Here is a 54707-nt window from a genome sequence, read left to right as displayed (position 1 = left end):
GTGAAGGTGTCGGTGGTCGTGTCGCCGACATTGAGCGCCTGGACCGTGGCGTTGCCGTTGTCGAGCGTATAGGTCCAGACGCCACCCGTGGTCATCTGATACGTGCCGTAGCCATGGTCACTTGCATGTCCGGCCGCGACGGCCTGGAATGTATTGGGTGTGTTGTCGACGTCGGTGTCGGTGAGCGTGCCGCTCGCCGTCGGCGTCCCAGGAACTCCATTGCCGACGCCACCCGCCTCGATCACTGCGCCCGTAGAGACTCCGGAAATCACGGCCGCGTCGTTGGTTCCGGCGAACTGTACCGTGGCGGTTGCCCAACTGAGCGTTCCATTGCCGAGCCGAATTGAATAGATAAACGTGTCAGTCAGGTATTGCCCTGCATTCAAGTTTTGTAATTGCGTCTTGAAAGCCGCTGTTAAGGTAGCCGCGTCGTATCCAACGAGTCCGTCGGATGTGATCCAGATTTTCGCGCCGTTAGAACTTGTGTCGGAGCTGCCGATTTCGCTCCGCGCCGAGTCTTGTGTCAACAAATCAGCAGCGGAGTATCCACTCATCGCGCCTGTATTGTTGATCCCGTTGTCGACCGACCAAAGCGTCTTGGCGTTCCCGCCGAGATCGTTGGCCATCACATTCAGGAAGATGGGCTGAGAACTATCCTCATTAAGCCCGGTGGTGCTGCTGGTGAACAGGTCGTCCTTTGCCTGCGGTGTATTAGAGAATGACGCCGTGGTGCCGCCGGCACCGGTGACCTGAGTAGCCATTTTCAACCCCTGTTTCTGTAGCAGACGCCCCAACGCCTGTTTGTTAATAGTCCTGTACGACCACGCTCTGTCCGAGCATCGATCCCAAAGTCGCCACGCAGCTGGGTTGAAAGCGAGTGCGGCGCATCATCAGCGAGCCTGCCGGACAAGCAGTGCCGGCTGGAGCTAGTGGATGATGATCGCATGATGGCGGCTGCGACGGCGTTGTCGCAGCGCTGCGTCTCCCAACCCAATTGCATCGCCTAAATCGCCGGTTTCCGATCAAGAGATTTTAGACAATGCTTATATTAGGAGATTATTAACTCTACTGGCAAGCAAGCGTCAACGTCCAACTTGGGCGAACAGTTAATATTCGAGCATGAAGGAGCTACAGCCACCCGGATCGGCTTGTGAGATCAAACGAGTGCACGCCGGAAATGGCCCAGCGCGGCAGAAGATGCGGGGCAGCGTAACGAGAGCCCGCCAGTGCACTAACGCTGGACCTTGATCGCTGCCACGGTCGAGCCGGACATCCGGAAGTTTCGCGCTCCAACGCAGATCACTCCGAGGATCACAAGGCGCGAAGCAGACCTTGCCTTTGTGCACGCCGTTTTACGCCGTATCCCCCTTCTTAAAGGTCTTTACCTCGTAAGGGACTTGGGCAGATCGGACTTGCCAGATTGGAGATGAAGAATACCAGTTCAGCGAAAGTGAGACACGGACACGAGAACAATTCTCGATGGCGAAAATCGCCGCCGAAACTACGCGATTGCCGCTCCTTCACTCCCACTCGATGATCAACCGGACCTTCAACACACTGGTTTTGCAGTCCAATTGCTGCCATAAATTTCCTAATACCGTTCCAAATACCGTCGGATTCTTACGCTGTTGAAAAGGCTACAACAATGTAGTCGCTGTCGCGGCATGCATCCTTTTGACTGCATCATTTCCGTAGCGATTTCGCAGCGCCAAACAGAATGGCGCGTGGGCGCCATTTCCGCCAGCGGATGCGGTAAGCAAACCGACACAGGACAGCGGCTGCTTGGTTTCGCATCCGTTTGGCCCACCGAGCACCGGCGAATTTGCACAATTCGACTGTAGACGACTTTGGACTATTCGCAGCCAGTTGGCGAATGGCCGCAGTCGGGCGCCGAAAGCGGATTGTTAATCAGATTGCCTAAGCGAGATAGCGAACGGATACATCCATGAGCGCCACCGCTGTGCCTCCGCCTGGCGCCCAACGGCTGTTCACTTGTTATTCAAGGCGAGGCCGAAGATGTAAGCTGATCGAAACCTATCCCGGCGAGAGCCATCAAGTCGCTTGGCAGAGCGACGTCGCCCGCCGTTTTCCCATTTTCGCTTGAGATGAATGCGATCAGTGCGCTCACTTCTGCGTTGCTCAAAGTTCCAGGCGCGTTCCTTGGCATATTAGTTTTGATGAAACTGAACAGGGCACTGACGCTGCCAGGGAACCACTTTTGTGTAAAGACAGAGCCTCTAAGGGGGGGGCCGAATCCCCCCGAGAGGTCGGCCTTATGACAAAGCACGCAGGTCGAAAGGAATTTGGTCCGACCGGCCCCAGCCTGATCGGCAGAAAAGGTAAGTGGACCTAATGTCGCCGCGTGGCCATCACCCTCGGGGCGATCGGTTGCTCCATTACTTGGCAATGCAATCACTAAAGCCGCGATTGCCAGGAGCATCGCGCCCAAACAGCGCCTGACACTCATCTCGTCAGCCCCCTTTCATTTTTGAAATGGACAGGAGGCGGGCGGCGGACCTGCAGTTTCTGGCTTTGCACGGAACGGTATTGACATCACGAAGTCGGTCTGGACGAAGTCGTCAAATACATTATTACGCGTAACCTGCAGATTGGCCGATGGGAAGCCTGGCCACGGAACGAGCGTACCGTCAACAGATTTGGCAAGTACAGCACCATCTGGCACGGGTTCTTGGTTAGGCAACCCGATCTGAAACAATCCGGTGTTCAGAGGGTTGAAAAATCGCGGTGATGCGGCTTTCTTGTCCCATCCACCGTATGAATGGCAGCTAATGCACGAGGAGTTTACAAAGCCATTCTCGATATGGGCATCTGAAAGCACAATTGGAGAGCCGGTCGTGTCCACGAAATTGACCTGCGTCCCTCCCAATTTATAGTTCTCCCAAACGGTTCCCGCGAGACTGGCTGGCATTTGCGCTGTGTCGGGATACTCCCTTCCAGGTTGGCTGGGGAGCGGCTTTCCAGCGAATATCTTGTGATGAAAGGTCGCCCAGAACCAGTTTGGAACGTCTTTCGTGAGGATGTGAAGCGTCTGTAGCCCAAAGACGACTTTCGTTGCTCCTGTTGATTGTCCAGAGCTGAGCTGCCCATTCTTCACATAGAGTACTATTGAATAGAAATTGTTTGGAACGCCCGACCCAATCTCGGCATCGGTGAATTGCACCCAAGCAGCTTTGACTTCAATGCTCTCTGGAGGGAAAGTGATCGGTCCGACCGCCTTATCAAGTACCGCCTTAGCGTACCTCGCCAATCCATCTCGACTATACAGACAATTCGTACGAATGAAGTCGAACGTCGCTTTGTTCATATATGTCTCGCCGAGACCGCCTACGCTTCCGATATAGACACCCTCTCCTGATGTATTGAACCTTGCGCTTAATGCGGCTTGTTCATGAAAACCTGGCTGCTGCCCAGGCGCCTGACCAAAAAGATGTCTTTCGTCGTTCGCATCGGTCCAATCGGCCGGGTAACTTCCGTCGTCCTTGAATACCTCGCTATCTGCTAACTTCCACGTCTCCCAAACAGAAGTGGTACCTGGCGCTCCAGGACGGCGCGAACAGTCTGGTACTCCGCGAGATTTAGGGTCTGTCGCGACCGCAGGTTGGACCAACGTAGCGAACAAATCCCAAGCGTGCTTGCTGGGATTATCCATCGCATCGGTGCGTACGGGCGACGGAGGACAAAAATCGGCGGGTGTCGCAGGCGGCTGCCCTGCGGCCACCGCGGGAGCAAGCGCGCAGTCCCAACCAACAAACAATGACAAGCAAGTCGCAGCCTGCATCAATCGACGTCCAAGGACGCTGACCATAGCACTCTCCCGAAGTATTAAGTCTTGTCAGTAAAGCGCGCTGCCAAGAGCTTCCATGACCTGGAACATTAAATGGGCAACAATATATAATGCCGGACTAGACGCCAAAGCCAAAAGCGCCCCCCCTGCGGTATGACCATATCCCTCAGAGTCGATTGACGCAATACCGCTTGCACGCGACGACAAAAAGATTAATTGTCAGGGCAGAGACTATAATACAGGCACGTGCGTTCGCGACGGGCATACGTACACTTATTAACTGAGGAGAAGGGCAAGCACGTCACACCTGCGAGAGAGGCACATAACCTTGGGAGGGATTGGAATGCAGGTATTTGCTGGATTGGCTGCGATTGGCTTTTTTGTGATAGAGGTACTGTCAGTCACGCCTGCAGCGGCGGGAGGACTGGGGAATATCGAGCGCCTCCAGAACGAGGTGCAAGACATCGTGAAGCGGGCGAAACTGCCCGACGCCGATCAGAAGTTGATACTCAATTCGATTCGTGTGGACCCTCGCATCGTTGGCGGCGAGGCGGTGGATTTCAAGCAAAATGAGTGGCAGGTTGGGCTTGTAAGGGCGGTCGCCCCCGATCCACAACGGTTCCTGTTTTGCGGCGGGTCGCTTGTGGCGCCAGGCTGGGTCCTAACGGCGGCGCACTGCGTCGACAACTTCATCGTGAACAAGAACCCAGCCGCGCTAGACGTCGTCGATGGCACGAGTTTCCTGCCTGCTGGCGGCGAGCGTCTCAAGGTAACCAACATCATCATCCATCCGAAATGGGACTCGCAGCTTAACGAGTACGATTTCGCACTACTTCAGTTGGCGCGGGACGCGAGGATGGGCCGACCGATTGCGCTGATCCCAGAGGGTTCAAGTTACCACGGGACGGCCTACGTTACGGGTTGGGGAGCGATCTTCCAAGGCGGAAATACGACGACCGACCTGCTCGGTGCAACCGTGCCCATAGTGCCGAATGATGCGTGCAATGCGAAGGACAGTTACAACGGACGAATTACCTCGGCGATGATATGCGCTGGCAAGGAGGACGGCGGCGTCGATTCTTGTCAAGGCGATAGCGGAGGGCCACTAAGTGCCGTTGTAGACGGGAAGCGCCAGCTCGTCGGCGTTGTGAGCTGGGGCGAGGGTTGCGCCAAACGCCTGAAATATGGCGTCTACGCCAACGTCGCGGTTGCAACCGTGTGGATAGCCAACACGCTGGCGCGCTGAGCTATTAGTCCGGGCTTGAAGCGAGTGACTCCGTTGACGGGACTATTCGGTTGTCACCTTGCCCGTTGATTTTAGGGGCAAGGTCAGGTGTTGCGAACGTTGGTCCGCCTAGCGCAGGACCGAGTCCGGTCTACGGCTTTGCAGCTGGATCGAGAACAAGAACAAACGCGGTTAGGAGGATCATGCAAGCCGACCGCTATTGGAGCGGACGGCCTTTGTTGAACATTTGGTTAAGCTCCTGAAGCGGAGGCGCATTGAGGTTTGATCGGGTTAGCGCGTCGGTTTCCTGTGCTGCCTTCAACTTGTTTTGTAGCGCTCTTTTGAGCGCCGCCCATTGCGCGGCATCGAGCTTCCCAGCCGATTCCGCGCTTTGGGCATAGTTTCGCACCGCCGCTGCATAGACGAGCGACGGTGTGTTCGGATCGGTGGCGACGGTGAGTGCGTAGGACGTGAATGTCGGATCATATTGACCAAGCACTTGAGCCGCCGCGGCTCGAAGAGCGGGCTCCGCCTGGTCGTTGAGAAAAATCTTGTTGCGAATCAAAGGTCGGTCTCCTGGAATTGAGCCAAGAACCGCCACGGCAGCCAGTCGCGCTTCCGCGGGCCCCTTATCCAGAAAATCCAAAAGGCAGGCACGCGAACGCGCCTCAGGTGCTTGCGTGCAAAGTTCGGCCGCTTGCTTTGGTGTGACCGCTCCATTGGCTAGGGCCTCCGCCAGCAAGGGCGAGGCTTCCTCCGCGGAGGACCTCACCAGCGTCTTTAAGGCGAGCATACCTGCCTCGGATCGACTTTGGCGAGTTGCCAGCCTCAATGCGTCGAGCGCCACCTTGTGCTGGTTTTGAACGTAGCTTCCCCATATTGTGCCCGGGTGCATCGCGGGGTCGTGATTGCCGGCGTCGTGACCGGCCATGACGACCGAGTTAGCCAAGATTCCGACTGCGGATTTTCGCACGTCTTCGACGGGATCCGTTACCAACTCCGCAGCGACGGGCAGAGCCGCGTCTTCGGAAATCAACGCAAGACCTTCGAGCGCCTTGCTGCGTGTTCCTGGATCAAAATTCGTGTTTGCGGCGGTGACGCGCAGTCTTTCGATCTCGCCTGCGTTCTCCAGGAGATACGCCCTGACACGCGGATCGGGATTGGGGGGCTGGCCCAACTGGGCCAGGCACGGCGCAGCCAAAAGCCAAGCGCTAACCAAGGCGGAAACGAAGATGCGGCTGTTATTGTTGCCACCCATGTAGGTCATTTGAGAGGCCGTCCGAGATAGTCGATGTCGTCGTAGCAATATCCCAGCGCCGAGGAGGCCTGTTCGGATCCTAGGTAATCTAGCATTCTTGCTGGCGTGAGCGAAGCGGCCTCGGACTTTGAACTTATTCCGGGCATCTGATGCGACGTGGAAGGCCATCCCGATGCTTCTGCGGGATCTGGGTATCCCCAAGGCCACATCGGATCGTCGGCGTAGGTGCCCTTCCTGTATATGCCCGCATCTGGCCCGGTTCCTGGATATTTCCCCAGGGCTGAGTACGCGTCCTCATCATTCCCGCTGAACCGGGAATAGGTGGCCTGCCAGTGTGCCCAAACCCTATCCACGTTGGCATGCAGCAGGAAGAAGAGTGGGTCGGCGGGCGAGTCGGCCGTGGCAAGCCAGCCGCCCAGGTTTCGATGCACACCGCTATGGAAACTACTCTCGATTTGGCTATGGAATATCACGAACGCGCGGTGGAAGTTCGCCGGTACGGCTGGATCAAGGACGCCTTGGCTTGGCGCCACAGCTGGGTCTCGAATCAGCCGACCCATTTGTGGATCGATCCAGTCGCCTAGACCTGGCCCGCTGACGAACGGCACACCTGGCACAGTCGCTCCCATGAAATCATCGGAAAAAACATGGTCCGCAGGCTCATCGAAGCGCCAATATGGAATGGTCACACGCGGGTCGACCTGCTGGAGGCGACGTTCAAGATCAAGGAGTAGCGCTCGGTGCCATGGCAAAAAAAGTGGCGACCTGTGAATTTCAAGCTGATTGGCCGCTTCATGGATGCGAACGAACGGTTCGTAATCCGACGACGCGGCGCTGTTTTGGATATCGTGAAGCTTCTTCAAAGCGTCCAGAAAAATTTGGACTTCAAATCTCGTCAACGACTCCGCGTTTTTTCGCACCCGCACCATCACGTCCACCGATCCAAGCTCCAGGCCTAGGTCATCAAGCGCGATCACGCGCACGTCTTTGGCGCCAGTGGAGGCCTTCGTCCCCATGATCCAGAACGACGCCCATGCCCCATTCGAGGGAAGGGGCAGACTGAGAGTGGAGGAAGGAGAGTAAGACTTCTTGTCGAGGACTTCGGCTCCGTTTAGCTGGAAGGCCACATTGCCGCTGCTGTCGGTAGAGACAGCAGAGAGGGTTAGATGTTGTTGCGCTGTCGACGACTTGCTTAAGAGTCGAGCTCGCGAGAGAACAGGAGTCCAGCAAATATAAGGACTGCTATCGTGGGCGCCGTCGCCGATTTGTATTTCGACCGACTGAGCCGTTGATCGACCGACGGCGGCAATCGAGATGAGGACGCACCAGAATATTAGGCCGAGAAGAATTCGCATTGCACCCTTGCGATTGGATTGCCACCGTCGAAATCATTGCCCTGGCGCCGTCACTCGCACAACAGTCTCGGCCCCACCGTCGGCGGGCGCATTGAAAAATGTAAGGGTGGCGTCCGCAGTCGTGGGAGGCTTATCGGAAACGAACGAAAAGTTATAGGCCGAACCCCAGCGAACCGCGTTTGCGTTGGTGTCTTCGGAAGATTTGCGCGTTGACCAGATTATCTGGTTGCCTTGAATGCGGCTGTCCCAGGCGTCGTTCGACCATATCTCCCCATTCGAATGTGGAGCTTTGAATGAAGCGCTGCTCTGGTCAATCTGCTGCTCAGGCACTGCAAATGCCTGGACAGCGAGATCGCTGTTCATATTGTACACGGAATAATCGTACCGGAACTTCCCACCGGCGAGGGGCTGGGCCTTGGAGCCTACTAGGATATACGTCTTCACCCCGTTCTCATCAAGATCGACCTCGGAGAGCTGCGCCCCGTACTCTTTCCAGGCGAACAGAGCCGGCTGCATCCGCACCTCCGGGCTTTCGTTTCGCAACACCCACGCTCCAGATCTTAAGATCGGTTTGACTTCCCTATAGGTCACATTGTTACGTGCGTTACCGGCTGTCGCATCGTCGGCGGTGATGTACTGGGCCTCCACGAAATACCGCGCGCCTGGCGTGAGCAGGTCAGCTTCGTCGACGAGCAAGATCCGTTCCGCTGGATCGCTTGGGGGATAGCCGGTCAGATCTTGTGCTTTGGATCCGTCAAATTCAACTTTTGCAGAATTGGTTATTCTGCTCCGAGGCCCAAGATTACGGGGATCTGAATTGAGATCCTCAGTATACAGGTCGGAGCAACCGGGACGCAACTGGCTTCCCCCGGCCCCAGCCTGGCAGGTGCGATGCATTTCCGGTATGCCACCGCAATCGTTCTGATTCGTCGCGTAGAATCCGTGCTTGACCCAAGATTTCGCCAATTGCTCCATCCTTCCATCTGCCAAGCGATAAAAGTTGAGGGTGATGGCTGGATGATGTGTGTCCGGAAGGCGCTGCCAATTGAGTGGCGAATCCCCAATATTGCAGGAATTGGTTGAAGCCGTGAGACCGATCTTCGATCCGAGCCGGCTGTCTTCCCGAGCGTCGTCGATGAATCCCACGATCACATCCGGCCCTGTCGCGGCCGCTTTGAGGTTGCTCGACAGCAGCGAAACGACGACAACCGCGATCCCATATGCTATACGCATGACTTACTCCCGTGGGCTATTTAATATCGACTTTTAGCAGATGGTCAGCGGCGCTGACGCGCTCCCCGCCCTGATCGAAACCAAATCGCTTGGCAGCGACACGAATGAGGTACCGCTTGTTCAGCGATGCCGGAAAATACAATCTGTATTGCCTTGGTGTCAGCGTAGGGGCGGGGTTGATCCAGCGCATATGCCCCTGGAAAGACATGTCGCGGAGTACGAATATTGTCCCATCCGTGAAGACACCCCCTCCCAGGTCGCTAAACCCTAACGCCTTGGTCTGCTCGATGCTTGGAAAGTCACCACTAGCCGGCTCCGCACCATCAGAGGGTATACCGACCTCGTGTATCGCTACGTTAAAGCGTACATCATCGCGCTCAGGGACTCCGCCGAATGAATTGATATACGTCCAGTCAAGCCGGATGCGCTTTGGCGACAATTCCGAGGAACCGTCGGGATTGTCTTCAATGCCCACTGCGAAATTTTGAGGACCTGATGGATCTCCGATCCTCGTCGCCTCATCCATCGTGGACTCGGGAGTTGGAGCATCGGTGTAGGTTTTGAGGGAGCGCGAATCTCCATCAGCGTTCTCGATAACCGCGCGAAGCTTATCCCAATCAGCATCCGAGATGGGAGCAGGTTGAGGGTCGGAAACGTCATTGCCTTGCGGTTCCGCGTACATCCACGGATGAATTTTACCTGCGCCGGTCCGAAGTGCCCAGTCGGTGCGGAAACTGTTTTCCAACCCGCTGTCTCCGGCAATAGAACCGAGGCGTCCTACTGCATCCGATGCAAAGCGTCCGGTGCCGTTGTTGGTGAGTCCATGGCATGAGGTACAATTTCGTGCTGGATCTACAATCGTGAGGTCGCCATCGAGCGTGCCCCTGTGAGCTGCGGTATAGTCCGTCCCAACCACTCGGTAGGGGGTCTTCGAGTTCCGGGTACGCTCGGGGAGCAGATCGCCAAGGCTGAACGCCGCGGCCTCATCTTTGTCGCGATAACCCACGCGCGCTTGCTTGATATAGGGGGTAATGATCCTGGGTTCTTTGTTATCGTGGCACGCGGCGCAGTCGACCCTGAAAGTCGCGTCGTATGTCTTGGATGCCAGAGTCCGACCAGCAGTGTCGTTGTATCCGCCTCCTCCTGGTGCCACAGTAGGCGTACTCCAATCGAACTTTATTCCTTCATAGCTTCCGTCGAAGAACGCCAATTCCCCGCTCACCTGGTTGAAGCCGATGTAACCAAGCAGCGCATAGGAGTTGTCGTTCTCACTCCAATATTTCTCTGGTCTTAGAATCTCCGGGCCGTGGGTTTTCCTCGCAAGTGCGATCCATTCGACGTTTCCTTTTTCGATCCTAGAGAGTCTCGAAGCGGTACCGCATGGTGTTACACCGCCTGCCAGAGACGGCTTGTCGCATTTGTCGATGGTCGCCGTCCAATTTACAAACACACCGTTCTTGTCGCGATGCTCGTATTCGAGCGGAGAGCCAGATTTGGAACTGTTCGGCTTTAGTTCCGCTCGATTGCCGTCCACCTCCACATACGTGGCCCGCGTTTCGATAACTGACCCGTCAGAGCGGACAAATCGGCCAAGCGTGGTAACGTCGAACGGCGGGATCGGTCCGAAGACAGCTCTGACTTCATCGGCGTAGCGGAGGTTAATGTCTGTTTCTTTCGAAGCAGGTGCCCAAAAGATATTGCCGTTCCACCGATTAACCTTGGATGAGAAGTAGTCTCCTCTGCCCAAAAAATCCGGCGCCGCGTTGAGAGGTCGACTTGACGACCCTACCGCTAAGCGAAATTGATCAGTTATTTGTCCAAGTTTTTGATGTTGTTCCAGGAAAATTGAAAGCTGGTTGACGTACTCTAAGGTGCGAGAATCTCCCTCTGGCAACTGCGACATCGGTCTAGCAAACGGATATCGGGGCGCCTTTAAAAGTTCCCCCTCATTGATGAGAGCTTGGCTATTGGTCCGTTCGAGCGCGGCGGCGTCGAGATGTCGGATCAGATCGGGCGCGGTTTGCCGGACAAAATCGGCGAACGACTTCGGCCGCATCAGTTTCGCGTCTTGGGCCAGGGCACAGGAACCCGCCGCTGCAAAGGCAATCAGACTGCAAAGCAAGAGGCGCATGAACTCGACCCCCCCGATCGCGTCATGTATAATTGCACGAGTATACCTGGTTTAGCAATCAGAGATATGCATCCTCCCGGTCAATGTCCTGTAGCAGTGCTGGACGAGATACTTACGCGCTGTTTTTAGTGCACAAGAGCGGCTGCGCCGGGAAGGTAAGTCCAAATGCTATCTGGGCCCGCGGGATCGGCTGCAGGCACGTGAAAAAAAGCCGGCAGGCAGGAAATGGCCTGAGCACTGCGCTGCGGTTCACCGTTCGGCAGGATTGGTTTTGCGCTGGTGGTCACCCGGAATCTCGGAGCTGCCCGACGTGCTGAGCGCGGAGGAAGCGGCGCGGGTGCTCGAGCCGGCGCCAGGCATCAAGTACATGGCTGCGCTCGGTGTCGCGTATGGCCCAGATCTACACGGTCGGAGGTCACGCGTCTGAATAGGTCAGCGGCATCAATTCGAAACGCATGTTGGTCCGTGTCGAACAGGAGCATGATCGGTTCGATAAGAGTGCGGTCTAAGAGGCTGGACTTTCAGTGGGAGTTCACCTCGGAAGAACATCGAGGCTTTGATCGCGGCAGCACGAATGCGGCCCGCACCTTGCTCGTTGAGCAGAAAGCCGATTGCAGGCGATCTCTCAGGTGGTCGACTGAACCTTGTCGACCTGATGAGGTTGGTCTGCCTCCTCGATGCTGGGGGAGGCGAATTCTCGACGCATGGCTCGCATGAGGCTGTGTAATTGAGGCCTCAGTTCCGCGTTTTCCCCGAGCCGGCCGAAGGGATTGAGGGCGTCTGCATGGTTTCGGAAGTCCCTTCCGCAGTCCGCACAGTCGGGACAATCGTGTCGTTGCCTCTTGCTGATGCATGAAAATGACCACGTACCGGTGGAGGAAACCATAAAGAGCTTGCTGCACCTAGGCGCGCGTCACCAGCGGATCACGACGACTTTTTCAGTTCCATTGGCGAGTTCGACAGCCTCGGTGCCATCTTGCTTGCGGCTCTGGATTTCGCGCTCTCAACGGCTTCAACCCCGGCGGCAACGGCCGCAATGCTTCATCGACCTCGGCGACACAGACCAATGTTTCTTCCGGGAGGTCCTTGATTTGGTTTCAGCAACTGGCGAACGTTCATGGCAAATCTCCTTGGCGCTGCGGGGAGCAGATACCTGCTTTCGCCGGCGCGAACCATGGTTCGTGAGAAAAGTTCCGTTCGCCAGCGCACTGATCAAAATGCGGCGCGAGAGTATCGGCCTAGGTTAAGTTTGCTCCTCCAACCCATGCCAGTTCGCCGGCGCTTCGTGCTCGAACTCAAGGAGATCGGTAGCAGCCTTCCCCCGCCCAGAACATTCTGCTGGACGGCATCGAAGGAGATGTGCGCCGCCCACCTCCAAGTGCTCGGGTACTGCTTCGGATCTTTTCCAGTCGCAGTGGCCTGGAATCACGCGCAGTAATTTTCCAGTAAACTCAGCCTTTCGGAATACCATCCGAACCCACACCGTTAGGTCATTCAGCTCGCAGTACGGCCGATGATCCGCGCCGAAATGTCACCGTCACCGACCGAACAGGCGTTCGCCGAAGCGGTGGCAGTGATGATTTGGAGCGATGCCACTCTTGCCGAGCGGTCGTCGCAACAAGTCCACGAATTCCAGAGCTGCTGGTGCTTCACCGTTTGAGCATGGCCGAGATGCCATGCCGGATAAGAGGAACGTGTTGGGCGAACCGAAGCCCCGCATGGCGTGCAAGCCGTGCCGCCGGTCGCTCGCTTGAGTAGAGTCGGACGAGTATATTCGTAGCATGGTAGAGCGGCGCCGCCGACAGGCGCAGCCGCCTTTCGTATCTGTGCAGCATGTCGGGATCGGCAATGTCACGGCGGTCGCGACTTGCAGTCAGGATTGCATCGGCGAGTTGCTTTTGGCTGCTGAGACCGATGTTGAAGCCATGCGCTGTCACCGGGTGCATTCCAATAGCAGCGTCACCGATGAGTGCGGCACTCGGAGCCCTGAGTTCGTGCGCCCACGTGGTGACCAGCGGAAAGGCGTGGCGGCTGCTTGCCAATGTCATTTCCCCGAGACGGCCTTGACACCGCTTCGTCAATTCCCTGAGGAACAAATCGTCGTTGGAGGCAAGCAGTCTGCCGACCTCGCTTGAGGGCAGAGTGAGCAGCAACGAGGAGACCCCCTCCCCCAGAGGCAACATCGCTATCGTTTGATGGTGATCGAACCATTCGGTTGCCACATGGTGATGGGCGCGTTCATGCCGCACCCGACAGATCAGCATCGAGTGGCCAAGCCGATTGATGTCGGCGCCGATGCCGAGCAGATCACGCGTGGGAGACAGGCGCGAATCTGCGGCAACAACAAGCCTGGCGCTCAACTGCATGCCGTCAGAAAGCGTAACCACTGCTCCTTTGTGGCTGGTCCTTGCATGGACGACCGAGTGGCCGCACCGCAGCTCTGGCTGATCACGCAGCCGAACGATTTTGAACAGCGCATCGCGAATGCGGCAGTTCGGGACCAAAATTCCGAGGGGCTCTCCACACGCTCTTGGAGCATTAAAACGCAGAGCGAAAGCGCTCGATCCGTTGAGGACGCGTGCGCCTTGAAGTGGTGATTTGTCCGAAGCGGGAATGATATCCCAGGCGCCGAGCTCCCGAAGGATTCTGATCGAGGCATGAGTCAGCGCGATCTCGCGACCGTCGAACGCCGGATTCGCGAGCCTTTCCCGGGCCTGCGCTTCAACAAGTGCCACTTTGAGTTTGCTCTGGGCAAGCGAGGCGGCGAAGGAAAGTCCGACCGGCCCCGCGCCAACGACAATGATGTCGAAGCTGTTATCGGAGACGGCCATCAGCGTGGCGCCATCGGGTCGGCTCTCCAGTGTTCAGGCACGAATTGCGAAATCAAAAACGCCTTTGATGCTAGTTTAAGCACGACGCGCGCAAGCTATGGCCGCCTAAATAAGTGGCAAGCCGCCTTATCAGCGGCAGATGCTCACAAAGCCGTTGCTTGACCGCTGATGCTGGCAAGTAAGCGGTCGATCGGGCCGTTGCTGCGGCGCGATCTCGCGATCCTGGCCACGGAAGTGCTGCTGCTGCTGCTGATATTGCTGCCGCCGCAGCCTGTTCTCCAGCATCAGTAATTGGTTCTGCTCGACCAGCGCATTGCGATTGGCGGAGTTGAGGACTGGTGCCGAGGCGACTTGATCCGGCAACGTCGCCGTTCCCAGCATTCCCGACATGAAGATCGTCAATAGGCGAAATCGCGACATCTATACACTCCTGCAAACAAAACTTTGGCATACGCAGTTGCCCGGTGATGCCACCATGCCCGCAGGACCAGCGAACATGGCCAGCGTCTGACGCCGCTCTGCTGCCGTCCCGCGATGTCTTGAGCACGCGGTCAGCAGCCTCGCGTCCGAGCGCCTTGGGTTCACATCGACGGTTGTCAGTTGCGGACGCGCCGCAAGCTCCACAACGTTCTCAAAACTAGCGAGGGCTACATCGGCATGTATTAGCGAGCCATCTCGCAGAGCGGGTCGCACGCACCCTGGGCGATCTGATCGTTGCCGCCGGAGGTCGCGTTCAGCCTTTGCTCACAAGAATCCGGCCGCCGCCTTGCGCAGCCACGCTTCGGCCCACTTTTGGCTTTGGCCGTTCTTCGTGTGGGTCTTGATTCAAACCGATCGCCGAGGCGTTCGGCGGCGCGATTCGTCGACGTAGGCATGGATTCTCTCCCTGAAGGACTGGCCGATGAAACCACGCCGATGAGTAGATAACCCTGATCTAGGTCAAGCGGTGTGAGTAATCCGGCGACCGCGGTTCGACGATCACCCGCCTGCATATTGGGCGGAATGGGCGACGTAATCTTTCGAGCGACACAGGCTTTTCACAGATCAGCGTCAACCGGCGGCAGGTGAAGCTGCCTATGCAACCTCAGCAGTAGTTCCACTCGGCTTATCACCGGCATCCCAACAGTCGTCTGCAGAGCGGCTTGAATCAGCGTTCTGGCTTGTCTTCCTGGTCGACAAGGATACGCTCTGCTGCCCCGTCGAGATCTTCGTACTGACCGCTTTTCAATGCCCATAGGAAGCCAGACAGCCCAAGCCCGCCGAGGAGCAGGGTCCCAGGTATCAAATAGGCAAGCGTCCTCATTACAACTGTACCCGTCCGCCATTGTTGGAGTGTCTATCATTGGCAACAGTTTCCGCTGGTGCGTGCCGAACAAAGCCTTCCAGGCGCAATGCATTCCCGATCACCAGCAGTGATGACGCAGACATAGCAATCGCCGCGATAAGCGGAGTGGCGTGCCCTAGAATAGCGATTGGTACAGCGATGGTATTGTAGAGAGTCGCGACGGCGATGTTTTGGCGGATCAGGCTTCCTGCCTTGCGCGAGACGTCCAGCGCGAGCGGCACCGCCAGGAGGCTTTCGCGCAGGAAGACGAAATCCGCGGCGTTGCGGCCAACATCGGCGGCGGTGGCCGGTGCGATCGAGACATGCGCTGCGCTCAGCGCCGGCGTATCATTGAGGCCGTCGCCAACCATCAGAACCCTGTGCCCCACTTTCGCGAGGGTCTCGATGCGTTCGAGCTTGCCGGATGGCAGCAGGCAGGGAACGAAGTTGTCGATTCCGAGTGACTTCGCAACCTCGGCACAGGCCGCCGCGGTATCGCCTGACAGCATTTCCACGGGAACCCTGGCGTCGCTCAATTGATCGATGGCCGCTCTGGCGTCGACCCGCAACGCATCCTCGAAAGCGAAGGAAGCGACAATCATCCCGTTCTTCGTGAGAACGGTTCCGCCGTAGCCATGTTTGGCTTCGCCGCCGGTTCGAGCCTTCCATCCAGCCCATCCGCGTCGGCCCAGTCGCCAGGTGCTTCCCGCATCAGTGGCCTCGATTCCGAATCCCGGATGCTCGGTGACGGCATCGAATTTGAGCTGCCCGCCAGGAATGGCAAAGCCGGCTATGGCCTTTGAAAACGGATGACGCGAGTGCGCCGCCAGGTCGGCTGCGACTGCCAGCATGGCCGGATCGATCGACGGCGCGTTAACGAGCCGGGGCTGGCCAAGCGTCAGCGTTCCGGTCTTGTCGAACACGGCAATGTCGACAATTGCCAGGCGTTCCATGGCGGAGCCGTCCTTGACCATAATGCCGTTCTCAAACAGGCGCCGCGCGGCGACCACCTGCACGATCGGCACGGCGAGGCCAAGCGCGCAGGGGCACGTGATGATGAGAACGGCGATGGCGATCGTCATCGCCCGGTGCCAGTCGCCGGTCGCCACTATCCAGCCCAGGAATGTCACGAAGGCGGTGAGATGAACCATGGGCGCGTAGAGCGCCGAAACGCGGTCGGCGATACGGCGATATTGCGCGCGGCCGCCCTCGGCGGCCTCCATCAACCGGACCATTTCCGCCAGGAATGAATCTTTTGCGGCGGCTGTCGCCTCAATCGTCAGCGGGCCGGTAAGATTGAGCACGCCGGCCTGTACCGCTTCGCCCGGCGCTACGTTTTTCGGCGTGCTTTCGCCTGAGGCCAGCGAGCAGTCGAGATCCGACGTTCCCTGGATGATCTTGCCGTCGACGGGGATCCTCTCACCGGCCGCGATCAACATCCGCATGCCTGGTTCGATCTCGCCGACCGGCAGATAGTCGCGCGCGCCATCGCCGCGCAGCACCATGGCGCCACGCGCGGCCAGCTGAGACAGGCCTTTCACGGCAGTTCGGGCACGCTCCCGCATCACATGATCCAGCGTGCGTCCGATCAAAAGGAAGAACAGCAGCGATACCGACGCGTCGAAATAGGCGTGGTCGCCATGATTGATCGTCTCATAGAGGCTCATGGCGTAGGCGAGCGAAACACCGACCGCGATGGGCACGTCCATATTCATGCGGCCATGACGCAAGGCGTTCCAGGCCGACCGGAAGAAGATGCCGCCGGCGAAGGCGAGGGCAGGAATGGCGATCAGCGCCGAGACCCAGTGAAACAGGTCGCGGGTAGCACCTTCGGCGCCGGACCAGACAGAGACCGAAAGCAGCATGATGTTGCCCGCCGCAAAACCGGCAACAGCGACGGCGCGGATCAGTTCGGCAAGCGTCTTGTCCTTGTCGTCGATCTCGGGTGCGAACAGATGCGCCTCGTAGCCAAGCCTGCCAAGCGCGGCGACGAACGGTGGCACCTCGTCTCCACGCCACCGGACCGCGACCCGTTTCGTCGACAGGTTGACGCGCGCGCTTTCGACGTGATCGAGCTTTCCAAGTGCCGCCTCGATCGTCTGGATGCAGGCGGCGCAATGAACCGTCGGCACTGAAAGGTCGGTCTGCCGAAGATCGTCGCCAAGCGATCGGCTCGCCAACCTGATTTCCTGGCTGGATGGCAGGACCCATGTGGCGCCGTTCAGATCCAGCGCCGTTTCAGCGCCCGGTGCACAACAGCTCATTGCAGAGCCCCATGAGAGATCATGATCCTGCTGACGTCGCGATAGGGTCGTGCCAGGCCGGCATCGGCGTCGACTTCGACGATCCAGACGCCGTCCTTCGGCATCTGCTGCGCTGCGAATTCCTTGCCTGAGGCGAGGGCGAGCGTGACGGACTTGTCGTCTTTCTCGTAGGCGGGATGACGAAACAGCACCTTGACGCCGTGCAGAGGAACCGGCTTGCCGGCCGCGTCGGAGAGGCTGTAGCGGACTTCGCCCCATGCGATGGTCAGCTTGCCGGTCCAACCGAGCGCGGCTTGGGCGCGGCCGGCCTCGGCCTCCTTGTTGAATTGCTGGCTCGCCACATATGTGTTCTCGACGACAAGGCCGGTCCAACTGGTGTTGGCGAGCGTGGCCATCGTCAGATTGACCGCGATGACCACGCCGAAGAAGGTGAGAATGATGGCCAGCATGTGCCTGCCGGTGAATTCGCGAGGCTTTTGGGCATTGGCGGTCATTTGGCGGCCTCTGGCGCGTTGAATGTTGCGGTGTACTCGTTCGACTCGGAGCTCGCTCTGTCCTCGACACGGAACTTGAAGGTCTGTGCCGGAGCGTGGATCTGGTCCGCCGGCTGGCGAACGAAGACCTTCAACGTTTTCAGGCGATCGGGCTCGACCGGGATGGCAAACGAGCGGCCCGCCTTGATGTCGTCCCCGACCACGCTCATTTCGCCTCCTTGCAAGCCCTGCATGGTGACAACAATGATCCGCGGCTCGGGGATCATGTTGAGCAGTTTGACGGTGTAGCCGTTGCGGATCGAGCCGTCGGACAACGTTACGAATTGCGGATTGCGATCGTGCAGCACATTGACTTCGAGCCTGTCGCGCGTCAGCAGCGAATAGAGCAGACCCAGGCCGATCAGCGACCACAGACCCATGTAGACGTAGGTGCGTGGCCGGAAGATCTTGCTGACATGGAAATGCGCCACCTTGTCGGAGAACAGGCCATCAGCGGTCCTGACCAGCGACGGGTTGACTGAACTGGAGCCGCCCGCGGTCGCCAACATCATGTTGGCGTTGTAATCGGAGAGCGTTGCGTAGGAAATCAGTCCGCGCTCTTTGCCGAGCTTGTCCATGACGCCGTCGCAGGCGTCGATACACAGCGCGCAGGTGATGCATTCGAGCTGCTGGCCGTCGCGAATGTCGATCCCCATCGGGCAGACCGCGACACAGGCATTGCAGTCGACGCAGTCGCCGACGGACTGCCCTGTCGCTTGCACCTTCTTGGCGTGACGCGAGCGCGGTTCGCCGCGCCAGTCATTGTAGGTGACGGTAAGCGAATTCTCGTCGAGCATGGCTGCCTGGATGCGCGGCCATGGGCACATATAGGTGCAGATCTGTTCGCGCATCAGGCCACCGAACGTGTAGGTGGTCGCCGTCAACACGGCGATGGTGATGTAGGCGACAGGCGCGGCGGTACCGGTGAAAAGTTCGCGAGCCAAACTAGGCGCATCGGCGAAATAGAAGATCCAAGCACCGCCGGTGGCCGCGCCGATGACCAGCCAGATCGTGTGCTTCGATAGGCGCAGCACCAGCTTGCGGGCGGTCCAGGGACCAGCGTCAAGCTTCATGCGGGCGTTACGGTCCCCCTCGACCGCACGTTCGACGACAAGAAACAGGTCGACCCATACGGTCTGCGGACATGCATAGCCGCACCAGGCACGGCCGACAGTCGAGGTAATCAGGAAAAGCCCAACGCCGGCCATGACCAGGAGGCCGGCCACATAGAAGAATTCCTGGGGCCATATCTCGATGAAAAAGAAGTAGAAGCGCCGGTTGGCGAGGTCGAGCAGCACGGCCTGATCCGGAGCAAATGGACCGCGATCCCAACGCAGCCAAGGCGTCAGGTAGTAGATGCCGAGCGTGATCGCCATCACCAGCCATTTGAAGCGGCGAAAGTTGCCCGAGACGCGCTTTGGGAAGACTTTCTTGCGTCTGGCATAATGCGGCTGGCGGGTATTCGAGGAATTTGGGGCCGAGCCTTCGAGCCGTTCAGTTCGCGTATCATTGCGCACGTGCGTACCACTCCCATCCGAAGTCAGAAGGGGATTTCGTGCCGCATCGACGAGCGGCGCAGCCGAAATGGTGTCGAGGCCCGGCTTGCGCCGGGCCCCGTCGCTTGGCAGGGGGAGGCCGAGAATAGGCCTTGCCTTCCTATTCTCCGCCGCCAAGCGAATGGACATAAACCGCAAGCTCCTTGACTTTGATCTCGCCGAGACGGCCGAGCCAGGCCGGCATGACACCTTCCTTTGGCGCGCGGACCTGGGCTGCGACCGCTGCCTCGCCGGCCCCGTGCAGCCAAATGGCGTCGGTGAGGTTGGGGCCCCCAAATTCCCTGTTCCCTTCCGCGTTCTCACCATGACAGGCGACGCAATTGTCGGAAAAGACTTTGGCACCGGATTGGATCAGACTTGCATCGGCGACCTTGCCAGAGAGGCTGACGACATATGCGCTAACCTGCTTGATCTCGTCGGCGGTGATGATGTCCCCGAACGCCGGCATTTCCGACAGGCGCGTGTCCGGATCCGAAGCGAAGCGGATGCCATGGGTGATCGTCTGCTGGATCTGCTCGGCCTTGCCGCCCCACAGCCAGTCGTCGTCGTTTAGGTTGGGAAAGCCCTTGGAACCTTGGGCGCCGGAGCCGTGGCACTGCGTGCAGTTGACCTTGAATGCGGCGCCGCCGGCGGCGATGGCGAATTCGCGCAAGGCATCGTCCGCAGCGATCTCCGAGACACTTTTCGACTTCACCGCCGCGAGGTATTTGCTCTTCGCTGCTTCCGCATCCGCCAGTTCGTTCTTGACGTCATTGCGGCTCGAATAGCCGAGAACACCCGTCGTCGCCGAATGCAGCAGTGGCCATGCGGGATAGGCGATTGTGTAGCCGATCGCCCACACGATGGTGACGTAGAAGATGGTGATCCACCAACGCGGAAGCGGGTTGTTCAGCTCGCGGATGCCATCCCATTCGTGGCCGGTGGTCGAGACCCCAGAGACTTCATCGATGTGCTCCTCGCTCATGATCACTCGTCCTGAAGCGGAATTCGGGCAGCTTCGTCCGCCAACTTACGGCTGCCGGGACGCAGGACGAAGACACTTGCCCCCGCAAAGAAAAGCGCCATGGCAACCAGACCCCAGCTGTCGGCAAACTCCCGCATAAGATTGTAATTCATGGAAAACTCCTCAGCGGTAACCGGCGCCTTCGTCGTAGTTCTTAAAATCGACCAGCGTGCCGAGCATCTGCAGATACGCAACGAGCGCATCCATTTCGGTGACCTGTTGCGGGTTGCCGTCGAAGTCGCCGATCTTGGCCTTGGGATAACGGGCCTCAAGACCTGATGTGTCGGCGTTGGGATCAGCCTGCGCCATCAGATCGGCGTTGGCGTTGGCGACCATGTCATCGTTGTAGGGAACGCCGACCCGCCGGTTGGCGACCAGATGCGTCGAGAAGTCCTTCACCTCGATCGGCGCGTCCTTCAGGAAGGCGTAGCTGGGCATGATGGATTCCGGCACAACGGAACGCGGATCCGAAAGATGGGCGACATGCCAGGCGTTCGAGTAGCGGTCACCGACCCGGGCCAGATCCGGCCCCGTCCGCTTCGATCCCCATTGGAAGGGGTGATCGTACATTGACTCGGCGGCCAGGCTGTAGTGGCCGTAGCGCTCGACCTCGTCGCGGAACGGCCTGATCATCTGGCTGTGGCAGAGGTAGCAGCCCTCGCGCACATAGATGTTGCGCCCGACGAGCTCGAGCGGCGAGTACGGACGCATGCCTTCCACCTTCTCGATCGTGTTGTCGAGATAGAAGAGCGGCGCGATTTCGACGATACCGCCGACAGTCACGACAAGAAGGGAGCCTACGAGAAGAAGCGTGGCGTTCTTCTCGATAATGGCATGTTTGTCGATCAAGCCCATTGGTTTGGCTCCCTGGCAGGCTGAATGACAGGCGCGGCACCCGACATCGGCCTCTCCTCGCGTTGACGGCCGAGGATTGTCATCGCGATGTTCCAGGCCATGATCAGGGCGCCCGAGAGATACATGGCGCCGCCTATGGCGCGCATGACGTAGTAGGGGCGCATGGCAGCGACGGTCTCGGCGAAGGAGTAGACCAGGAAGCCCTGCCCGTCGTATTCGCGCCACATCAGGCCCTGCGTGATGCCGGACACCCACATGGCGGCGGCGTAGACGACGATGCCGAGCGTCGCCAGCCAGAAGTGCCAGGTAACCAGCCGCAGCGAATAGAGCCGGTTACGGTTCCAGAGCTTCGGTACCATGTAGTAGATCGCGCCGAACGAGATCATGCCGACCCAGCCGAGTGCACCGGAGTGCACGTGACCAATTGTCCAGTCGGTATAATGGGACAGCGAGTTGACCGCCTTGATAGCCATCACCGGGCCTTCGAAGGTCGACATGCCGTAGAAGGCGACGGCCATCACCATCATGCGGATGATCGGGTCGGTGCGCAACTTGTCCCAGGCTCCGGACAGCGTCATCAAGCCGTTGATCATGCCGCCCCAGGACGGCATCCACAGCATGATCGAGAACACCATGCCGAGCGTCTGTGCCCAGTCGGGCAGAGCGGTGAAATGCAGGTGGTGCGGCCCGGCCCAGATGTACAGGAAGATCAGTGCCCAGAAATGGATGATCGAGAGCCGGTAGGAATAGACTGGCCGGTTCGCCTGCTTGGGCACGAAATAATACATCATGCCGAGGAAGCCGGCGGTGAGGAAGAAGCCGACGGCGTTGTGGCCGTACCACCACTGCGTCAGCGCGTCCTGGACGCCGGAAAAGGCGGAGTAACTCTTGGAACCGAGGAAAGAGACCGGCATCGACAGGTTGTTGACCACATGCAGCATCGCGATGGTCACGATGAAGGAGAGGTAGAACCAGTTGGCGACGTAGATGTGCGGTTCCTTGCGCTTCAGGATCGTGCCGAGGAACAGGATGAGGTAGGCGACCCAGACGATGGTCAGCCAGACGTCGACATACCATTCCGGTTCGGCGTATTCGCGGCTCTCGGTGATGCCGAGCAGGTAGCCTGTCGCGGCCATGACAATGAAAAGCTGGTAGCCCCAAAAGACGAACCAGGCGAGATCGCCGCCGAACAGGCGAGCGCGGCAAGTGCGTTGCACGACGTACAATGACGTGCACAGCAGCGCGTTGCCGCCGAAGGCGAAGACGACCCCGGACGTGTGCAGCGGCCGCAAGCGGCCGAAATTGAACCAAGGCTGAACGTTGAGATCGGGGTAGGCCAGCTGCAGCGCGATAACGACGCCGACCAGCATGCCGACGACGCCCCAGAACATCGTGGCGATGGCGCCGTAGCGGATCGGACCGTCCATATAGGCGGACGGGTCGATCGGAGCGGCCGGCTTGAACTCCGAGTTGCGCAACAAGATCCCGATAAAGGCAATAAGGGCAAAAGACAGCACCCCCATATGCTGGCGGAAAGGTCCATCAATGCCGAAGCCAGCAGCCACCAGGGCTGCAAAGGCAAAAAAGCCCACCACGACGATCGCTGTGCCGAATTTCATCGCAAATCCTGATCCCGAATCGGGCGCACGCCAAATCCGCTCGGCATCAATTGCGCAGCTGCCCTCTGCCCGCCCTGATCCATGTCAGGTGCCAGGTTTGTTTGGTAGAATCGAGTTTGCGCAAATCAGAGCGGACGTTGGGGCGGGCGGGTATGTCGAAGCGCGGCCGGCGAGCTTTGCGGAACTCTTGCCGGCTGCCTTGCTATCCGACAAGGGTCGCTGATGCTCTTGGGTCTATGCTACCGGGGTTCTCGAGGCTACAGCAATACATTGTGCTCGAACGCAGCATGTCCTGCCGCGGATTCGAGTTGGCGGCGCAGAGCCCGCCGCTTGGGCTTATCCAAACTGCCGCGGCCTTCGGCCGCCGCAACGCTGCTCCAGCCGGCCGACGCTCTCCACCCTCACATGGCGCTTGTTGTCGATCCGGATCACGCCTTCAGCTCGCAATCGAGTCAGCTGGCGGCTCACGGTCTCATTCGTCAGGCCAAGGAAATCAGAGATGTCGGCACGAGTCAGTGGCAGATCGAAGGACGCCGAGATAGCGGCCGGATCAACACTGGAATCCATGTTCAGGGCGAGCATGACAAGAAAACTCGCCACCTTTTCCGATGCCGTCTTGCGCCCGAGCGTCACCATCCATTCGCGTGCTGCGTCAAGTTCGTCCAGCGCCTGCTTGAGCAGGCGATGCTCGAGTTCCGGTGATTCCTTCACCATCCGTTCGAGGGCTGCCTTGGGGAACGAACACAGCGTGACAACGGTTGCCGCTTCCGCACTGATCTCGCTTTCGACCTTGAAGGGTCGCCCCAGAAAATCCGGTGCAAACTGGAGCCCTACGATCTGCTGGCGCCCATCCGAAAGGCTCTTCGTCAGCTTGACCACGCCTGAAAGCACATTCGAATAGCTGTTGACGGCCTCGCAGTCGCCGACCAGTTCGACTCCTGGCTCGATCTTGTGCCGCGATGAACTCCTGGCAAGCGCAGCCAAACGGTCTGGATCGAGCGCGCCGCAAATACCGCGACGCCTTCCCTCGCAAGAGCGGCAAAGAACGGGAATGCCGGCACTGTGAATGCCCTGCCGTAATGTCATGCGCTCGCTCTATCCTCTTCCAAGCACCGACAGGGTAGCAATCCAGGGTAGAAAAATCCTTGCGGCAGTTTGTCCGAGCTGCACTTGATCGAAATCAGGGCGTTGGCCGGCCAACCAGTCAAGAGTTCCAGCGGTGCACATGGTGACCACGACATGCAGTCGAAAGTAGCTTGCTCGGATTGTCGAAAACGTCCCTCGCTATACCAGCTATCCGACCGCACCGCATTTCCACGTGGGCGTCGATGCTGCGGCTTATCGTGGCTGGCTGGAGGCGCTCGGCGAGGACGATGAGATATCGCTCTACGTGCACATCCCTTTCTGCGCCAAGCTTTGCTGGTTCTGCGCGTGCCACACCAAGCAGACACGCCACTATGAACCGGTCACCAAATATCTGAGATCGCTGCATGCGGAGATCGCCACCGTCTCATGTCTCGCCGGAGGCAAGGGCCGGGTGCGTGCCGTCCATTTCGGTGGCGGCTCACCGACGATGCTCAAACCACAGGACATGGTGGCGCTCGGAGCCGTTCTGCGCAACAGCTTCTCATTTCTTCCCGGCGCCAAGATCAGCGGCGAAATCGAACCCAACGATATGGACGAAGCGCGCCTCGACGCACTTGCCGAAATCGGCATGACGAGGGCCAGCCTCGGGGTCCAGGATTTCGATCCGAAGGTGCAGAAGGCCATCAATCGCGAACAGATCTTCTTGCAGACCAAGACAGTCGTCGACGGCGTTCGGGCACGCGGCGTCGAGTCGGTTAACCTGGACCTGCTCTACGGCTTGCCGCACCAGACCAGGGAGAGCGTCTTGTCCACCGTCAGGCAGGCGCTGACGCTCGAGCCCGACCGGATCGCCCTCTTTGGCTATGCGCATGTGCCATGGTTCAAGAAACATCAGACAATGATCGACGAGGCCTGGTTGCCAGGCCCGGAGGAGCGGTTTGCCCAATCGCAACTGGCAGCTCGCGCCATACTCGACCAAGGATACGAAGCAATCGGGCTCGACCATTTCGCCAAACCGGGGGATGCGCTGGCGCTTGCCGCGCATGCGGGGATGTTGCGTCGCAACTTTCAGGGCTACACCGAGGATCGCTGCGAAACCTTGATCGGCCTCGGCCCGTCATCCATCAGCCAATTCCGACAAGGCTATGTACAGAACATGCCTTCGACCGCCGAGTATGGCCGCATGGTGGATGACGGTGGGTTGGCTTCGGTCCGCGGAATTGCTTTTTCCGACGACGACCGCGCTCGCGGTTGGATCATCGAGCGCCTGATGTGCGATTTCGGCTTCTCGGCAGTCGATTTGGTGGAACGCTTCGGCAAAGCCGGCCAGAAGCTCCTTCTTCGGTCGAGTACCGTGGCCCTCGACAAGTCGGTCCGACTTGAACTCGACGGCGATCGTTTCGTCGTACCGCTGGAAAGTCGTCCCTTTGTCAGATGCGTCGCTGCGAAGTTCGACAAATATCTCAAAACGGGAAAGGCCAGGCACTCCGTGGCAGTTTGAGCCAGCGAGTGCGTCGCGGTCCGCGCAGGGCCCATCATCGGTGACCTATTTGCCAGACGATGTTGCCCGCGCACACCCTTGTTTGACAGGCACGGTGCGCCACAATTGCACTTGACTGACTCTCTGCTTCGGTCATTCGGAATCTGAGGCTTTCAAAGACCGCGATTCGTCTGAGATGCTGGCCGTCGCCAGACCTTCTTTTCTGGCCTTGGCAAACGCTCGGTCGCCGTCCAGAAATCCCGCCAGCATAAAAGGAATGAGTTCCGCGACTGTTTCAGACTCGCCGTAAGTCTGACGATAGAGCGCAGCATAGGCGTTGAGTTCTTGGCTCAAGTCCGCGCTGACGGTGATGGTAATCTTCAAGGGCGTTCGGTCTGGAAGCTTGCCAAGTTTCAAGTTGGCCATAATCACTCCCGTTCAATCTTGTATGGCCGCAGCAAGAGATCCTTGTGCACGATGACGCGCAGTGGCCAGCCTGGTCGGATCGTTATGGTGGGCTGAACGTTGAGATTTTTCTCAGTTATGCGCTGGCCGGCTCGACTGACGTTCTGCTGGGCGGATTCGCGGATCGCCTTGACCAGATCGCTTTCATTGTCTCCGAGGCTCAATTCGGTGCCCACGCCAAGCAAGGTCGCGAGCGCAACCCCCTTGATCAGCTGCCAGGTGTGGAAATCCACCTTGTCCTCAAGCCCCGCATATCCGGCGGTGTCTGTCGCCGGCAGATTATCGATCTCGATCGAGGACCCGTCCGGCAGGATTATTCGCTGCCAGACCAGCAATGCGCGCTTTTGCCCAAACGCCACCACGCTGTCATAGGTGCCGATCAGCCGGGAACCTTGTGGAATGAGCAAGATGCTGCCAGTGACTGTGTCTTGCACATTCTCTGTGACCTGCGCGACGACGAGGCCGGGTAGGTCGGAATTGATCCCGGTAATGAGGCTTGCCGCGATTACGCTGCCAGCCATCAGTTGGTAGGGCGAGGCAGACGTCTGCAGCGCATGCGGATTGTAGATTCCGCTTGTGCTCCGCTGACTGACAAAATCCAGTTTGCGCTGTTGGTTGTTCTGATCGCCCTCGGCTGGTGCAACGGAAGCCGACCCGGCTGTCGCTCCGGATTGCGGCGCTTCAGGCCGCTGCTGTAGACTCTCCTCGCCGCCAGCGAGATCTGTCGGTTTGGGCCGATTGTCGATCCGGAACAACACTTGCGACTCGCGCGCTTCGATCGCCTGCTGGGCAAGGCGTTGATCCTCGGCGGAGACCTCCTGTCCCGGCGCAATTCCGAGTTGGCGCTGCCGCTCGAGGATGGGGCGGCCGAGATCACCGGGTAGCGGCGGTCCGAGCACCGGGGCCTTCGGCTTGACGCCGGAATAGTCCCTGGGCAGGCTGTCGAGCCCCTCGGCGGTGGGCTTGTGGTCAGGATGGTAGAGGTCTTCCGCCTGCTCTTTGAATCGCAATGCCGGCCCCTGAAGCGCAATGATCATGACGCCCAGAATGGCACCACATCCGGCGGCAGAGATCGCGACAATCACCCCCCGCCTGAAGCGCACAGCACCGCGGGGTGAGGCGCGCAGCTGCAGCTGGTCGGGATCGAGTTTCGGCGGCGCATTGGAGTGGGACGTATAGGTCATGAGCCTTTTCCCCTCACCTGCCGAAACCGGCAAAGAGTGGCATCCGACGCGGCAATTGCCGGCCGTCCATCCTTGAGATGCGCACGACCTGCTGCGGCTTGGCGCCGAGGCGCAGTTCGGCCGCGGCGAACAGGCGATCGACGATGTAGTAGTTGCCGCGCATGCGGTAGTTGACCAACTGATTGCCGCCGTCAGCACCGACGATGAAGAGCGGCGGCGCCTCGCCCTGATCGATGCGGCGCGGGAATTCGATATAGACTTTGCTGCCGTCGTCAAAGGCCCGTGTCGGTCTCCAGGGCGGTGTGTCGCCGGCGATCGAATAGCGGAAGCGGATATTTTCGAGCGCAACATTCGATGCGACCGGCGTTGCAGCGTCGGCCTGAACGTTTCGCCGGGAGAGCGCAAGGATCTGGTCTTCGCTGTAGGTCCAAGAGATGGCCGCCATTGCGGTCTTCTCCGTGCTTTGGAGCTGCAAGTGATAGGTGCGTCGATCCGTGGTGATCACCAGATTTGTGGTAAGCTCGGGCGCGAACGGCTTCACCAAAACATGGGTGCGCTGACCGTCACCGGTGCCACTGACGGTGTCGCCGATGACCCAGCGGATCGTGTCCCCGGCGGACACAGCCGTCAGCTTCTCGCCCGGCTGCAGAGCGATGTCGGTGACGCGCTCCGGCGCTGCAAAGAGCTGATAAAGCGCGCCATCGGTGAAGGGATAGACCTGGACCGCGTTGACATAGCCATACCTGGTTGGCTGCCGAGTTGCGGCCCTATTGGCATCGGCAACGCGTTCTTCAGGAGAGCGCTTGTCCTCGGCGAACTTGACTGGGTCAGGCTGCAACTGGCCGGGAAGCGGTAGCGGCTTTGGCACCTCGACGATTTTAACCGGTTTCTCTGGCGGCTTCTCGATCGACGCTGCTTTGAAGTCGGCAGCGTCATAGGCAATCTCGGGCGGCGGCACCGGCTTGGATGCGCAGGCGGACAGCACCGCTGCCGAGGCCGACAGGATCAGCGCGGCACGGAGCGATGGGGCTTTATTTGTCATTGGCGGGCTCCTTGGGGGAAACGGAGGTCGGCGCGGCACTGTCGAGCTCGCGCGACCAATCGATGGCGTTGATGAAGAGGCCGAGCGGATTCTTGCGCAGTTGGTCTGTATTGCTTGGCGGCCGGATCATAATGGTGAGGATCGCCGTCCAGCGGGTCGTGCTGGCAAGGCTGCCGCGCTCAAAGACCTGCTCGGTCCATTTGACCTGGAACGAGCTACCGGAGGCCCGCACCACGCTGGTCACCTGGACGGACACGCTTCGCGTTCCGATCTGACCGAAAGGATCGCTCGCCTTGGCATATTCGTTGAGGAAGAGCGCGGCGCGGTCGCTGGCAAAGTCATAGGCGGCCAACCAGTTCTGCCGCACCAACACCGGATCGGTGGAAACGGAACGGATATTCTGAATGAAACGGCCAAGATGCCAGGCGATCTGGGCGTCCGTCGGCTCGTAGTCCCGGATTGCCGAGGCTACGGCGCGCGCCTCGCCGAAGCGGTCGACCTCGACGACGTAGGGCACAACCCGGCTTTGCATTGACTGCCAAACGAGCCCGCCGGAGAGCCCGGTTGCCAATGCCAGGCAGCCAAGAGCCATCAGCCGCCAGTTGCGGGCCTGCACCCGCGATGAGCCGATGCGCTCATCCCACAGCTGGCCCGCCTTCTGGTACGGTGTGATGGGCTCGGGTGTCTTGCCGTAGCGTTGAACGGATCGCTTGAAGAGCATCTAGTCGTCCTTGTCGTTGAGAGAGGGATTGGCGCTACCGCCCGGTCTGTCACCATCGCGCACCGCCTGCATGGTGGCGTGGCGGTGGGCTCGCGCAGACTGCTGGGAACGCAGGCGCCTGGCCCAGCTAGGGGCAGCATCGGTGGTCGGACCCGCAGGAGTTTCGGTCATCGAGGCGATGGGAGACCCGCCGGTCGCGGTCCATGCGGCCTGGCGCCCGGCATCAGCGCTGCGCCCGAAGGTTTCCGCGGCAGATCGTGCCGCTCGCACAGCGGCGCCACTGGCGGCACCTGCCACGCCCTGCATCCCGGCAGCCACACCGGACAGGCCGGAGTCAGGCGAGGTTGCGCGCCCTAATTGCCAGGCAGAGGAAGCTGCCGAACCGATCGTGGTGCCGGCGCGAATTGCGGCAAGCCCGCCATCAGCTGCCATGCGCACCCCGGCGATCGCAGCGCCTCCGGCAACGAGTGACGCACCGGCGGCGGCCGCGGCCGTACCCAGTGCAGCGCCCGCACCAAGCTGCGGGGCACCCGAGACGAGACCGGACGCTATTCCAGGCCCGAAAACACCTAGCCCAAGCAGCGCCAGCGCCCCCAACACCTGTGACATGGCGGCGGCCAAATCCGGCTCCTTGCCTTGCAGCGCCGAAGCGAACTCGCCGAACAGCGTGGACCCGACACCGACAATGACCGCAAGCACCATCACCTTGATGCCCGACGAGATCACGTTGCCGAGCACGCGCTCGGCCAGGAACGCCGACCGGTTCCAGACTGCGAAGGGCACCAGAACGAAGCCGGCGAGAGTGGTGAGCTTGAACTCCAGAATGGTGATGAAGAGCTGGATGGAAAGAATGAAGAAGGCAATGATGACCAGGAACCAGGCCACGAGCAGCACGAAAATGGTGAGCGCGTTGCCGAAGATTTCGGGAAAGCCAAGAAGCTGGCTCGCCTGATCCAGCAGCGGCCACGCGCCCTCGAAGCCTGTGGCGGCAATACGTCCGGGCCGCAGGAGACTGTCGGGCGACAGATTGGCGGCCGAAGCGTTGAAGCCCAGCCCTGCGAAGGAGCGGTATATAATGTCGGCGAGATTCTTGAAATTGTTCAGGATGAAAGCGAAGACGCCGACATAGAGCACCTTGCGGATGAAGCGGCCGAGAATGTTGGGCTCGCCGGCGAATGCCCAGGCGAGCCCGGCTAACGTGATGTCGATGCCGATCAGGGTCGTGGTGAGGAAGGCGACATCGCCCGACAGCAGACCAAACCCGCTGTCAATATAGCGGATGAAAGTCTCCATGAAGCGATCGATGACCCCGAGGTCGTTCATTGCGCCTTCCTCGTGACAGATATGGTGATCAGTTGCCGGGATAGGCCGTGCCGGTGCCGAGGAAACGCTTTGTCGTCTGGCGTGCGGCTTCTTCGGACTGCGCCTTGCGAGCCGCATCCTCCGCCTCCGCGCGAAACTGCGTCGCGAGCAGCGTCTGGATCTGCATCTGCTGCTTGGTTGACAGCGCGATCAGTTGGTTGGTGGCCTGGCTTGCCTCAAGCGCACCGGCAGCACCCTGGCTGCGGTTGACGAGATCAGCAAGCAGGTCGCGATCGCCCCGGACGTTCTCGAGGATCTGCGACTGGACACCCATCGTCTGCCGGAACGCCTGCATGGCGCTCTGCCAGCGCTCGCGCGCTGCGCTTGCCACATCGCTGACCTTGATCGTGGCGTCGTAGCTTTCGGGATATTGATTGCGCCACTGGTCCTGCAGCTTGTCCAGATCAAAACTCAGGCCACTCGCCTGGTCCATGAGCCCGTCGATCCGCTGCAGCGAACCGGTGAGCTGGCCTACCGAAGAAAAATCCAGCCTCTGAAGGTTGCGCGCCATGTTCTGCAGCATGGTCGCCTGGTTCTGGAGCGACTGTATCTGGTTGTTGATCTGCTCCAGTGAGCGTGCCGCCGTCAGCACATTCTGGGTGTAGTTCGAGGGATCGAAGACAATGAGCGCGTAGGCTGGCTGGACATAGTCGGCCATCGGTTTGGCCATCAGGGAAAGGGTGATCAGGCCGGAAAGGAAACGGCGCCGCATCATGACGATTACTCCATGTCTGGTTGAGGGAATTGGCGGAGAAGCTCGGCGGCCCAATCGAGCCCGCGGGCATTCAGGAAATAAAAGGCAAAGCCGTCCTGTCCGCGTTCCGACAGGATCTTGTCGATCAGGGTCTGGCTGGCCGGATCGGAGGCGCCGCATAGCGCAAGCGCAATTGGACCCAAGCCCAGCTGAAACAGCCGGTTGCCGCGGCGCGATTGCAGATAATATTGCCGCTTCGGCGTGGCGCGCGCGACCAGTTCGATCTGCCGCTCGTTCAGGCCGAAACGCTCGTAGGCTTCCCGTGCCTGTGGTTCCACGGCACGGTCATTTGGAAGAAAAATGCGCTGTGGGCAGCTCTCGATGATGGCCGGTGCGATTGCAGAGCCAGCGATGTCGGCCAGTGACTGCGTGGCGAAAATGACAGAGACGTTCTTCTTGCGCAGCACCTTCAGCCATTCGCGTATACGCCCCGCAAAGAGCGGATTGTCGAGATAGAGCCAGGCCTCGTCGAGCATGAGCAATGTCGGTCGTCCATCGAACCGCGCCTCGAGGCGATGGAAAAGATAGGTGAGCACCGGCAGCACAGCGCCTTGGCTGTGCATCAGCTCTTCGGTCTCGAAGCACTGCACATCCGACAAGGCCAGCCGATCGTCGTCCGCGTCCAGCAACCGGCCGAAGGGCCCGTCGAGCGTGTAGGGCATCAAAGCGGACTTCAGCGCGTTGGACTGAAGCAAGACCGACAGGCCGGTGAGTGTGCGTTCCTGCGCTGGCGCCGTTGCAAGACTGGTGAGTGCCGACCAGATTGCCTCTTTCGCCTCCGGGGTGACGGTGACGTTCTCATGGGCGAACAGCCCGGCGATCCATTCGGCTGCCCAGCTGCGGATCGCCGGATCGTCAATCTTGCGCAGCGGCTGGAAGGCAAGCGCACCGTGGGCGCGCAGCGCGTGATGCTCGCCACCCATGGCAAGAATTGCGGCCCGGGCTGAATTGCCTTTGTCGAAGACATACACCTGCGCGCCGGCATAGCGTCGGAACTGCAGAGCGAAGAGGGCAACGAGAACCGATTTGCCGGCGCCGGTCGGTCCGACGATCAGCATGTGGCCGACATCGTCGACGTGGGTGGAAAGCCGGAACGGTGTCGACCCGCTGGTTGAGGCGAAGAGAAGCGGCGGGGCCTCTGCCTGTGTAACTTTGGCGAGATGCTCGTTCGCCGCCGGGCCGGCCCACACCGAGGAAAGCGGCATCAAGTGGGCGAGATTCAATGTGTGAACGAGCGGCTGACGGACATTGGCATAGACATGGCCGGGCAACGAGCCGAGCCAGGCCTCGACCGCATTCACGCCTTCACGGATCGTGGCGAAGCCGAGGCCATTGACGACGCGCTCGACCGCGCGGAGTTTCTCCGCAGCGGCTTGATGGTCCTCGTCCCAAACCGTTACCGTCGTCGTCAGATAGCCGAACCCGACATGATCGCCGCCTAACGCCTGGATTGCGGCGTCGGCATCGAGCGCCTTGTTTTCGGCGTCGGTGTCAACGAGCGGGACGGGTTCGCTGGTCACCACCTCGCGCAGGATGGCCACGATCGATTTGCGCTTGGCAAACCACTGCCGCCGCAACCGCGTGAGCGTCCTGGTGGCCTCGGTCTTATCCAGCGGAATGAAGCGCGTCATCCAGCGGTAGGGGAAATCCTGATTGTTGAGCGCATCGAGAATTCCGGGCCGTGTGACATTCGGAAAACCGAGGATGGTGAGCGTGCGCAGATGGTGGTTGCCAAGCATCGGCTCCAATCCGCCAGTAAGCGGCGCATCGACCAGGATGCCGTCGAGATACATGGGTGTTTTTGGCGCGGCGACTGGATGGCGGCGGGTGGAGATCGTGCCGTGGAGGTAAGTCAGCGTCCCGGCATCATCGAGTGCGCGTATTTCGGGCATGAAGCCCGACAGGAGATCCAGCACGCGGCCGGTCTCGTCCCGGAACCGCGTCAGTTCCTGGCGCCACTCTCTCTCGCCTCCTGAATGATGCGAGTCGACCAGAGCGCTTTGCGCCCGCGCCTGGCTGTCTGGCGGCGGGATGAACGTCAGCGTTAGGTGATAGCGGCTCTCGTAGTGCGCGACCTTGCCTTGAAAGGCCGCGCGCCGTTCTTCATCCACCAGCCATGACGCAGCGTCGGGGAAACGCGAGCTTGGGTAGCCCAGCGCCTCGATGCGCTCGGCGTCGAAGAACAATGCCCAGCCGGAGCCGAGCCGTCTGAGCGCATTGTTGGCCCGCGCGCAGATGCCGATGAGTTCGGCTTCTGTTGCACTCTCGAGATCAGGCCCGCGAAATCCAAATGAGCGCTGGAAACTTCCGTCCTTGTTGAGCACGATGCCCGGTGCCACCAGTGCGGCCCAAGGCAGATGATCGGCAAGTCGGTCGGCCTTGCCCCGATATTCGGAAAGATTCAGCATGCGAGCCACCCCTTCAGGCGAAGATGGCGGACGAGCACGCTGGCGAAATCCGGGTCGCGGCGGGCCGCGAAGACAGCCACCGTGTGCGCGCAGATCCACAGCACCAATCCGGCAATCCACTGCTGCAAGCCAAGCCCGACGGCCGCGGCAACGGTGCCACTGAAGATGGCCACCGCTCGCGGCGCGCCGCCGAGCAGGATCGGTTCGGTCAGTGCGCGGTGAACCGGAACCTCAAAGCCCTCGATATGGTGCTCTCCGGCCAACATCAGACGAGTGCCCCGCCGCCAAAGGAGAAGAAGGAGAGGAAGAAGCTCGATGCGGCAAAGGCGATCGACAGGCCGAAGACAATCTGGATGAGCCGACGGAACCCACCTGCCGTGTCGCCGAAGGCGAGTGTCAGGCCGGTGGTAATGATGATGATGACCGCGATGATCTTGGCGACCGGCCCCTGCACAGATTCCAAGATCTGCTGCAGCGGCTGCTCCCAGGGCATTCCGGAGCCGGCGGCGTATGCCGGAAACGTGAGAAGAAACGCGAGCGTGGTGGCCCAGAGAAAGCGAAGCTTCTTGCGCATGAAGTGACCTTTCAGAGTTGCTGGAGTTGCGGAAGCGTGAGCTGGGTGACGGCGTAGTCGCCACTGCCGTCGAGGCCAGTGACCTCGGCGATCGTCTCGATGCGGCGCGAGGATCCGCGGCCGGCGATGAAGACGATCAGGTCTATCGCCTCGGCGATGAGCCGGCGGGGAACGGTGACCACGGCTTCCTGTGCGAGCTGCTCGATGCGGTAGAGGGCGGACCGCGCCGAGTTCGCGTGAACGGTGGCGATGCCGCCTGGGTGACCAGTGTTCCATGCCTTCAGCATGTCGAGCGCTTCCGCGCCTCTGATCTCGCCGACGATGATGCGATCGGGTCTGAGGCGCAGTGTCGAACGCACGAGATCGGCGAGCGTGACAGAACCACGCCTGGTCCTCAGCGCAACGCAGTCTTTTGCTGCGCATTGAAGTTCGCGCGTATCCTCGATCAGGATCACCCGCTCGTGGCAGTCGGCGACCACGGCCAGCAGCGCATTGGCAAGGGTTGTCTTGCCCGATGAAGTGCCGCCCGCGACCAGGATGTTGCGCTGCTCGCGGACGGCTTTCTTCAACGCATCAGCCTGCAGCGGCAGCATGACCCCGTCGGCGACATAATCGGCTAGGCTGTAGAGCTTTGCGGCGGGCTTGCGAATGGCAAAGCATGGCGCCAACACCACAGGTGGCAGGAGGCCTTCGAACCGCTCGCCCGAGGGCAGTTCGGCGCTTACGATCGGATTATCCGCATGCGCTTCGGCGCGCACGTGGGAAGCGACGAGGCGGACAATGCGCTCCGCCTCGGTAGGATGGATGTGCACGCCTGTGTCGACCAAGCCTTCCCCGAGCCGATCGATGCGCAGTGCTCCGTCGGGATTGACCATCACCTCGATGATCGATGGGTCTGAAAGCGCTTTGGTGATCGCCGGGCCCATGGCGGTGCGCAGCATGGCGCGGCGGCGATGATCGGCTTCCGGATGAGAGTTCACCCTTCCTCTCCCCCGCCATTGTCTTTGCCAAGCGACCGCTTCCCGGAAGCGATCTGCCGGCCGACCTGCTCGACAAATTTGTCGAAGCGCTCCTGGCCGATGGCCTGCGTTACCCTGTCCGGGGCCGGCGTGTGGGCGTGAAGCGTGATCGAGAAGCGGATGAAGAGCGCCAGGCTCTCCATCGTCATCTCGGCGTCGCGCCTGACATGAGCGAGGTCGCGAGAAAGACGGTCGAGCCTTACCCCGTAGCGTTGGTCGAGCTCGTTCTTGCCACGCCGCTCGATGAAGGCTTCTACTGCCTTGGCGACGATCGCCGATTTGGTGGTCGAAGGATCACGACTGAGTTTGTCCAGCTTCTCGCTTAACTCAAACTCAAGCAGAAACTGGTGACGAATGCGGCGGGGCTTCATGTGGCTTGTTCCAACAGCCAGCGCTACGCGCCGGCGACGGGAACAAGCATCCTCCAGATGCCCAAAAACGCTTATCGCCCTTACCTACGCTGAGGTACGCCGTCAGGAAGCAGCGTTCAGAAGCCGGGCACGATGTCCTTGTCGTCGCCCCTTCCTTCATTGAGGCCGTAGACCCGGGCCGCCGTCGAAGTCCGATCCATGACACGTTTGTCGGCGACCGGCTCGCTATCATCGTCAACAGACTTGAAGAGATCGTCCTGCTCAGCTTCTTGAGAAAGCACGATTTGATGTTCCGGTAGAGCTGGATGGCGCTGCTGCTGGACGCCGCCCTCGTCCCCGATCGCCGCGTCGGCAATTTCGTCGCCTGCAGCCAGACGACCGTCAACGCTGCGCACCCGTCCAGTCCAGTCGTCCGTGCGGGAAGCCGGACGGTCTGCGTAAGGGCTGTCCCGCAGCACCGGGGAAGGTAGCACGCGTTCGGTAAAATTCCGGTCCTCATAATAGCGCAGCTTCTGGACGCGCAACGGCGGCAGCCCTGAAATCAGCACCAGCTCGTCGGTTTGGGGCAGCTGCATCACCTCGCCAGGAGTGAGCAGCGGTCGGGCCGTTTCCTGCCGGCTGACCATGACGTGCGACAGCCAGGGCGCCAGCCGGTGGCCGGCATAGTTGCGCATCGATCTAAGCTCCGTTGCGGTGCCGAGCGCATCCGAAATGCGCTTGGCGGTGCGTTCGTCATTGGAGGAAAAGGCAATACGCACGTGGCAGTTGTCGAGAATGGCACTGTTCTCGCCATAGGCCTTGGATATCTGGTTCAATGATTGCGCGATCAGGTATGCGCGAATGCCATAGCCGGCCATGAAGGCGAGCGCGGTCTCGAAGAAATCTAACCGCCCGAGCGCCGGGAATTCGTCGAGCATCATGAGGAGTCGATGTTTGCGACTCCTGCTTGGATCGCCCTCAAGGCGCTCGGTCAGGCGTCTGCCGATCTGGTTCAGGATCAGGCGCACCAAGGGCTTGGTGCGCGAGATGTCCGACGGCGGCACGACCAGGTAGAGCGATATCGGTCGCTCGGCATCCATGAGATCGACAATGCGCCAGTCGCAGGTCGATGTTGCCGCCGCGACCGTCGGGTCGCGATAGAGCCCGAGAAATGACATGGCGGTCGACAAAACACCAGAACGCTCGTTTTCCGATTTGTTCAGCAGCTCACGTGCCGCCGAGGCCACGACCGGATGGACCTCAGGCTTGTCGGGCGTGCCCAGGTGGTTGGTGGTCATCATCTGCTGCAGCGTCGCGGAAAAGGAACGTTGCGGGTCCGACAGGAAAGTGGCGACGCGGGCAAGCGTCTTCTCCTCTTCGGCATAGAGCACGTGCAAAACGGCGCCGACGAGGAGGGAATGACTTGTCTTTTCCCAGTGATTCCGGCGGTCCAGCGCGCCTTCCGGATCTACCAGGATGTCGGCGATGTTCTGAACATCGCGGACCTCTTGTGGACCCTTTCGTACCTCAAGCAGCGGGTTATAGCGCGCCGACCTAGGATCAGTTGGATTGAATAGAAGGCAATAGGAGAATTTCGACCGCCAGCCGGAGGTCAACTGCCAATTCTCGCCCTTAATATCATGAATGACCGCCGAACCGGTCCAGGACAGAAGAGTTGGAACAACCAGTCCGACGCCCTTGCCTGAACGTGTTGGGGCAAAGGCCATGACGTGCTCGGGCCCGTCATGTCGCAGATAGCGATCCTTCAGCTTGCCTAGGAAAACCCCGGCCGGCCGAAACAGCCCTGCCGTCACGATCTCCTGAGTCGTTGCCCACCTTGACGAGCCATAGGTCGTCACCGATCCGAGCTGTCGCGCGCGCCACAGCGAACCGCCGATGGCGGCGGCACAGCCCACGAACCCACTCGCGCCGGCGAGCGCACCGGCCTTATCGAAGACCTCGGGCGCATAGGCGTCAAAATGGTACCACCATTCAAACAGTTTCCACGGCTTGTAGATCGGCCAGCCAGCCGCAACAAACCACGGCGCGCCGAGTGGCGGCTGATGGCCCAGCATGTGCGCGCACCACTGCGTGGCCGTCCACACGCCGAGCATGACGATTGCGAATACGACGACGATCTGCCCAATCAGCAACTTCGTGGGCGTCATTGGCTTGCTCCGCTGTTTCGAACACCGGGGCAAGCATCGCGCGCCGCGATGTGAACTGAAATGCACACTACGCACGACCAGGTGCGATGAGGAGCAGCGCCGGGCTCGTCACAAGGATTAGCCGGAGCTATTAAGGCCTCGACGATAACGTCCGACTGCTCGTTCAGCCGAAGTGCATTTCTATCGAAGGGCCGTGACCATCATTCGACGGTAACCGATTTTGCGAGATTGCGCGGCTGGTCGACATCTTTGCCCATCAAGACCGCCGTGTGATACGCAAGAAGCTGTATCGGCAGCGCAAAGATCATTGGCGCGATAATCTCGTCGACTACCGGCAGCACGATCGTGTGCATCGTGTCGAGTTTCGAAGCAGCGGCCCCTTTCTCATCCGTGATGAGGATAATCCGACCGCCTCTGGCGGCCGCTTCCTGCATGTTCGAGACGGTCTTGTCGAAAAAGCGATCATGTGGCGCGATGACGATCACTGGCATGTTTTCGTCGACCAGTGCGAGCGGACCATGCTTCAATTCACCAGCCGCATATCCCTCGGCATGGATGTAGGATATCTCCTTGAGCTTCAGCGCACCTTCCATTGCCAGCGGGAAACTGGTGCCGCGGCCGATATACAGGACGTCATGAAATTTTGACAGTTCGCGCGATAGGAGCTCGACATCTGGCTTGATGCTGTTCAGGACCCGGCCCATGACGCCCGGCATTTCGGCAAGACTCGTGACGAGCGCCTTTGCCTCATCTTGCGTTGCCGTTCCACGGGCCCTGGCAGCGCCAATGGCGAGTGTGGCTAGAGCCACAAGCTGGCAGGTGAACGCCTTGGTGGAGGCAACGCCGATCTCCGGGCCGGCGAAGATCGGGAAGACGGCGTCGGCCTCCCGCGCGATGCTCGATTCCCGGCTGTTGACGACAGCGCCGGTCTTCAGCCCACGCGCCTTGCAGTATCTCAGGGATGCGAGCGTGTCGGCGGTTTCACCGGACTGCGAAATGAAGAGAGCCGCCGACTGCGGCGGCAACGGGATCTCCCGGTAGCGGAATTCGGACGCGACGTCGATTTCGACCGGCAGGCGCGCATAGCGCTCGAACCAGTATTTTGCGATAAGTCCAGCCAGATAGGCGGTGCCGCAAGCCGAGATCGCCAGGCTCGGGATGCCGGCGAAATCTATGCAAGACGTCGTGTCGGCGCGATTCCCTTCGAAGCTGGTGTGATAACCGAGCGCACGGGCGACAACCTCGGGCTGCTCATGAATTTCCTTCTCCATGAAATGGCGATACTTGCCCTTATCAGCCAGATATGCCCCGGCAAGGGAAGTCTGGCGCGGACGCTCGACGGGATGGCCATCGAAATTGAAGATGTCGACTCCTGTCTTGCCGATAACGGCCCAGTCGCCGTCGACGAGATACGTGACCGCATTTGTGAAGGGAGCAAGCGCGATCGCGTCGGAGCCCAGGAACATCTCGCCGACGCCATGACCGATCGCCAATGGGGGTCCATTGCGCGCCGCCATGATGGTGGACGGATCATCCTCAAAGAGAACAGCAAGCGCATAGGCACCCCTGACGCGCTTCAGCATGGCATGCATTGCCTCACCCCTCCCCATGCCCTCACGGCGGTATCGTGCCAAGAGATGTACGACAACCTCGGTGTCGGTATCGGTCTGGAACTCGGCGCCCGCCGCCGCGAGTTCATCCTTCAACTCGGCGAAATTCTCGATGATGCCGTTGTGAACCACGGCCACACCCTCCGCAATGTGCGGGTGCGCGTTGCGCTCGGTGGGTGCGCCGTGGGTCGCCCAACGCGTGTGTGCGATGCCGACGATCCCACTCAGCGGCTCTTCCTTCAACCTTCTCTCGAGGTTGACAAGCTTGCCCTTCGCGCGCCGGGAGTGCAGCGAGCCCTCGCAAATGGTGGCAAGGCCGGCTGAGTCATAGCCGCGATATTCGAGCCGCTTCAACGCGTCGACCAACCGCTCCGACACCGGCTGATGCCCGACAATGCCAACAATCCCGCACATGACTTCGTCTCCGAATTCTTCCCGGTAGCCTCAGTCGGCTCGAAGGGAACGCGCCAAGCGCTCAGCCTCCGTAGTAGAATTCTGCAAAACAGGTAAAATCGATTTTTGGGATAGCTGCCATCCAGCCAGCGGATAGGCGAGCATGTCTTTTGACATCCGGCGAGACGGATCGTTGATCTCGGCTCTGCAGGTCTCCTGACCTCAACTCACCCGTCTCGGAGAGTTAGTAAGCTGTCAAATTCGTCAGCGATTGGCGCAATTTGCGGCCATGTTCAGTGCTTTTTCGACCTTCGCGGCCGCGCAGATTGTCCCTGCAAGCTGTCCATCATGGGGACCGCCGCGTGTCGCGGAGAGGATGGCCCGGTGGCCGACTTAGTCGCGGAGTGTTCGGCGGTGCGGAGTTTCGGCCGCTGAAATTCAGCCGTGGCAACGTCGCCGAGTCGCCGACGCTGCCGCCGCAACCGCGCTGTGTCGATCTTAGACAAGGCCGAATGCCAGGCTCTGCCGATGGCCCTAAGGATCATTTGCATTGCTACCTTCCTCTGCTGCCCAGCGCATTCCCGTCGTCTGCGTCAGTCGATTTGGGATCGTGCATCAAAGATCGATGCCGATGCGAATCGGGTGGCTATCAGCCCCATTTTTCGCTGCCGATGCAAGCAGGCTCGGAGCACCTTGTCGAAGTCTTGCCCGGGCCGATCGAAGGCAGACCGCGTTCGTATAGCTGCGCAGGTCACGAGACGTTGGGCCCACTCCTTTGCCGACCGATGTTCCAAGAGATGCCCTCGCGCTGCACCAGGCCGGAAACCTCTTTGCCGACATGCCGCTCGAGAACCGGCCGCCATGGTACGAGCGTGAACTCTCGCGATTTCTCGATAACGGCGTATTTGCCGCTGGCGAGTTCAACTGACCGGCGGAGCGTGCCCTCTACGCGATGACCGGGCCGCGTTTCGGCATAGGACAGGCCAAGCTCTTCCGACAGTTGACCGGCAACACGGTTCAACTCCCGCTGGCGGAGGATCGAAACCATGTTGGCGCGATAGATGATCCGATCCTGCTCCTCATGAGCAAGGCCCTGCGCGATCAGCCACTGCTGCCGGCGGCTCCGCGCCTCCTGCACTTCACGGCCGAAGCCCGAATTGCGCAACCTCTCTGATGCCTCGGAGACAAGCTGGCTGTCGATCCAGGTCGCGCCGTCAAAGCCAACCTGCCGCTCCAGCGGCATCGATGAGAGCTTGTCGACCGTGACCGGCTGGGTCCTGGCCTGCTGGCGCTCGTAGGCGACGACACGATCGAGATGATCCGGCGCGATGATCCAGGTGCCGTCGGGCTCGCGCTCCACGCCCCCGATAGCGCGCCGGATTGCCTCCAGCCGGCGGACATGCGTATCGGCGAAGCGGTCGGTGGCGGCCGGATCGTGCTTCAGATGAATGTCGATGTTGTAGCGGCCGTCATGGGCAGCCGCGATTTCGACCACTGTGCGGTCAACCAGCCTGGGCTGTGTGTTCCTCGGCGTGACACGCACGATGCAGCCGTCGGGCGTCGGCTCTGTCGCCTCGCCCTTGCCGATGTCGATGTATCGGGTTTTGCCATCCACACCGTCGACGATGAGGTAATGCCGGTCGCTGAGCTCGTCGGCCAGCCCGCGCGCGACAACGCGGCCGACGACAGGGGCGGCCTGCTCGCCGGATCCATCGTGGATCACGCAGTCGGCGGCACTGCGGGCGATCCCCCTGCCCGTCAGTTCGCGATGCAAGGTCTTGATGATGTCGCCGCGTTCGCCGATGCGGCGCAGCGTCGCTTCAAGCCCGTCGTCGAGCCGCCAGCGGCGCGGGGCGATCTCTTCCGCCAGATGCATCCGCTCGAGCTTGCGCAGGCGCCCCTGGTGCAAGGTCTGTCGAAACGCGTCGCGGCTATCCAGCGAAACCAGCCCACTGTCGTCACGCAGCTGCAGCAGGCGGCGGTCGATGCTGGTGAAGCGTTCCTGCTGCATTTCCTGGCGCAGGCGATGCTCGATCTCGTGGTCGGTGCGCGGACCGAGATCGAGGCTGACCAGCTCGGCGGCGCGCTCGCGGATGCCGCTCGAGATGTATTCTCGCGCTATAACAAGATTCTCGCCGCGATCGTCCTTGCCACGCACGATGATGTGGGTGTGCGGATGGCCGGTATTGAAATGGTCCACGGCAACCCAGTCGAGCTTCGTGCCGAGATCCTCCTCCATCTGTGCCATGAGCCGCCGCGTCAGTGGCTTGAGGTCGTCAAATTCGATGCCGTCCTCGGGTGCGACGATGAAGCGGAATTGATGGCGATCGCCATCGGCACGATCGAGGAAGTCCTTGCCAGCGACGCAATCGCTGTCGGCGCCGTAGAGCTGGCCAGGCGCGCCGTCCCGGGTGACGCCGTCGCGCTGGATGTAGCGCAGATGCGCACGCGCCCCGTCCGCGCTCTTGCCGGCCAGCTTGACGACACGCGCCTTGACGACGACCCGGCGCTGGCGGAAGGCTGCATGGCGATCGCGTGATTTCAGCAGCGCGGCCGTCGCCCCACCCCGGCCTATCCTGCTGCCCGCGAAGCGCCCACCACGCTGGGGCCGGCCACCAGCTCGGTTGATCGCCGCCCGCACCTGGCCGGCAAAGCGTTTGCCGGCCTTCGAACCACGGGAGCCAATCTTCCCGAGCTTCGGTCTGAACTCGTCATCCCTCATGCTTGGCCTGCGCCTGGAACAGAGTCGAATCAGCCATTTGCGCTCCGAAGTTCTCCTGACGCTGGAGGGTGCCTCCGGCAAAAATGATGTGCAGACAGACACTTCGCCGGCCCTGGGAGGCGGTGCCTTTATCTTGCCTTCCGCGCCCCACCCCTTTGGACGCGTCCGGCCCCCCATTGCTAGCGTTCCGGCTCTTTGACATGTGCGACATCCCTCCCCAGCGGCACGAAGAGATCGCCGTTTCGCGCAAAAGCGCGACCACCATTTTGCGGGAAAAACAGCGAGCGCCCCGAGGGTGCATCTTGCCTGTCCGGAGCGACAGATTTGCCCTTGAACTGCTCGATGTCGGTTCGCGAAACTCCGGCAGCCCGGAGCTGCTTGAGGTAGTCGACGGTCTCTTTCGGCAGCGGCGTGCCGCGCTTCAGATGCGCCTGGTAGCGCTCGGGTCCGGCGTTGTAAGCGGCAAACAGCCCGGGGAACCCGAAGCGGTCATACATGGCGCGGAGATAGGCAGTGCCGGCCAGAATGTTGTCGTGCGGATCGTGGGGATCGGCGCCCAGTCCGTATTGCGCGCGCATGTCCTGATAGGTTTCCGGCATCACCTGCATGAGGCCCATGGCACCGGCGCGCGAGGTGATCGGCCGGCCGTGGAGCATCGTCTTGCCGCCGCTTTCGGCATCGATCACCGCGTAGATCCAGGCCTCGGGAACACGGAAACGCTTGCTTGCTTCGGCAACGAAGTGCCGCCATTTTCCAAGCTGCGGACTATGGGAGATGGCGACCGGCTCAGCGCCGGTCGAGGCGGAACAGGCGCATGGCGCGACAGCGATCATGCCAAGCATCAGGAGGGCTACTCGGTCCATAGCGGCGCGAGCCTCCCGATGATGTTGGTGGCTCGGACCGGCCCGAAATAGCGGCTGTCGAAAGAGCGCGGTGCCTCGCCGTTCAGCACGAAGAATTCGTCGTCAGCGAGCGCGCGGCAGCCGCTCCACCAGGGCAGCGGACGGCCTTGGGTGTCGGTAACTAGCCGACGTGCGACGATCTTGCCGCCGATGATGATCGCCTCGTTGAAGGCGCAGACACGTTCGTGCGGCAGCGCGGCAATGTGCTTTACAAGGGGAACGCCGTTCGGGAGATAGCCGCGTTCGGCAGCGAGGCCGGCAATGGCATCCGGTGCGCCGGCGAGCACCAGGTCGCCGCGTGCTGGCGCTCCCGCCACGACGCGATAGAGGCCAACCGGCGCGCTCGCCGAGGCGTTCCAGATCAAGAAGGGCGATGGGTTTGCAAGGGGGCCGAAGGCAACCAGGCCAAGGGCAATCGCGGTCGCGGCGATCGCCTTTGTCGCCCGAGCACGGCGCAGGCGGCTGCCGGTCAGACCGATGGAAGGAGGCCGGCTCATGAACGGCCTCCATCGTTGGAATGGGTCTGGTTATGGCGGCCTTTCGACCAGTCGTCGAGCTCGTCGATGTGGTAGCGGACGTAGCGGCCATGCTTGCGGAATTTCGGGCCGCCGCCCTTGAGCCGCATCTTTTCCAGCGTGCGCTGGGAGAGCCCTATGTAGAAGGCGGCTTGGGCTGTGTTGAGAAACGGACTGCCCTTTTTGGCGCGGGCGGCGCGTTCGTTTTCGTTGTCCATGATGATCCTCGTTTGGCTTGCGAGCGAGACGAGGATGGGGGGGCGAGGTCGTCTTGGGGACGGGCGAAGAGTTGGGGGCGAGTTTTCGCCGCTCTGTGGCAAGAGCCCCGCGCCGGCTGCGGCGCGGGGCTCCGATGAGCCCGATCAGTCGGCCGGGTTCCAGATGATGGCGTAGGTGTCGTCATCGTCCTGGCCGGCGGCGCGGCCCAGATTGGCGTAGAGCTTGCGCGGTCCGAACTCCGGCGCGGCAATCGACAGGCTCACATAATCCTTGCCGGAGGTCTCGCCGGTGCGGATCCAGCCGGCGCCAACTTCGACCCCTTGCGTCAGCACCCTGTAGTCGGGATGGTTGTCGGCGCTCTTGGCCTGGTTGGGGATGATGTCGATGTCGGCGCGGACGCTGAGGGTCTTGAGCTGGCCCTTGTAGGCGCCGTTTTCCTGCTTGTTGACGTAACCGATCGCGGTCATTTCGAAGTCTCCTTTTGCTGTCGCCGGGGACCATCCCCTGCGATGGCGGACCGTGATGGATGCGTCCGGAGCGCCTGAACCTGACAGGGCCGCAGCGCCAGCGGAGGACCCGAGCAGGCGGCTTTTTTGAAGCGGAGCGGCGCGAGGAAGCCGCCGCAGGCGGCGGGGAAAAAAGCTGCTGGCGAGGGTTTCGGGCGGCCGGACCCGTCCATAGGTCGACAAGCCAGCCGCAGGGGATGGTCCTGGCAGGGAGCATGGAGATCGTGGCGAGCGCGGTCGCTGCAGCCAAGCCAAGCAGGAGAGGATTGCGGGACTGCGGCTGATGCCGCGCCATGCCGATCGAGATCGTGCCCCACGGGTCGGGCGCCAGGGCAGGCATCCGACGGGCTGAACGACCTGCGGGACCAAGGTGGTTTGCCGGGCTGGATTGTGCCGCTGGAAACGGGGGGCAAAGGTCACGAACATGCGGCCATTGCGACCGGGGTGCGATGCCGAGCGGCGGCCATCCTGGCAGCCGCCGCCCAGCTTGACGGGCTATTGGCAGTCGAACAGGGAGCGGACCCGTGCCCATTGATCGGCGGTGCGCAAGCCGCCTCGATCCGTGTAGCTTTCGACCGGGAATTTCATCCAGCGCGGCAGCCAGGCCTCGACCTTTTGCCTGCCGTTTTCGCCGGACAGAAAGTCGCGGATGATTGTCTTTTGCGTCTTCACCTTCTCAGCGACATTGCCGTCCGCGACATGCTTGCCGCCGATTTCGGCAAGCATCGAATTGGCAATTTCCCTGTCGCGCAACAGGTCGAAGAAGGCGTCGTCCGGTTGCCAGCAAGCGGCGGTGTCGACATTGAGATGATTGCCGAGCGCCTCGATGACGGCACTGCCGGCCTCAAGCGTCTCGGCCATGACGATGCCGAGAACGCGCATCACATCATCGTCGGACAGCGTCAGCAAATGCGCAAACAGGCTTGCCGTGCCGAAGTCGCCGCCATTGCGGCCAGCGACCGCGCCACCCTCGTCCGGTTCTCCAAGCAGCGCCAGGACCTCGCGCCGCTTATCCGTGAAGGCGGTTTCGGCCTTGCAGGCTGAAAGGCTTGCCGCCACGATTTCGTTGGCGGCGCGCTGCGGCTCGGTACGCACCTGCCACAGGCTTGAGCCGGCAATCGCATGTGCCACCATCAGGCGAAGGGCTGCGGCCGGACGGTCAAGGAGCGCCAAGCGCACGATGGCATGACGGTGCAGATCGACATAATTCTGCATCGGTCCAGTGACTTCGGGCCGCGAGGGTTTGTCCGGGGTCTCGGCCTCTGCGGCCTCGCCATTGGCTCGGGCGCGGCGGGCTTGCTTGTGCGACAGCCAGCCCTCGTGACACGCGACCTCGCCGCGATGCGAGACTGATATAAAGACCTTGCCGCCCTTCTTCTTCGGCGTCTTTTCGTGGTCCCATGCGTGAAAATGTTGACTCGGTTCGAGCACGATCACTTCGCTCCATCCGGCCTCAAGAAAGGCGTTGCGCGTGGCGGCTATCGCCTCATTCTGCTTGAGCCAGAACAGGTCGGCGTCGGCAAAATAGCTTTCCTCGCCGAACAGATCGGAGACGATCAGGCCGGGATAGTCCTCGATGGCGAACAGCGCCACCTTGGTCGAGATCGACTGGCCGCCGAACAGCCATTGCTTCAATTGCCAGCCGCGCGGCGCGCGGTTGTCGGGATCGGCAAAGAGCGCCAGCCAGTCCTTCTGCTGCGCCTTCGAGGCCATGGTGAGATGGCGCACCGTCTCGGCGTCGATTTCCTCGCGGCGATAGGCTTCGCGAATCCTGGGCAGAAGCTCGCCGAGCGCCAGAATCCGCTTCACCTGATGCTCGGTGAGGCCGAACGTGGCCGCGATATCGGCGATTGTGCGACCTTCCCTGATGAGGCGGGAAAAGGTTTCCCATTGCGAGACCTCGTCGGGATCGAGGCGGGCGATATTTTCAATCAGGGAGGCTTCGAGCGCGTCGGCGTCGTCGCCATCCTCCATGATGGCGCATGGCAGCGGCGCGGCCTTGCCGCGCTCGTCGGCAACGGTCTTGGCCGCGAAATAGCGTCGGCGCCCGGCGACGATCTCGAAGGTGTCGGGCGAGCCGTTGGGCCGCACCAGAAGCGGAACAAGGACGCCGCGCGCCCGCACCGAGGGCAGGATGTCGGCGATGTCGGGCGCGCGTTTGGAATGCCGCATGTTGGCGGCGGCGATGCTCAATTGGTCGATGGAAACGTGGGCAAGCTGCATGGTCTTTCTCCTTTGCTATGGCCGAAATTGCCTGACCGCGAGGCCGCTGGCCGAGCGGCGCGACGGTTTTGCGCCGGAGGGCGCTATTGTTCCGCCCGGTCGGACGGAAGCTCGGGAAGGGAAAGCGAGAGGGCGGCGGCGGCCTGCCGCAAGAGCCCTTCGGCCTCGGTGATGTGGCCGCATAGGCGAGCGGCTTCGGCATAGACCGAGAGCGGAAACCGCGCCTTGAAATAAAGGTCGCGCTCGATGCCGAGGCCAAGCGGTCCCTTCACGGTTTGGAGCTCGGCAAGGCTGACGCTGCCGAGTTCGGGGAAGCCCAATCCGAGATCACAGAGGCCGAAGAGTGTATCGCCATCAGCATCGAGCTCGCTCAGGAGCCAGGTGGCGGCGCCCAGCGGATTGAACAGTTTCACGACCGGAACATGGTCGGCTTCGGTCTCGGCAGCGCCATTGGCGAGCAGAAGAAGGCGCAGTTCGTCAGTGATGAGGATCATTGCGGCGTTCCTTCAAAACGGTTCGTGATTGACGGCGGGTTGACCAACAGGCCGGTATTCAAGGGGTTTCCGCGCGGCCGCATCGCGCGCCGTCAGAAGCGCAAGGCTCTCGCGTAGGGCGACGAAGCGCGCTCATGCGGCGATCTCGGCATCCGCCTCGCCTTCCACGTCGGCATTGAAGCCGAGCAGGAGATCGGCGGCTTTCGAGGCATGGCTGGCGGCGCGGAAGATGGCGCGATTGTCCTCGCGCAGCACGCTCAGCCATGAGCCGATATAATCGGCATGGCGCACGGTCGGCTCGATGCCCATAGTGCTGCAGACGAAGGCTGCGCAGATTTCAGCGACCAGTTCCTCGCGCGCATAGGCCTTGGAGCCGAACGAGCCGGAGAGGTCGCGCGCAAGGCGCGTCGGGTGGCCGGTCCAGTGGCCAAGCTCGTGAAAGCAGGTCCGGTAATAGTTGATCTGCTGAAAGAAGGCCGGTTGCGGCGGCACCTGAATGAAGTCGCAGTCCGGCATGTAGAAAGCGCGATCGCCGCCGATGCGGACATCAGCGCCGGTTGCACGAATGAGCGCCTCGGCCTGCGGGATGATCTGGCGCTGCGGCAGCGGTTCGGCGGCGGCATGGAGATGTCCGGGCAGGTTCTCGCACTGCGCGACGTTGAAGACGGTGAAGCGCTTCAGGAAGGGCACCGCCTGTGGTTCGTCGCCATCGACCTTGGCGCGTTCCTTTTCGTTTTGCGGAACAAAGCGGTCGGCGTGAACGATGGTCGTGCCGCGCTCGCCTTTCCTGACATTGCCGCCAAGGGCAAGCGCCTGCCGGAAGGTCAGCCAGTTCTGGCAGGCATAGCTGCGCTCGATGACCGCGCCCCACAGGATCAGGATATTGATGCCGGAATAGCGGCGCTCGGTGGCCGCATTCCTGGGCAGGCCGAGGCCTGCCTTTGCGTTTCCCCAGGGCTTGACCCATGGCACGATGCCGCGCTCGAGCTCGGCAATGATGCGGTCCGTGATCTCTTGATAAAGGCTGGCGCCTGCGCGCCCGCCCCTGCTTGCGCCAGCCTTTCGGCTGCCGGAACGTTTGTTGGTTGAACGCATGCCCTGGTCCTCCGCTCGCCAAATCGCGCCCTCCCCCGGAAGCGGGGTGGGCGGCGAAAACGACCGGAAAGGCCCGCCGTGAAAGGCGGACCGCATCCGAAGGACCGGAACGCAGAGGAGGACCCGAAGCGCAGCGAAGGGTTGCGGGATGCCGCGGCGGGCCTAGAAGGGAGAGCCGCCCACCGCGCGCACCCGGGGACGGCCTAAAAGACAGACCACGCCGGCCGATCGGCCGGCGGCCGTGCGCAGCCGAAAGGCGGCCCAAGCCAGGGGGCGAAGCCGGATGGCCGAGACCGCCTGAGCCTTGCGAAGAAAAGCGGGCTCGGTGCACGAGCACCCGGCGCGCGCCTTCAGGCGCGCGGGATTCAGGACTGGTGGTCGGCACCGCAGCTGATGTGATACCATCGATCCTTGCGCCTGGACGCGTGGATATGGTCGACGCCGCAGAGCCGTGAATTTCCACCTCTCGGCGCCCCTTGCCGCGTAACGGGGAGAGCGTCCAGGAGCGAGATCGCGGCCGCCGGAATCTTGGGTGATAGCCGCACGCCGGGAGACGGCGCCATGTCCGGCGTCGCGCTCGCGCCCCGCGTTCCGGTCTGGTCAAGAAGCCAACCGCGAAGAAGGCGCTCAGGAGCACATCAAAACCCCAGCTCCCAAAGACGATCCCGAGACCCTCGGTCAGAACGGCACTTTTGCAGCTGTCGAAGATTTGCCTAGGCGCGGGCATCAGCAATGGAGCGTTGCAGTCGGGCCATCCCCACTTCCCCTGGGATTACTTCGTCGCCGACCACCAACGCCGGTGTGCCCTCGATATACAGATCTTTGGCGAGTGCGAAATTGCGTGTGATGGCATTTGCGATGGCTGGGTCTTGCATGTCCCGCTTCAGCTGCTCGAGATCGAGGCCCACCCGCTCTGCAACGGCTAAGGTGGTGCGCTGGTTGAGGAAGCCGGGGAAAGCCATGAGGGCGAGATGGAACGCCTGATACTTCCCCTGTTTGTACGACGCGAGCGCTGCGCGCGCTGCAAATTTGGATGCTGGCCCCAGGACTGGGAGTTCCTTGAACACAAGCTTCACATTGGGATCATTGCTGAGGGCCTCCTGTAGATCGAGAGCTGCCGCCCGGCAAACGCCGCAGTTGTAGTCGAAGAACGAGACCACAGCGATATCGCCATCCGGATTGCCCGCAATTGGCGAGGCTGGGTCGTTGAGGAGGGCGTCGCGCCGCTGTGGAATGCGTATGCGCAAGTCAGCCGCTATCAGGCGTTGGTCCTCCACACATTGCAGGTCCTCGGCCGTATCCAGATGTTGTTTCAGCGCTCCCAGCGCGAACAAAGCTAGGGCCAACAAAGCGATTACTGTGACAAGGGCGGCATTCAGCCTGGACATGGGTGGGCTCCAATCAAACATGAACGGCAGGACGCCCGCGGCGCCGGCACCCCCGGCACGTTGCGGCGCTTCTCCCGTCGCGGCTCTCCGGTCAAGCGCCGCACCCCCCGTGCCGCAATTCCCGTGCCATCGCCGCCCGCAGCAGGAGCTCACGCAGCGCTGCGCCGCGGAAAGCGTGGGCCATCGTGCATTGAAGATCACTGTGGCTCACAGCTGACTTCGTAGGCTGGGTGGCCTCGCTCGACGGGCGCACCATAAGATGGCGCAACCGGCGGCGGTTTCGCGACATAAGGTCGGGAACCGTTCAAACAACTGGCGGGGATTTGTCGGCGCTTCCTGTGCACTTTGCAGAAAATAGGTCTGTGAAATTTCACAGAGCGCGGCCACAAAACTCGAACTGTAGCCGAGTCCTCCACTGTGGCTCGCTTTGCAAGCGCTAGTTCATCTCCGGCCCGGGGAGCCACTTAATCCAGAAATGTCTTGAAACCCAAGGATTGCCCGGGTTTCCGCTTCCCCAGAGATACACCGCGCGATACACTGCGGGGTAACCGCCCGCATTGCGTACCATGCGAAGGCAGACCTTCAACACATCTGGGCAATCCTCGCTGGTACCGGATGCCGCCTCGCCGAGGTCTCAGGTCTTCGCGTTGCGGACGTGCATGTTGACCACGTCGTCCCGCACATCACGGTTGAGTGGCACGATGACCGCCGCATTAAGAATGCCGTATCGCGGCGGAATGTGCCGTTGAGAGGTCGCGCGCTGGAGGCCGCAAAGGAAGCCGTCAAGGCTGCCGGCAGCGCAACGATGCTCTTTCCGACCTACGGGCGTCCCAAAGGCGCCTCCTCAGCATCTGCTGCCTTGGGCAAGCACGTTCGGGCCTGCGTGACGGACCCAAAGGCTACCACCCACTCGCTTCGCCACCTCATGAAAGACCGACTACGCTTGGCCGGCGTCACAAAGTCGGACCAAGACATTGTTCTGGGTCACTCATCGGGCAGCGTTGGTGAGGACTTATGGGGCGACGAGGCGCGGCTTGAGGTTGCGAGACGGGCGCTTGAGAAGGCACTAATCTGACGGAACTTTCAGCGCATGACTTTGCTGGTCTCAGCGATGATTTTGGGGTTCTGCCCAATCGCAATCGTGTAACTGAAGCGCGCCACACCTTTTGCCTGCTTGTGCCTTGGCAGGCTGCGGACGACCCAGTCATAAGTGCCCGACACCATGCATCGCTCATTGGCACAGGTGACTATGACGCTCTCGTCGTGGAGATTGTATCCCCGTTCCGGCCATCGTTGGAAATAGCTTCTCTTGTCGGCGATGATCGAGCTTAGGTCCGTTGGCTTTCCGTAATAATCGACGATGCCAGCATACGAATTTTGAACCTGAGCGATCGCCAAATCTGCGTTGTCGCCATGGTGCTCGATGAGCCCCTTGATAAATGCTACCGCCGCGCTCTCTAGCTGCCGCTCGTCTGCGCTGGCTTCAGCGGGGGCCGGACTGGGCGTTGGCGACACACGCGACGTGTCAACGGACGGCGGCGTGGTAGAAACGTTGGTTACGCGCAGTTCAGCCATCTCACTGGCGGAGAGATATCGCATATCAAACCTGTCGTAACTCAATGCTACGGCCATCAACTTGGGGTCAACGCCCATCTCGGACATGTAGGACATGATATCGGCAGTTACGGCTTGAACGTTGGCCACAGCCTCGTCGGTAGACATTCCGTTCTCTGGGGCGAAGGATGAGCGATGAACACCAATAGAGCCCGGGTCGGCAACACGGCGAACGCCACCCATGTAAGCTAACGAGCAAGCCGACGCGCACTGCAACTGTCGGACTTGAAGCGTATCAAGGCCGGCTGCCCGGATCAAACGTCCAAGCTGCATTGCACTTCCGATACTGCCGCCCGGCGAGTCGAATACGACCACCCTAGCCCCACTGCTTGTGACAGCGTGGCTAAACTCATTCAGAGGTTCGTTGACCCCAAATTCACCAGAGACGATGAGAAACGGAAGCTCGCCCGGCGACGATACCGGCTTGTATTCCAGAGCCTTAGCTGAACTTGATGTGGCGACAATAACTGACGCGACAGCGAGAAACTTCACAACCGAACGCATAACCCAACATCCAAACCCACCAACCTCAACTAAGAGCCACTTAAAGATCTATTTCAAGGGGCAACTGGACCGGGGCAACTGGCGATGAGAGAACTGGTTGAAATTCAATGTCTGTTGGGAACATTAAAACGATGTGTAACCTCTACAACCTCACCACTTCGCAAGAGGCCATCCGCCAGTGGACCGGTACCTTGCGGAACATCTTGGGCAACCTTGAGCCGTCCATTGACATCTATCCCAACTGGCCCGGCCCCGTGGTCCGAAACGCTCTCGAAGGGGGCGAGAGTTGGCCTATCTCCTGAGGGGAATGCCGTCACCTTCGGAGCGAGTGACAGGCAAAGCCGATTACGGGACCACCAACATTCGCAAGACCAACTACTTTCATTGGCAGCCGTATCCGGCACCGGACGACGCTTTGGTGATTGTCGAGAAGCCCGCCACGCAGATCAAGTTTCCGCTGGGCTCGACACCCGGTGACCAACTACGTTTGCTCTAGACAGTGCGGACGCCCAACCGATGAACAGCAGCCCTCAATCCTCGGAGTCGGCGATGCGCTTCCATTCGCCGTCGCCGGTCATAAATTGGCTAAGGCGGCTGATAATGCAAATCAGCTCGACGAGACGCACCGCATCGACATCGCGCGTATGCATCGTCGGACGGCGAGTGGCGATAAGCGCCTGTAGGTCAAGCCGCAGCCTTTGTTCGTTTGGAAAGACGTACCCGAACGCTTGATTCCAGTTATCCGCGCGAAGCACGATCGCCATCAGGTCGCCAAGATCGAGATAAGAAAGCAACGCTTCATCCCGCTCGCCATTCGCCATCGCCGCCGCGCGAAGATCACGCGCCTTGTTACGGATTTCGCCCCCAACCCTCTGCTTGAACCACTGCGGTCCGCCCACCGCTTCCATCTTCTTCGAGATGAAGGACCGCAACGCGCGCTCAAAGAAGCCTATCGCGCTGAAGGCATCATTTCTGGGATTGGCCGACCGTATCTGAACGGACAGCCCCGCAACGTCCAGCAGCGCGACGGACCTACCAGCTTCCGAAGCGCCGGCCGCGAAACCGCTCTCTATGACAACCTCGATCGCACCAGTTGACGTGGTCTCGATCAGACCCGGGTCAACCTTGGCTTCGCGGTAGTGTCGTTGGCGCATTTCTGGATCGCTCCAGAAGCGGTTTGGCAGATCAGACCGCGTGTGCCAGTTGCCGAATAGCTCCTCATAGGCTGTGAAGCTTGATCTCGCCGCGAAGCCAAGCACGTCTCCAGCACCAGCCAGTGCGGAGAGCTTCAACCGGGTTGTCTGCAGCCCAGCGGACAGAGTTTCCGCTCCCAGAGCGCTCAGACGCAAGCGGCCTACCTCAGCCGAGAGGCTCAAGACGCCAGTAGCGGCCCGCTGGATTAGCTCGATTTCTTTGTTTGGCGTGCCAGTCGGCATGTGCACCGCGAGCGTACCCGTGCTAGCGAGTTGGCTTGCCCACTGGGTGGCGCGCGCAATCAATGCCATGCCAGGCGATGCCTGAAGCTCGGCAATGGTCGGCGATAGGGTCGATCCCCTTGCCTGCAGCTCGGCGAAGGTCTGCGATAGGGCCGATCCCTTTGCCTGAAGCTCGGCAATGGTCGGCGAGAACGGCGACACCTCCAGCCCGCTGATCGCCTTCGACAGGGTCGATTCCGGAAGGTTGCTGATGGCCGTTGAGAGGGTCGACAGCTCTAGCCCGCGACTCAGTCGATCGAGCGGCCCATCACTTTGGCCCGTGGCGATGTCGGATAAGCTCTTGAATTTGTCCATCGTCTTCACGCTAACGGTTGTTTGGTTCCGGCAAGTCTTTGAGCTGACCCAACGTATCATAGCGCCGTATGCGCTGAGTCGACAGTTCCCTTTGCATGAGGTCACGAGGCAGCGGGTTCACCGCTCATCCCTCCAGATGACTCGGCGCACCACTCTGATGCGGAGCGCCAAATTTCTGACGGAAAAATGTGAGCCCAGCATCGACCTGATGCAGTCTTTGGGTTTCCCTGGCGGGGTGGTCGGATCTATATGTACTTGGACGTAATGATCCGCCAGAGCATTGCTGTTGTCAGCCTCTTCGATCTTGCGCGCCGCGTTCTCACCGCTTTCTTGGTTGTCGGCACGTTCCGCTTATCGTCGTAAAAGACGATATTTCGGTCAAAGAAGGGCTTCAACATCGGATCGGCTCTGATAGCGCCAGTGATGTCTGCCAGCCAACCATGCCGAACTCCTTCGTAGGCGAGCAACCAGTCGGGACCGTCGGCTGATACGGCCTTCACCCGGCGCTCCCAATCCCGGATTGGAGCCTCCGGAGCAAGTCCGCGAGATGCCATGTCGAGAATGAGCAAGCAGATCGCTGGACATTCGATCTTCGCAAGAAGAGCAGCTTGGGCGCCCAACTGCAGCGGCAGTGCCAAGCCCTTCATGAGGAAGATCGCCCATGCAACTTCATAGTGCTCGCCGCGCTCCAAGCCGCCTTTTATAATCGACGTCAAGCGCTTGGTGATGAGACTTTCGTGTATCGTCCGCCCCTCATGGCGCATGTTGATCAGAAGCGCTGACACTAGGTCGATGTTTCTCGGATCGACCATCAGGGCTCGCATCAGGAAACTTTGCAGGTATAACGCGTCGGGCACCTTGATTTCAGAACCCTGTATCAACGACAGCGCGTAGCGAAGAGGTCGATCTACAGGGTTTTGTTTTTGTAGATCGAGAGCGACCTCACAGAAGTTTTGCAAAGCAATGCCGGACAGCTCGGGGCCTATTCGCGCCGCCACCTGGAGGGTGTGAACCCAAGGTGTTCCAACGTTGTCGACTATCCCGATAACTGTAAGCGCTGTTCTGGTGGCACCTTTCGCGCGTGGTCGTGAGGAACGATGTTCGGAGCCTTTGAGGGCTTCGACACA

46 protein-coding genes are annotated in these 54707 nt (G+C 60.6%); 4 read left to right on the top strand and 42 right to left on the bottom strand.

What is annotated here, in order from left to right:
• Both FJ543_RS30545 and FJ543_RS30535 read right to left on the bottom strand, forming a co-directional pair.
• Positions 1 to 761: VCBS domain-containing protein (locus tag FJ543_RS30545; protein WP_210243720.1), on the bottom strand; the 761-nt coding region annotated here is incomplete at its 3' end.
• 1721 nt (positions 762 to 2482) lie between these two features.
• A complete protein-coding gene (locus FJ543_RS30535) occupies positions 2483 to 3826 on the bottom strand; it encodes a hypothetical protein (RefSeq protein ID WP_140696752.1) in 1344 nt (447 codons plus the stop codon).
• A gap of 322 nt (positions 3827 to 4148) precedes the next feature.
• Between FJ543_RS30535 and FJ543_RS30530 the strand changes: the two genes are divergently transcribed.
• A complete protein-coding gene (locus FJ543_RS30530) occupies positions 4149 to 5051 on the top strand; it encodes a serine protease (protein WP_084015715.1) in 903 nt (300 codons plus the stop codon).
• A 196-nt stretch (positions 5052 to 5247) separates the two neighbouring features.
• Here the strand turns inward: FJ543_RS30530 and FJ543_RS30525 are convergent, their stop codons facing one another.
• Genes FJ543_RS30525 through FJ543_RS30510 form a run of 4 tightly spaced genes read right to left on the bottom strand, consistent with a single transcriptional unit; the run spans position 5248 to position 11007 of the window.
• A complete protein-coding gene (locus FJ543_RS30525) occupies positions 5248 to 6297 on the bottom strand; it encodes a hypothetical protein (RefSeq protein ID WP_064993455.1) in 1050 nt (349 codons plus the stop codon).
• Positions 6294 to 7643, bottom strand: coding sequence for a tyrosinase family protein (locus FJ543_RS30520; protein WP_064993454.1), 1350 nt, complete (start codon positions 7641 to 7643; stop codon positions 6294 to 6296). The genes FJ543_RS30525 and FJ543_RS30520 overlap by 4 nt, the downstream gene beginning before the upstream one ends.
• Before the next feature lie 33 nt (positions 7644 to 7676).
• Positions 7677 to 8876 (bottom strand): hypothetical protein, encoded by a 1200-nt coding sequence (locus tag FJ543_RS30515; protein ID WP_064993453.1) that lies wholly within the window; start codon positions 8874 to 8876, stop codon positions 7677 to 7679.
• 16 nt (positions 8877 to 8892) lie between these two features.
• Complete coding sequence (locus tag FJ543_RS30510; RefSeq protein WP_064993452.1) at positions 8893 to 11007, bottom strand: hypothetical protein; 2115 nt, start codon at positions 11005 to 11007, stop codon at positions 8893 to 8895.
• A 1513-nt stretch (positions 11008 to 12520) separates the two neighbouring features.
• Here FJ543_RS30510 and FJ543_RS32100 point away from each other — a divergent pair.
• Complete coding sequence (locus FJ543_RS32100) at positions 12521 to 12667, top strand: hypothetical protein (protein WP_224655927.1); 147 nt, start codon at positions 12521 to 12523, stop codon at positions 12665 to 12667.
• On the opposite strand, the gene ubiM is transcribed toward FJ543_RS32100, so the two are convergent.
• The 11 genes from ubiM to FJ543_RS30445 form a co-directional block, all read right to left on the bottom strand.
• Positions 12657 to 13838 carry a 5-demethoxyubiquinol-8 5-hydroxylase UbiM gene (gene ubiM, locus FJ543_RS30495; RefSeq protein WP_064993451.1) on the bottom strand — a complete coding sequence of 394 codons (1182 nt, stop codon included), beginning with the start codon at positions 13836 to 13838 and terminating at the stop codon, positions 12657 to 12659. The genes FJ543_RS32100 and ubiM overlap by 11 nt on opposite strands.
• Before the next feature lie 129 nt (positions 13839 to 13967).
• Entirely contained in the window at positions 13968 to 14258 is a 291-nt protein-coding gene (locus tag FJ543_RS30490) for a hypothetical protein (RefSeq protein ID WP_084015713.1), read from the bottom strand.
• Positions 14259 to 14985: 727 nt separating this feature from the next.
• Positions 14986 to 15141 carry a cbb3-type cytochrome oxidase assembly protein CcoS gene (gene ccoS / locus FJ543_RS30485; protein ID WP_064993450.1) on the bottom strand — a complete coding sequence of 52 codons (156 nt, stop codon included), beginning with the start codon at positions 15139 to 15141 and terminating at the stop codon, positions 14986 to 14988.
• Positions 15141 to 17426 (bottom strand): cation-translocating P-type ATPase, encoded by a 2286-nt coding sequence (locus FJ543_RS30480; RefSeq protein ID WP_064993449.1) that lies wholly within the window; start codon positions 17424 to 17426, stop codon positions 15141 to 15143. Before FJ543_RS30480 ends, ccoS begins: the two co-directional genes overlap by 1 nt.
• Complete coding sequence (locus FJ543_RS30475; protein ID WP_064993448.1) at positions 17423 to 17920, bottom strand: FixH family protein; 498 nt, start codon at positions 17918 to 17920, stop codon at positions 17423 to 17425. Before FJ543_RS30475 ends, FJ543_RS30480 begins: the two co-directional genes overlap by 4 nt.
• Positions 17917 to 19476, bottom strand: a complete 1560-nt coding sequence (ccoG, locus tag FJ543_RS30470) for a cytochrome c oxidase accessory protein CcoG (protein ID WP_064993447.1) — start codon at positions 19474 to 19476, stop codon at positions 17917 to 17919. The genes FJ543_RS30475 and ccoG overlap by 4 nt, the downstream gene beginning before the upstream one ends.
• A 139-nt stretch (positions 19477 to 19615) precedes the next feature.
• The gene (gene ccoP, locus FJ543_RS30465; protein WP_064993446.1) at positions 19616 to 20479 is read right to left on the bottom strand and encodes a cytochrome-c oxidase, cbb3-type subunit III; all 864 of its coding nucleotides are present in this window, start codon (positions 20477 to 20479) and stop codon (positions 19616 to 19618) included.
• A 2-nt stretch (positions 20480 to 20481) separates the two neighbouring features.
• A complete protein-coding gene (locus FJ543_RS30460; protein WP_013533256.1) occupies positions 20482 to 20631 on the bottom strand; it encodes a CcoQ/FixQ family Cbb3-type cytochrome c oxidase assembly chaperone in 150 nt (49 codons plus the stop codon).
• A gap of 10 nt (positions 20632 to 20641) precedes the next feature.
• Positions 20642 to 21373, bottom strand: a complete 732-nt coding sequence (gene ccoO, locus FJ543_RS30455; protein ID WP_064993445.1) for a cytochrome-c oxidase, cbb3-type subunit II — start codon at positions 21371 to 21373, stop codon at positions 20642 to 20644.
• The gene (gene ccoN / locus FJ543_RS30450) at positions 21364 to 22992 is read right to left on the bottom strand and encodes a cytochrome-c oxidase, cbb3-type subunit I (protein ID WP_064993444.1); all 1629 of its coding nucleotides are present in this window, start codon (positions 22990 to 22992) and stop codon (positions 21364 to 21366) included. The genes ccoO and ccoN overlap by 10 nt, the downstream gene beginning before the upstream one ends.
• Before the next feature lie 336 nt (positions 22993 to 23328).
• The gene (locus FJ543_RS30445) at positions 23329 to 24078 is read right to left on the bottom strand and encodes a Crp/Fnr family transcriptional regulator (RefSeq protein ID WP_064993443.1); all 750 of its coding nucleotides are present in this window, start codon (positions 24076 to 24078) and stop codon (positions 23329 to 23331) included.
• 178 nt (positions 24079 to 24256) lie between these two features.
• On the opposite strand from FJ543_RS30445, the gene hemN reads away from it, so the two are divergent.
• On the top strand, positions 24257 to 25579 hold the full coding sequence (gene hemN / locus FJ543_RS30440; RefSeq protein WP_064993442.1) for an oxygen-independent coproporphyrinogen III oxidase: 1323 nt from the start codon (positions 24257 to 24259) through the stop codon (positions 25577 to 25579).
• A 132-nt stretch (positions 25580 to 25711) separates the two neighbouring features.
• Here hemN and FJ543_RS30435 read toward each other — a convergent pair whose 3' ends face one another.
• From FJ543_RS30435 to FJ543_RS30315, 23 genes are all read right to left on the bottom strand, one after another.
• Positions 25712 to 25984, bottom strand: coding sequence for a DUF2274 domain-containing protein (locus tag FJ543_RS30435; RefSeq protein ID WP_064993441.1), 273 nt, complete (start codon positions 25982 to 25984; stop codon positions 25712 to 25714).
• Between the two features lie 2 nt (positions 25985 to 25986).
• Entirely contained in the window at positions 25987 to 27207 is a 1221-nt protein-coding gene (locus tag FJ543_RS30430; RefSeq protein ID WP_064993440.1) for a TrbI/VirB10 family protein, read from the bottom strand.
• Between the two features lie 13 nt (positions 27208 to 27220).
• Positions 27221 to 28249, bottom strand: coding sequence for a P-type conjugative transfer protein TrbG (trbG, locus tag FJ543_RS30425; RefSeq protein WP_064993439.1), 1029 nt, complete (start codon positions 28247 to 28249; stop codon positions 27221 to 27223).
• Positions 28239 to 28970 carry a conjugal transfer protein TrbF gene (gene trbF, locus FJ543_RS30420; RefSeq protein WP_064993438.1) on the bottom strand — a complete coding sequence of 244 codons (732 nt, stop codon included), beginning with the start codon at positions 28968 to 28970 and terminating at the stop codon, positions 28239 to 28241. The genes trbG and trbF overlap by 11 nt, the downstream gene beginning before the upstream one ends.
• The gene (gene trbL, locus FJ543_RS30415) at positions 28971 to 30293 is read right to left on the bottom strand and encodes a P-type conjugative transfer protein TrbL (RefSeq protein WP_064993437.1); all 1323 of its coding nucleotides are present in this window, start codon (positions 30291 to 30293) and stop codon (positions 28971 to 28973) included.
• A 28-nt stretch (positions 30294 to 30321) separates the two neighbouring features.
• Positions 30322 to 31047, bottom strand: coding sequence for a P-type conjugative transfer protein TrbJ (gene trbJ / locus FJ543_RS30410; protein WP_064993436.1), 726 nt, complete (start codon positions 31045 to 31047; stop codon positions 30322 to 30324).
• Between the two features lie 5 nt (positions 31048 to 31052).
• Positions 31053 to 33494, bottom strand: coding sequence for a conjugal transfer protein TrbE (gene trbE, locus FJ543_RS30405; protein ID WP_064993435.1), 2442 nt, complete (start codon positions 33492 to 33494; stop codon positions 31053 to 31055).
• Complete coding sequence (locus FJ543_RS30400) at positions 33488 to 33760, bottom strand: VirB3 family type IV secretion system protein (RefSeq protein WP_064993434.1); 273 nt, start codon at positions 33758 to 33760, stop codon at positions 33488 to 33490. Before FJ543_RS30400 ends, trbE begins: the two co-directional genes overlap by 7 nt.
• Positions 33760 to 34068, bottom strand: coding sequence for a TrbC/VirB2 family protein (locus FJ543_RS30395; RefSeq protein ID WP_064993433.1), 309 nt, complete (start codon positions 34066 to 34068; stop codon positions 33760 to 33762). Before FJ543_RS30395 ends, FJ543_RS30400 begins: the two co-directional genes overlap by 1 nt.
• An 11-nt stretch (positions 34069 to 34079) precedes the next feature.
• Positions 34080 to 35048 (bottom strand): P-type conjugative transfer ATPase TrbB, encoded by a 969-nt coding sequence (gene trbB, locus FJ543_RS30390; protein ID WP_013533270.1) that lies wholly within the window; start codon positions 35046 to 35048, stop codon positions 34080 to 34082.
• Entirely contained in the window at positions 35045 to 35458 is a 414-nt protein-coding gene (locus tag FJ543_RS30385; RefSeq protein WP_064993432.1) for a CopG family transcriptional regulator, read from the bottom strand. Before FJ543_RS30385 ends, trbB begins: the two co-directional genes overlap by 4 nt.
• A gap of 116 nt (positions 35459 to 35574) precedes the next feature.
• Complete coding sequence (locus tag FJ543_RS30380) at positions 35575 to 37605, bottom strand: conjugal transfer protein TraG (RefSeq protein WP_064993431.1); 2031 nt, start codon at positions 37603 to 37605, stop codon at positions 35575 to 35577.
• Positions 37606 to 37805: 200 nt separating this feature from the next.
• A complete protein-coding gene (glmS, locus tag FJ543_RS30375) occupies positions 37806 to 39629 on the bottom strand; it encodes a glutamine--fructose-6-phosphate transaminase (isomerizing) (protein WP_064993430.1) in 1824 nt (607 codons plus the stop codon).
• A 730-nt stretch (positions 39630 to 40359) separates the two neighbouring features.
• Positions 40360 to 42330, bottom strand: a complete 1971-nt coding sequence (gene rlxS, locus FJ543_RS30365; protein WP_064993429.1) for a relaxase/mobilization nuclease RlxS — start codon at positions 42328 to 42330, stop codon at positions 40360 to 40362.
• Positions 42331 to 42509: 179 nt separating this feature from the next.
• Positions 42510 to 43193 (bottom strand): lytic transglycosylase domain-containing protein, encoded by a 684-nt coding sequence (locus FJ543_RS30360; protein WP_064993427.1) that lies wholly within the window; start codon positions 43191 to 43193, stop codon positions 42510 to 42512.
• Complete coding sequence (locus tag FJ543_RS30355) at positions 43181 to 43729, bottom strand: S26 family signal peptidase (RefSeq protein WP_064993426.1); 549 nt, start codon at positions 43727 to 43729, stop codon at positions 43181 to 43183. Before FJ543_RS30355 ends, FJ543_RS30360 begins: the two co-directional genes overlap by 13 nt.
• Entirely contained in the window at positions 43726 to 43965 is a 240-nt protein-coding gene (locus FJ543_RS30350; RefSeq protein ID WP_064993425.1) for a helix-turn-helix domain-containing protein, read from the bottom strand. Before FJ543_RS30350 ends, FJ543_RS30355 begins: the two co-directional genes overlap by 4 nt.
• Before the next feature lie 144 nt (positions 43966 to 44109).
• Positions 44110 to 44433 carry a DUF736 domain-containing protein gene (locus tag FJ543_RS30345; protein ID WP_013533279.1) on the bottom strand — a complete coding sequence of 108 codons (324 nt, stop codon included), beginning with the start codon at positions 44431 to 44433 and terminating at the stop codon, positions 44110 to 44112.
• A 534-nt stretch (positions 44434 to 44967) separates the two neighbouring features.
• Positions 44968 to 46695, bottom strand: a complete 1728-nt coding sequence (locus tag FJ543_RS30340) for a ParB/RepB/Spo0J family partition protein (protein WP_064993423.1) — start codon at positions 46693 to 46695, stop codon at positions 44968 to 44970.
• 83 nt (positions 46696 to 46778) lie between these two features.
• Positions 46779 to 47189, bottom strand: coding sequence for a DUF2958 domain-containing protein (locus FJ543_RS30335; protein ID WP_064993422.1), 411 nt, complete (start codon positions 47187 to 47189; stop codon positions 46779 to 46781).
• Positions 47190 to 47321: 132 nt separating this feature from the next.
• Entirely contained in the window at positions 47322 to 48284 is a 963-nt protein-coding gene (locus FJ543_RS30330) for a zincin-like metallopeptidase domain-containing protein (RefSeq protein WP_064993421.1), read from the bottom strand.
• A 713-nt stretch (positions 48285 to 48997) separates the two neighbouring features.
• The gene (locus tag FJ543_RS30325) at positions 48998 to 49672 is read right to left on the bottom strand and encodes a DsbA family protein (protein WP_064993420.1); all 675 of its coding nucleotides are present in this window, start codon (positions 49670 to 49672) and stop codon (positions 48998 to 49000) included.
• A gap of 1083 nt (positions 49673 to 50755) precedes the next feature.
• Positions 50756 to 51790, bottom strand: coding sequence for a hypothetical protein (locus FJ543_RS30315; protein ID WP_064993418.1), 1035 nt, complete (start codon positions 51788 to 51790; stop codon positions 50756 to 50758).
• 286 nt (positions 51791 to 52076) lie between these two features.
• Between FJ543_RS30315 and FJ543_RS32095 the strand changes: the two genes are divergently transcribed.
• Positions 52077 to 52286, top strand: a complete 210-nt coding sequence (locus FJ543_RS32095) for a hypothetical protein (RefSeq protein WP_224655926.1) — start codon at positions 52077 to 52079, stop codon at positions 52284 to 52286.
• A gap of 34 nt (positions 52287 to 52320) precedes the next feature.
• Here the strand turns inward: FJ543_RS32095 and FJ543_RS30305 are convergent, their stop codons facing one another.
• Together FJ543_RS30305 and FJ543_RS31670 are read right to left on the bottom strand one after the other, a co-directional pair.
• Positions 52321 to 53580 carry a hypothetical protein gene (locus tag FJ543_RS30305; protein WP_064993416.1) on the bottom strand — a complete coding sequence of 420 codons (1260 nt, stop codon included), beginning with the start codon at positions 53578 to 53580 and terminating at the stop codon, positions 52321 to 52323.
• A gap of 245 nt (positions 53581 to 53825) precedes the next feature.
• Positions 53826 to 54707 (bottom strand): hypothetical protein (locus FJ543_RS31670; protein ID WP_176479556.1); only part of this gene is annotated, 882 nt, incomplete at its 5' end.

Origin of the sequence: Mesorhizobium sp. B2-5-7, from assembly GCF_006440875.1 — a bacterium.
Lineage (GTDB): Bacteria > Pseudomonadota > Alphaproteobacteria > Rhizobiales > Rhizobiaceae > Mesorhizobium > Mesorhizobium australicum.
The sequence above is the reverse complement of the archived record's forward strand: the minus strand, read 5'-3'. Positions and strand labels throughout refer to the sequence as shown.

Bases quoted from the DNA above. Each gene is read 5' to 3' on its own strand.
- FJ543_RS30535 (WP_140696752.1), bottom strand. From the start codon at position 3,826: ATGGTCAGCGTCCTTGGACGTCGATTGATGCAGGCTGCGACTTGCTTG.
- FJ543_RS30530 (WP_084015715.1), top strand. From the start codon at position 4,149: ATGCAGGTATTTGCTGGATTGGCTGCGATTGGCTTTTTTGTGATAGAG.
- FJ543_RS30525 (WP_064993455.1), bottom strand. From the start codon at position 6,297: ATGACCTACATGGGTGGCAACAATAACAGCCGCATCTTCGTTTCCGCC.
- FJ543_RS30520 (WP_064993454.1), bottom strand. From the start codon at position 7,643: ATGCGAATTCTTCTCGGCCTAATATTCTGGTGCGTCCTCATCTCGATT.
- FJ543_RS30515 (WP_064993453.1), bottom strand. From the start codon at position 8,876: ATGCGTATAGCATATGGGATCGCGGTTGTCGTCGTTTCGCTGCTGTCG.
- FJ543_RS30510 (WP_064993452.1), bottom strand. From the start codon at position 11,007: ATGCGCCTCTTGCTTTGCAGTCTGATTGCCTTTGCAGCGGCGGGTTCC.
- FJ543_RS32100 (WP_224655927.1), top strand. From the start codon at position 12,521: ATGATCCGCGCCGAAATGTCACCGTCACCGACCGAACAGGCGTTCGCC.
- ubiM (WP_064993451.1), bottom strand. From the start codon at position 13,838: ATGGCCGTCTCCGATAACAGCTTCGACATCATTGTCGTTGGCGCGGGG.
- FJ543_RS30490 (WP_084015713.1), bottom strand. From the start codon at position 14,258: ATGTCGCGATTTCGCCTATTGACGATCTTCATGTCGGGAATGCTGGGA.
- ccoS (WP_064993450.1), bottom strand. From the start codon at position 15,141: ATGAGGACGCTTGCCTATTTGATACCTGGGACCCTGCTCCTCGGCGGG.
- FJ543_RS30480 (WP_064993449.1), bottom strand. From the start codon at position 17,426: ATGAGCTGTTGTGCACCGGGCGCTGAAACGGCGCTGGATCTGAACGGC.
- FJ543_RS30475 (WP_064993448.1), bottom strand. From the start codon at position 17,920: ATGACCGCCAATGCCCAAAAGCCTCGCGAATTCACCGGCAGGCACATG.
- ccoP (WP_064993446.1), bottom strand. From the start codon at position 20,479: ATGAGCGAGGAGCACATCGATGAAGTCTCTGGGGTCTCGACCACCGGC.
- FJ543_RS30460 (WP_013533256.1), bottom strand. From the start codon at position 20,631: ATGAATTACAATCTTATGCGGGAGTTTGCCGACAGCTGGGGTCTGGTT.
- ccoO (WP_064993445.1), bottom strand. From the start codon at position 21,373: ATGGGCTTGATCGACAAACATGCCATTATCGAGAAGAACGCCACGCTT.
- ccoN (WP_064993444.1), bottom strand. From the start codon at position 22,992: ATGAAATTCGGCACAGCGATCGTCGTGGTGGGCTTTTTTGCCTTTGCA.
- FJ543_RS30445 (WP_064993443.1), bottom strand. From the start codon at position 24,078: ATGACATTACGGCAGGGCATTCACAGTGCCGGCATTCCCGTTCTTTGC.
- FJ543_RS30435 (WP_064993441.1), bottom strand. From the start codon at position 25,984: ATGGCCAACTTGAAACTTGGCAAGCTTCCAGACCGAACGCCCTTGAAG.
- FJ543_RS30430 (WP_064993440.1), bottom strand. From the start codon at position 27,207: ATGACCTATACGTCCCACTCCAATGCGCCGCCGAAACTCGATCCCGAC.
- trbG (WP_064993439.1), bottom strand. From the start codon at position 28,249: ATGACAAATAAAGCCCCATCGCTCCGTGCCGCGCTGATCCTGTCGGCC.
- trbF (WP_064993438.1), bottom strand. From the start codon at position 28,970: ATGCTCTTCAAGCGATCCGTTCAACGCTACGGCAAGACACCCGAGCCC.
- trbL (WP_064993437.1), bottom strand. From the start codon at position 30,293: ATGAACGACCTCGGGGTCATCGATCGCTTCATGGAGACTTTCATCCGC.
- trbJ (WP_064993436.1), bottom strand. From the start codon at position 31,047: ATGATGCGGCGCCGTTTCCTTTCCGGCCTGATCACCCTTTCCCTGATG.
- trbE (WP_064993435.1), bottom strand. From the start codon at position 33,494: ATGCTGAATCTTTCCGAATATCGGGGCAAGGCCGACCGACTTGCCGAT.
- FJ543_RS30400 (WP_064993434.1), bottom strand. From the start codon at position 33,760: ATGTTGGCCGGAGAGCACCATATCGAGGGCTTTGAGGTTCCGGTTCAC.
- FJ543_RS30395 (WP_064993433.1), bottom strand. From the start codon at position 34,068: ATGCGCAAGAAGCTTCGCTTTCTCTGGGCCACCACGCTCGCGTTTCTT.
- FJ543_RS30385 (WP_064993432.1), bottom strand. From the start codon at position 35,458: ATGAAGCCCCGCCGCATTCGTCACCAGTTTCTGCTTGAGTTTGAGTTA.
- FJ543_RS30380 (WP_064993431.1), bottom strand. From the start codon at position 37,605: ATGACGCCCACGAAGTTGCTGATTGGGCAGATCGTCGTCGTATTCGCA.
- glmS (WP_064993430.1), bottom strand. From the start codon at position 39,629: ATGTGCGGGATTGTTGGCATTGTCGGGCATCAGCCGGTGTCGGAGCGG.
- rlxS (WP_064993429.1), bottom strand. From the start codon at position 42,330: ATGAGGGATGACGAGTTCAGACCGAAGCTCGGGAAGATTGGCTCCCGT.
- FJ543_RS30360 (WP_064993427.1), bottom strand. From the start codon at position 43,193: ATGGACCGAGTAGCCCTCCTGATGCTTGGCATGATCGCTGTCGCGCCA.
- FJ543_RS30355 (WP_064993426.1), bottom strand. From the start codon at position 43,729: ATGAGCCGGCCTCCTTCCATCGGTCTGACCGGCAGCCGCCTGCGCCGT.
- FJ543_RS30350 (WP_064993425.1), bottom strand. From the start codon at position 43,965: ATGGACAACGAAAACGAACGCGCCGCCCGCGCCAAAAAGGGCAGTCCG.
- FJ543_RS30345 (WP_013533279.1), bottom strand. From the start codon at position 44,433: ATGACCGCGATCGGTTACGTCAACAAGCAGGAAAACGGCGCCTACAAG.
- FJ543_RS30340 (WP_064993423.1), bottom strand. From the start codon at position 46,695: ATGCAGCTTGCCCACGTTTCCATCGACCAATTGAGCATCGCCGCCGCC.
- FJ543_RS30335 (WP_064993422.1), bottom strand. From the start codon at position 47,189: ATGATCCTCATCACTGACGAACTGCGCCTTCTTCTGCTCGCCAATGGC.
- FJ543_RS30330 (WP_064993421.1), bottom strand. From the start codon at position 48,284: ATGCGTTCAACCAACAAACGTTCCGGCAGCCGAAAGGCTGGCGCAAGC.
- FJ543_RS30325 (WP_064993420.1), bottom strand. From the start codon at position 49,672: ATGTCCAGGCTGAATGCCGCCCTTGTCACAGTAATCGCTTTGTTGGCC.
- FJ543_RS30315 (WP_064993418.1), bottom strand. From the start codon at position 51,790: ATGCGTTCGGTTGTGAAGTTTCTCGCTGTCGCGTCAGTTATTGTCGCC.
- FJ543_RS30305 (WP_064993416.1), bottom strand. From the start codon at position 53,580: ATGGACAAATTCAAGAGCTTATCCGACATCGCCACGGGCCAAAGTGAT.